General features: G+C 50.0%; 47 protein-coding genes and 2 pseudogenes (1 of these 49 running past the window's edge). 25 read left to right on the top strand and 24 right to left on the bottom strand.

Annotation, left to right across the window (positions count from 1 at the left end; all coding sequences use genetic code 11):
- The 4 genes in view from QUW60_RS06710 to QUW60_RS06695 are tightly spaced (at most 38 nt apart) and all read left to right on the top strand, a layout consistent with a single transcriptional unit that may run on beyond the window.
- A protein-coding gene (locus tag QUW60_RS06710; protein WP_258338613.1) for a cation:proton antiporter crosses the window boundary here: on the top strand, positions 1-1,140 show its 3' portion. The gene continues 1,005 nt to the left of window position 1, outside the view; the window shows 1,140 of its 2,145 coding nt (coding positions 1,006-2,145); its start codon lies off the left edge, out of view; it ends in the stop codon at positions 1,138-1,140.
- Complete coding sequence (locus tag QUW60_RS06705; RefSeq protein ID WP_289559375.1) at positions 1,137-1,859, top strand: tRNA threonylcarbamoyladenosine dehydratase; 723 nt, start codon at positions 1,137-1,139, stop codon at positions 1,857-1,859. Before QUW60_RS06710 ends, QUW60_RS06705 begins: the two co-directional genes overlap by 4 nt.
- A gap of 38 nt (positions 1,860-1,897) precedes the next feature.
- Positions 1,898-2,560, top strand: a complete 663-nt coding sequence (locus QUW60_RS06700) for an ABC transporter ATP-binding protein (RefSeq protein ID WP_258338638.1) — start codon at positions 1,898-1,900, stop codon at positions 2,558-2,560.
- Positions 2,557-3,393, top strand: coding sequence for a CvfB family protein (locus tag QUW60_RS06695; RefSeq protein WP_258338615.1), 837 nt, complete (start codon positions 2,557-2,559; stop codon positions 3,391-3,393). The genes QUW60_RS06700 and QUW60_RS06695 overlap by 4 nt, the downstream gene beginning before the upstream one ends.
- A gap of 121 nt (positions 3,394-3,514) precedes the next feature.
- On the opposite strand, the gene QUW60_RS06690 is transcribed toward QUW60_RS06695, so the two are convergent.
- The 3 genes from QUW60_RS06690 to QUW60_RS06680 form a co-directional block, all read right to left on the bottom strand.
- Positions 3,515-4,390, bottom strand: a complete 876-nt coding sequence (locus tag QUW60_RS06690; RefSeq protein ID WP_289559372.1) for a hypothetical protein — start codon at positions 4,388-4,390, stop codon at positions 3,515-3,517.
- 279 nt (positions 4,391-4,669) lie between these two features.
- The gene (locus QUW60_RS06685) at positions 4,670-5,668 is read right to left on the bottom strand and encodes a DUF4435 domain-containing protein (RefSeq protein WP_258338617.1); all 999 of its coding nucleotides are present in this window, start codon (positions 5,666-5,668) and stop codon (positions 4,670-4,672) included.
- A 12-nt stretch (positions 5,669-5,680) separates the two neighbouring features.
- Positions 5,681-6,496, bottom strand: coding sequence for an AAA family ATPase (locus QUW60_RS06680; protein ID WP_258338618.1), 816 nt, complete (start codon positions 6,494-6,496; stop codon positions 5,681-5,683).
- A gap of 117 nt (positions 6,497-6,613) precedes the next feature.
- On the opposite strand from QUW60_RS06680, the gene QUW60_RS06675 reads away from it, so the two are divergent.
- The 3 genes from QUW60_RS06675 (at position 6,614) to QUW60_RS06665 (ending at position 11,712) form a co-directional block, all read left to right on the top strand.
- Positions 6,614-7,534, top strand: coding sequence for a DMT family transporter (locus QUW60_RS06675; RefSeq protein WP_289559369.1), 921 nt, complete (start codon positions 6,614-6,616; stop codon positions 7,532-7,534).
- Positions 7,535-7,544: 10 nt separating this feature from the next.
- Positions 7,545-9,416, top strand: a complete 1,872-nt coding sequence (locus QUW60_RS06670) for an AAA domain-containing protein (RefSeq protein WP_289559367.1) — start codon at positions 7,545-7,547, stop codon at positions 9,414-9,416.
- A gap of 700 nt (positions 9,417-10,116) precedes the next feature.
- A complete protein-coding gene (locus tag QUW60_RS06665; RefSeq protein ID WP_289559365.1) occupies positions 10,117-11,712 on the top strand; it encodes an aspartate:alanine exchanger family transporter in 1,596 nt (531 codons plus the stop codon).
- On the opposite strand, the gene QUW60_RS06660 is transcribed toward QUW60_RS06665, so the two are convergent.
- Positions 11,709-12,077 (bottom strand): thioesterase family protein, encoded by a 369-nt coding sequence (locus QUW60_RS06660; RefSeq protein WP_289559363.1) that lies wholly within the window; start codon positions 12,075-12,077, stop codon positions 11,709-11,711. The genes QUW60_RS06665 and QUW60_RS06660 overlap by 4 nt on opposite strands.
- 2 nt (positions 12,078-12,079) lie before the next feature.
- Positions 12,080-13,282, bottom strand: a complete 1,203-nt coding sequence (locus QUW60_RS06655) for a mechanosensitive ion channel family protein (RefSeq protein ID WP_258338624.1) — start codon at positions 13,280-13,282, stop codon at positions 12,080-12,082.
- A 179-nt stretch (positions 13,283-13,461) separates the two neighbouring features.
- Between QUW60_RS06655 and QUW60_RS06650 the strand changes: the two genes are divergently transcribed.
- The 4 genes from QUW60_RS06650 to QUW60_RS06635 all read left to right on the top strand — a co-directional run bounded on the left by QUW60_RS06650 (position 13,462) and on the right by QUW60_RS06635 (position 17,578).
- Positions 13,462-14,349, top strand: coding sequence for an electron transfer flavoprotein subunit beta/FixA family protein (locus tag QUW60_RS06650; RefSeq protein ID WP_258338625.1), 888 nt, complete (start codon positions 13,462-13,464; stop codon positions 14,347-14,349).
- Between the two features lie 2 nt (positions 14,350-14,351).
- Positions 14,352-15,371 carry an electron transfer flavoprotein subunit alpha/FixB family protein gene (locus QUW60_RS06645; protein WP_258338626.1) on the top strand — a complete coding sequence of 340 codons (1,020 nt, stop codon included), beginning with the start codon at positions 14,352-14,354 and terminating at the stop codon, positions 15,369-15,371.
- Positions 15,372-15,433: 62 nt separating this feature from the next.
- Positions 15,434-15,793, top strand: coding sequence for a four helix bundle protein (locus tag QUW60_RS06640; RefSeq protein ID WP_289559361.1), 360 nt, complete (start codon positions 15,434-15,436; stop codon positions 15,791-15,793).
- A 78-nt stretch (positions 15,794-15,871) separates the two neighbouring features.
- Positions 15,872-17,578, top strand: a complete 1,707-nt coding sequence (locus tag QUW60_RS06635) for an acyl-CoA dehydrogenase family protein (RefSeq protein WP_258338628.1) — start codon at positions 15,872-15,874, stop codon at positions 17,576-17,578.
- Between the two features lie 100 nt (positions 17,579-17,678).
- Here the strand turns inward: QUW60_RS06635 and QUW60_RS06630 are convergent, their stop codons facing one another.
- Both QUW60_RS06630 and QUW60_RS06625 read right to left on the bottom strand, forming a co-directional pair.
- On the bottom strand, positions 17,679-18,041 hold the full coding sequence (locus QUW60_RS06630; RefSeq protein WP_289559360.1) for a hypothetical protein: 363 nt from the start codon (positions 18,039-18,041) through the stop codon (positions 17,679-17,681).
- 2 nt (positions 18,042-18,043) lie between these two features.
- Positions 18,044-18,589 carry an RNA polymerase sigma factor gene (locus tag QUW60_RS06625; protein WP_289559359.1) on the bottom strand — a complete coding sequence of 182 codons (546 nt, stop codon included), beginning with the start codon at positions 18,587-18,589 and terminating at the stop codon, positions 18,044-18,046.
- A 131-nt stretch (positions 18,590-18,720) separates the two neighbouring features.
- Between QUW60_RS06625 and QUW60_RS06620 the strand changes: the two genes are divergently transcribed.
- Together QUW60_RS06620 and QUW60_RS06615 are read left to right on the top strand one after the other, a co-directional pair.
- Positions 18,721-19,119: a DUF6249 domain-containing protein gene (locus tag QUW60_RS06620; RefSeq protein ID WP_258338631.1), complete on the top strand. Its 399-nt coding sequence runs from the start codon at positions 18,721-18,723 to the stop codon at positions 19,117-19,119.
- A 59-nt stretch (positions 19,120-19,178) separates the two neighbouring features.
- The gene (locus QUW60_RS06615; RefSeq protein ID WP_289559358.1) at positions 19,179-20,318 is read left to right on the top strand and encodes a glycerate kinase family protein; all 1,140 of its coding nucleotides are present in this window, start codon (positions 19,179-19,181) and stop codon (positions 20,316-20,318) included.
- Here the strand turns inward: QUW60_RS06615 and QUW60_RS06610 are convergent, their stop codons facing one another.
- The 3 genes from QUW60_RS06610 to QUW60_RS06600 all read right to left on the bottom strand — a co-directional run bounded on the left by QUW60_RS06610 (position 20,319) and on the right by QUW60_RS06600 (position 24,494).
- Positions 20,319-21,344: a lysylphosphatidylglycerol synthase transmembrane domain-containing protein gene (locus tag QUW60_RS06610; protein ID WP_258338633.1), complete on the bottom strand. Its 1,026-nt coding sequence runs from the start codon at positions 21,342-21,344 to the stop codon at positions 20,319-20,321.
- Positions 21,341-22,492: a glycosyltransferase gene (locus tag QUW60_RS06605; protein WP_258338634.1), complete on the bottom strand. Its 1,152-nt coding sequence runs from the start codon at positions 22,490-22,492 to the stop codon at positions 21,341-21,343. Before QUW60_RS06605 ends, QUW60_RS06610 begins: the two co-directional genes overlap by 4 nt.
- A 121-nt stretch (positions 22,493-22,613) precedes the next feature.
- Positions 22,614-24,494 (bottom strand): SLC13 family permease, encoded by a 1,881-nt coding sequence (locus tag QUW60_RS06600; protein ID WP_434736849.1) that lies wholly within the window; start codon positions 24,492-24,494, stop codon positions 22,614-22,616.
- Positions 24,495-24,987: 493 nt separating this feature from the next.
- On the opposite strand from QUW60_RS06600, the gene QUW60_RS06595 reads away from it, so the two are divergent.
- From QUW60_RS06595 to QUW60_RS06570, 6 genes are all read left to right on the top strand, one after another.
- Positions 24,988-27,846: a two-component regulator propeller domain-containing protein gene (locus QUW60_RS06595; protein WP_289559354.1), complete on the top strand. Its 2,859-nt coding sequence runs from the start codon at positions 24,988-24,990 to the stop codon at positions 27,844-27,846.
- Between the two features lie 241 nt (positions 27,847-28,087).
- Positions 28,088-28,603: a sigma-70 family RNA polymerase sigma factor gene (locus QUW60_RS06590; protein WP_289559352.1), complete on the top strand. Its 516-nt coding sequence runs from the start codon at positions 28,088-28,090 to the stop codon at positions 28,601-28,603.
- 51 nt (positions 28,604-28,654) lie between these two features.
- Positions 28,655-31,864, top strand: a complete 3,210-nt coding sequence (locus QUW60_RS06585; protein WP_289559349.1) for a SusC/RagA family TonB-linked outer membrane protein — start codon at positions 28,655-28,657, stop codon at positions 31,862-31,864.
- Between the two features lie 29 nt (positions 31,865-31,893).
- The gene (locus QUW60_RS06580; RefSeq protein ID WP_289559347.1) at positions 31,894-33,648 is read left to right on the top strand and encodes a RagB/SusD family nutrient uptake outer membrane protein; all 1,755 of its coding nucleotides are present in this window, start codon (positions 31,894-31,896) and stop codon (positions 33,646-33,648) included.
- A gap of 27 nt (positions 33,649-33,675) precedes the next feature.
- Complete coding sequence (locus tag QUW60_RS06575) at positions 33,676-35,223, top strand: DUF4979 domain-containing protein (RefSeq protein ID WP_289559336.1); 1,548 nt, start codon at positions 33,676-33,678, stop codon at positions 35,221-35,223.
- A 30-nt stretch (positions 35,224-35,253) separates the two neighbouring features.
- Entirely contained in the window at positions 35,254-36,639 is a 1,386-nt protein-coding gene (locus tag QUW60_RS06570) for an alginate lyase family protein (protein WP_289559335.1), read from the top strand.
- A 164-nt stretch (positions 36,640-36,803) separates the two neighbouring features.
- Here the strand turns inward: QUW60_RS06570 and QUW60_RS06565 are convergent, their stop codons facing one another.
- The gene (locus QUW60_RS06565) at positions 36,804-37,283 is read right to left on the bottom strand and encodes a DUF4251 domain-containing protein (protein ID WP_289559333.1); all 480 of its coding nucleotides are present in this window, start codon (positions 37,281-37,283) and stop codon (positions 36,804-36,806) included.
- Positions 37,284-37,392: 109 nt separating this feature from the next.
- Here QUW60_RS06565 and QUW60_RS06560 point away from each other — a divergent pair, with 109 nt between their 5' ends.
- The 3 genes from QUW60_RS06560 to QUW60_RS06550 are packed head-to-tail and all read left to right on the top strand — an operon-like array spanning position 37,393 to position 42,024.
- On the top strand, positions 37,393-38,469 hold the full coding sequence (locus QUW60_RS06560; protein ID WP_258339105.1) for a serine hydrolase domain-containing protein: 1,077 nt from the start codon (positions 37,393-37,395) through the stop codon (positions 38,467-38,469).
- A 12-nt stretch (positions 38,470-38,481) separates the two neighbouring features.
- Positions 38,482-40,089: a hypothetical protein gene (locus QUW60_RS06555; protein WP_289559330.1), complete on the top strand. Its 1,608-nt coding sequence runs from the start codon at positions 38,482-38,484 to the stop codon at positions 40,087-40,089.
- 12 nt (positions 40,090-40,101) lie between these two features.
- Positions 40,102-42,024: a glycoside hydrolase family 127 protein gene (locus QUW60_RS06550; RefSeq protein ID WP_289559328.1), complete on the top strand. Its 1,923-nt coding sequence runs from the start codon at positions 40,102-40,104 to the stop codon at positions 42,022-42,024.
- Positions 42,025-42,219: 195 nt separating this feature from the next.
- On the opposite strand, the gene QUW60_RS06545 is transcribed toward QUW60_RS06550, so the two are convergent.
- Together QUW60_RS06545 and QUW60_RS06540 are read right to left on the bottom strand one after the other, a co-directional pair.
- Positions 42,220-42,627 (bottom strand): helix-turn-helix domain-containing protein, encoded by a 408-nt coding sequence (locus QUW60_RS06545; RefSeq protein WP_289559326.1) that lies wholly within the window; start codon positions 42,625-42,627, stop codon positions 42,220-42,222.
- A gap of 123 nt (positions 42,628-42,750) precedes the next feature.
- Positions 42,751-43,032: a hypothetical protein gene (locus QUW60_RS06540; protein WP_289559324.1), complete on the bottom strand. Its 282-nt coding sequence runs from the start codon at positions 43,030-43,032 to the stop codon at positions 42,751-42,753.
- Between the two features lie 88 nt (positions 43,033-43,120).
- On the opposite strand from QUW60_RS06540, the pseudogene QUW60_RS06535 reads away from it, so the two are divergent.
- Positions 43,121-45,808: pseudogene (locus tag QUW60_RS06535) on the top strand (efflux RND transporter permease subunit); the annotation flags it as partial.
- Positions 45,808-47,172 carry an efflux transporter outer membrane subunit gene (locus QUW60_RS06530; RefSeq protein WP_289559433.1) on the top strand — a complete coding sequence of 455 codons (1,365 nt, stop codon included), beginning with the start codon at positions 45,808-45,810 and terminating at the stop codon, positions 47,170-47,172. The pseudogene QUW60_RS06535 and the gene QUW60_RS06530, both read left to right, overlap by 1 nt.
- Before the next feature lie 275 nt (positions 47,173-47,447).
- On the opposite strand, the gene QUW60_RS06525 is transcribed toward QUW60_RS06530, so the two are convergent.
- The 6 genes from QUW60_RS06525 to QUW60_RS06500 all read right to left on the bottom strand — a co-directional run bounded on the left by QUW60_RS06525 (position 47,448) and on the right by QUW60_RS06500 (position 52,518).
- On the bottom strand, positions 47,448-47,975 hold the full coding sequence (locus QUW60_RS06525) for a Crp/Fnr family transcriptional regulator (protein ID WP_289559321.1): 528 nt from the start codon (positions 47,973-47,975) through the stop codon (positions 47,448-47,450).
- 256 nt (positions 47,976-48,231) lie between these two features.
- On the bottom strand, positions 48,232-49,269 hold the full coding sequence (locus tag QUW60_RS06520) for an aldo/keto reductase (RefSeq protein WP_289559319.1): 1,038 nt from the start codon (positions 49,267-49,269) through the stop codon (positions 48,232-48,234).
- A gap of 18 nt (positions 49,270-49,287) precedes the next feature.
- Entirely contained in the window at positions 49,288-50,133 is an 846-nt protein-coding gene (locus QUW60_RS06515; protein ID WP_289559317.1) for an aldo/keto reductase, read from the bottom strand.
- A 17-nt stretch (positions 50,134-50,150) separates the two neighbouring features.
- Positions 50,151-50,927: an SDR family oxidoreductase gene (locus QUW60_RS06510; RefSeq protein ID WP_289559315.1), complete on the bottom strand. Its 777-nt coding sequence runs from the start codon at positions 50,925-50,927 to the stop codon at positions 50,151-50,153.
- Positions 50,928-50,955: 28 nt separating this feature from the next.
- Complete coding sequence (locus tag QUW60_RS06505; RefSeq protein WP_289559313.1) at positions 50,956-51,852, bottom strand: DMT family transporter; 897 nt, start codon at positions 51,850-51,852, stop codon at positions 50,956-50,958.
- Between the two features lie 9 nt (positions 51,853-51,861).
- Complete coding sequence (locus QUW60_RS06500) at positions 51,862-52,518, bottom strand: carboxymuconolactone decarboxylase family protein (RefSeq protein WP_289559311.1); 657 nt, start codon at positions 52,516-52,518, stop codon at positions 51,862-51,864.
- A 170-nt stretch (positions 52,519-52,688) separates the two neighbouring features.
- Here QUW60_RS06500 and QUW60_RS06495 point away from each other — a divergent pair, with 170 nt between their 5' ends.
- Positions 52,689-53,582 (top strand): helix-turn-helix domain-containing protein, encoded by an 894-nt coding sequence (locus QUW60_RS06495; RefSeq protein WP_289559309.1) that lies wholly within the window; start codon positions 52,689-52,691, stop codon positions 53,580-53,582.
- Between the two features lie 97 nt (positions 53,583-53,679).
- Here the strand turns inward: QUW60_RS06495 and QUW60_RS06490 are convergent, their stop codons facing one another.
- The 5 genes and pseudogenes from QUW60_RS06490 to QUW60_RS06470 all read right to left on the bottom strand — a co-directional run bounded on the left by QUW60_RS06490 (position 53,680) and on the right by QUW60_RS06470 (position 57,427).
- Positions 53,680-54,576, bottom strand: coding sequence for an Abi family protein (locus tag QUW60_RS06490; protein WP_258339092.1), 897 nt, complete (start codon positions 54,574-54,576; stop codon positions 53,680-53,682).
- A gap of 156 nt (positions 54,577-54,732) precedes the next feature.
- Positions 54,733-55,515 carry a hypothetical protein gene (locus QUW60_RS06485; protein WP_289559307.1) on the bottom strand — a complete coding sequence of 261 codons (783 nt, stop codon included), beginning with the start codon at positions 55,513-55,515 and terminating at the stop codon, positions 54,733-54,735.
- Positions 55,512-55,943: pseudogene (locus QUW60_RS06480) on the bottom strand (relaxase/mobilization nuclease domain-containing protein); the annotation flags it as partial. The pseudogene QUW60_RS06480 and the gene QUW60_RS06485, both read right to left, overlap by 4 nt.
- Positions 55,885-56,058 carry a hypothetical protein gene (locus QUW60_RS06475; protein ID WP_289559303.1) on the bottom strand — a complete coding sequence of 58 codons (174 nt, stop codon included), beginning with the start codon at positions 56,056-56,058 and terminating at the stop codon, positions 55,885-55,887. The gene QUW60_RS06475 and the pseudogene QUW60_RS06480, both read right to left, overlap by 59 nt.
- A 13-nt stretch (positions 56,059-56,071) precedes the next feature.
- On the bottom strand, positions 56,072-57,427 hold the full coding sequence (locus QUW60_RS06470; RefSeq protein ID WP_289559300.1) for an MATE family efflux transporter: 1,356 nt from the start codon (positions 57,425-57,427) through the stop codon (positions 56,072-56,074).
- Between the last annotated feature and the right edge of the window lie 244 nt (positions 57,428-57,671).

Below are 57,671 nucleotides of genomic sequence, written 5' to 3'. Positions count from 1 at the left end.
GCGGTGGAGCGCGAACTGATGTTCGGGCTGAGCAATGCACAGGCTGCGGCTACGCTGGCGGCTGTACTGGTGGGATATAATATCGTTCTTCCCGGCGGAGAGCGTCTGTTGAACGAAGATGTGCTGAACGGAACCATTCTGCTGATTCTGGTCACTTGCGTAGTAAGTTCGTTCATGACGGAACATGCTGCCAAGCGGATTGTGATGGATGACGTGGAGGTGGACGAGGATAAAGAAAACGACAAGGAATGCATCCTGATCCCGGTTGCGAACCCTGACACGCTGGAAAGCCTGATGCAGTTGGCGCTGGTGGTCCGTAACGAAAAAATGGACGGCAACCTTGTGGCGTTGAATGTGATTAACGACAACAACGATTCCGTGCGTCTGGAAATGAAAGGAAAAAGAAGCCTGGAGCGTGCGGGACAGATAGCTGCATCGGCCAATATTTCGCTGAGGGCGCTGAGCCGTTTCGACCTGAATATTGCGACGGGCATTCTGCATACGGCCAAGGAAGTGGATGCCACAAGCATTATCATCGGACTGCATCACAAGGCGAGCATCGTCGACTCTTTCTTTGGAAACCTCACGGAGGACTTGCTCAAGAATACTTACCGTCAGGTGATGATCGCGCGCTTTCTGATGCCGGTCAATACCTTGCGCCGCATCATCGTTGCAGTGCCTCCCAAGTCGGAGTTTGAGCATGGCTTTGTCAAATGGATCACCCATCTCTGCCGCATGAGTTCCCAGTTGGGATGCCGTTTGCACTTTTTCGCTCATCCGCAGACGTTGGGCTACCTGAAAGGGTATATACAGAAGAAGCACAAGGATGTGCTGACAGAATATCAGGAACTGGAAGACTGGGATGACCTGCTGATTATTACCGGACAGGTGAACTTCGACCATTTGCTGGTGATTGTCAGCGCACGCCGGGGATCGATCTCTTATGATTCGGCGTTCGAGCGTCTGCCCATGCAGGTGTCCAGGTATTTCAACAATTGCAGCATCATGCTGCTTTATCCGGATCAGAAGGGTGACCCCAATGAGGCTTTGTCGTTTGCCGACCCGCGCGGCTGGGCCGAAACGCAATATTATGATAAGGTGGGAAACTGGTTCTATAAATGGTTTAAGAAAGATTCATGAGTGAAATGAGAGATGAATGGCAGCAGCGCACCGAACTGCTGCTGGGTGAGGAAAAGATGGAGAGGCTGCGCAAGGCGCATGTGCTGGTGGTCGGTGTGGGAGGCGTAGGCGCTTATGCCGCCGAAATGCTTTGCCGTGCCGGAGTGGGAAAGATGACGATTGTGGATGCCGATACGGTGCAGCCGAGCAACATGAACCGCCAGCTTCCGGCTCTCCGTTCGGCTTTGGGCCGTTTCAAGGTTGATGTGCTGGCCGGGCGTTTCAGGGATATCAATCCGGAACTGGAGTTGCATGTGATGCCGGTTTATCTGAAAGATGAGGCGATACCCGAACTGCTGGACAGTGCAGCGTTTGATTTCATCGTAGATGCGATAGATACTGTAGCTCCCAAATGTTTTCTGATTTATCATGCGTTGAAGCGCAGGATGAAGATCGTCAGCAGCATGGGAGCGGGAGCTAAAAAAGACATTACTCAGGTCCGGTTCGCTGATCTGTGGGATACATACCACTGCGGATTGAGCAAGGCGGTGAGAAAGCGTCTGCAGAAGATGGGAATGAAGCGGAAGCTTCCGGTTGTCTTCAGTACGGAGCAGGCCGACCCGGAAGCTGTGGTGCTGGTAGAAGGAGAGGCCAACAAGAAATCTACCGTAGGCACTATAAGCTATATGCCGGCTGTATTCGGATGTTATTTGGCCGAATATGTGATTGGAAAATTGTAGCTGGCATGAAGTTATCAAGAATAAAGACAGATTAAATGATGATAGAACTGGAAGGTATAACAAAAAGTTTCGGTTCCTTGCAGGTACTGAAAGGAATCGATCTGACAATCGCCAAAGGAGAGATTGTGAGCATTGTCGGACCCAGCGGAGCCGGAAAAACAACGCTTCTGCAAATCATGGGAACCCTTGACAGACCTGATTCGGGGCGTGTCGTGCTGAACGGAACCGAGGTGAACCGTCTGAATGAGAAAGCTCTTTCAGCGTTCCGGAACAAGGAAATCGGTTTTGTGTTTCAGTTTCACCAGCTTTTGCCTGAGTTTACAGCGCTTGAGAACGTTGCGATACCTGCTCTGATACGAGGGGAGTCGGCAGGGAACGCTCGCCGGAAGGCTATGGAAATGCTGGAGCTGATGGGCCTGCAGGATCGTGCTTCGCACAAGCCGGCCGAATTGTCGGGGGGAGAGAAGCAGCGCGTTGCGGTTGCACGCGCTTTGGTGAACCGTCCTTCGGCGGTGTTGGCGGATGAGCCTTCGGGAAGCCTCGACACGCAGAACAAGGAAGAACTGCATCGTCTGTTCTTTGATTTGCGTGACCGGCTGGGGCAGACTTTTGTTATCGTGACCCATGACGAAGGGCTGGCTTCAAAGACAGACAGAACAATACATATCATTGACGGAAAAATTAAAAAAGAAGAATTATGAGTCATATAAAATTAGGACGATACAATCAGTTGGAGATAGTTAAGGAAGTGGATTTTGGTGTATATCTTGACGGAGATGAAGACGGAGAGATTCTGCTTCCGTTGAAGTATGTGCCTGAAGGAAGTGCTCCCGGCGACATATTGAACGTGTTTATTTACCTTGATATGGAAGAGCGGCTGGTGGCTACTACGCAGCAGCCCTATGCGCAGGTAGGCGATTTCGCATGCCTGGAGGTGGCGTGGGTGAATGAGTATGGCGCCTTTCTCGACTGGGGACTGATGAAAGATCTGTTCGTGCCTTTCCGCGAGCAAAAAGTCAAGATGCAGAAAGGACGCCGCTATGTGGTGTATGTGGATCTTGATGAGGAGAGTTACCGTATCATGGGCTCTGCAAGGGTGGAGCGTTATCTCTCGCGCGAACGGGCAGACTACTTGCCGGGCGACGAGGTGGAAGTGATGGTATGGCAGCGCACTGATTTGGGCTATAAGGTGATTGTGGACAATAAGTTTGGAGGCATGCTGTACCATAATGAGATTTTCCAGCAGCTGGCAACAGGCATGAAGCTTCCTGCGTTTGTGAAGCAGGTACGCCCTGACGGCAAGATTGATCTGGAATTGCAGCAGGCGGGTTTCCGCAAGGTTGATGATTTTGCGGAAGTGCTTCTGCAGTTTATCAAGGATAAGGGCGGACGTACTTCAATCAATGACAAAACGGACGCCGAAACGATTTATGATACTTTTGGCGTAAGCAAGAAAACATTCAAGAAAGCCGTAGGCGAACTCTATAAGAAACGCCTGATTGTGCTTGAAGACGGCGGCATCCGTTTGGCCTGAAATCTGCATTTGGACAAGTTGAAACGCTGAAACGCAAAGTCACAGAGATTGCATGTTGAAGTCTGGCTGCATGAACTTCAGAATCCTGTGACTTTGCGTTTGGTATTTCTGCCCGCGCACTTTATAGTCTTTTCGCTTCGTTCCGGCGTGCCTGTTGTGCCGACCGGTTCTGCCGCTTGCCGCTATGCCGGTTGTCTGTTCTCGGTTTTCTTTGAGTGTCCGGCCTGTCGGGGCGTGAAACGTTCGGTCTGCCCGGTTTGGCTTCCGGCCTGTTTGCGTGCGGCTTCTGGGGTCTTGCCGTACCGGGGCGGTCGGTCTGATTTCCCGGATGTCGGTTGGACGGAGTAAAATGGAATCCCGGATTTTTCTGCGGAGGCGTGTGCGGCCTTCCCGGAGCAGGTCTTCCCGGCCTTATTCCCGGCCTTCCGAAGTCACGGTGCGGGGCATGGGGACGTGCAGGCCTTGCATGTGCATATACGGGATGGTGATAGCGCACAGGGTAAATGTGCTGGTAATAACTTCTTCCGCCGAAATGCGAACGGCAGTGTCCGCCCCGGTAGGTCAGATAATGCCTGGGAGGTCTGTAATAAAAATGATTCCGGTTCGGGTATACCTTATATATACGCAGGTAACATACGTTGTTCAAGGTGTAGACCGGGTGGAAAAAATAGTCGAGCGCGATGAAACGTGCATATTCCGCATTTGAAAGGACCCAGCGCAGGTCGTCGTTGCGTATGTCAAGGTAGCGGTAATAGAGGTCGATGGCTGTTGCATCGGCTGCTGCTATCCGTGCGATGTACGGATTGATTCCGGTGAAGAAATCATAGTTGATCTCATACAGGTCGTTGTATTGGTCTGTACTCAGGTGCAGTTCGAACGCCATACGGTCGGTAAGAAAGCGGGCATTTACGCGTATGTCGCCGAATACGCTTGCGGATGCCGGCAGAATGCTCAGGCAGGCCGCCAGGACAGTAAACATTAAGGTTCTTGCTTTCATGGCTTCATCTGTTTGGTTTCTGATACAAAAGTATGCAGAGAAAAATCTCCTTGCAAGATGATTTCCCCTATTTGTTCATAGGGAGTTCCCTATGCCGCAGGGGAGTTTTCAGAAAAGCGGGCGCATGGTTTGCAAGCCTCTCTGCAGTCCGGAGCGGAGCGAAAAGCGCAAAAGGGCAGGCACAAGGCGCTGGCTTCCGGTCAGATGAAATTCCTGTTTTGTGCCTTTGCGTTTATGTCTGTTTTCAGGCTGCGGTTGCTTGGCTTCTGTGTGTCTGTCCTATTTGATGATTTTCAGAAACTTCTCGATGTCTTTTCTGATCATCTGATAGAGCGGCGAACTTGTATAGTTTGTGTTGCGGTGAATCACTTGTTCTACATTGACCTGGCAGCGTTCGTAGTTGGTGAGTTCATTCTGCAGCTGCATGCTGTGCAGGGCGAGGCTGTGGATTTGCTGCTCCCTTTCTCTGCGCAAGATGGTGCAGACAGGGATGAGCAGCCGCATCACTACATTGTCCATGATGTGGTGTCCCTGTATGAACATGTATGTGTTATTCGGATGCACTCCCAGCTCTTTCAGTTCGGTTTTCATGGACTCTATTTCCGGAATGGCATTCCTGTGCTTGTGTTCCAGGTCGCGCAGTTTGCGCTTCACCTTCCTTTCCATAGCCTCCAGCGACCATTCCGGGTGGTATGTGTTTACATGGTCCAGCTTTACATACGAGCAGAAGTCCATCAGCGAAAATTCAGAGAGAATATGGTGGCGGTAGAACCAGATAGACCAGATGAAAAGCGGATAGGCGATTTGTGAATACTGCTTCATGAACTCCGGAAAGTCGACCAGCTTATGGTCGTTCAGCGTAGCCATGACGCATACGTCATGCAGTCCTTCTGCATAGCAATGGTAGTTTTCGATTGCATACGCATACGTCTGCATGACATAAGGACATTTCAGCATATAGCGCGAGGTGTTGGTGCATCCTTGCAGCAGATAGTCATAGTCACTGTCTACGCAGGCGATCATGTTCTCGCCGAGCTGGTTTCCGAGCTGGTTCATCAATACCGTTTTCTTGCCTTTGGCCAGTGATGTCCGCGAGGGGAGCATCACCTCAAAATAGCGGCTGTCGTTTTCATACTCCGAAAGCAATGTCCGCCAGAACGAAATGTCATCGTAGCTTTCCACATAGGCAACTATCTTTCTTCTTGCATGTTTCGGTTTCAGTTTGTTTGCCGCGCCAACGTACAGGGAAGAAAGGTTTTCGGTGAGTCTTTTTCCCATAATCCTAAAGTTTTAGTGAGTGGTTATGTCGCTGACTTCCGTTACCGCATCAATCCATCCGTTCATGATGAGAGCCGGAGAGTGCGTGGTGAGGATGATCTGCACGTGCGGATTCAGGCTCCGGATGAGGGAGATGAGGCGCTGCTGCCATTCGACGTGGAGCGAGATTTCCGGTTCGTCCATGAAGAGCGCATACGACTGGTTGTCCTGTACCAGCACGGTGAGCAGAATGACAAGCATCTGTTTTTCGCCTGACGAGAGCTGGTAGGGGGTAAGCGTGTCCCCGTCCTGCTCAAACAGGATTTCGTTGCTCTTGCGGATAATCTTTTTTCCGGTTTCGCTGAACAGGTCGTCAATCAGATTCTGAAAACTGGTTTTGGGCCGTGACACTTCGGAAGCGTCTTCGGGCTTTCCTCCGGTGAGCAGTTCGATGATGCGGTTTCCGATGTTCACCTGATAGTCGAGGTAGCGGCGTTGGAGCTGGTAAAGCTGCCAGTCAAGCTCTGTTTTCACTTTCTGGTTTCCGATTTTTCCGAGAAGTTCCGAGTTGAGCAGCGGGCGGTCGAAGCTTCTGATGACATCGAAATGAATGTAAGTGGCGTCTTCCGGAGAAAACACGAAAGAAACTCCCGGCTGCACGCCGTTTTTCAGCGCGCCTCCTTCCAGCATGGTCAGGCTGGTCACCGAATTGTTCAATATGGTACTCTTTCCTATTCCGTTTACCCCGCTCAAGATGTTTACGTCAGGGCGCAGTTCCCACGATATGTTCTTGCGTCCCCACAGGCCCTTTATCTCGATGCGTTTGATATAGTCTGCCTTTTTTTTCATGGCTGTAACAAATTGAAGATTGTTTCTAACAAATGTAGAAAATTTTGCGGAATAAATCAATCCGTATCGTTCTTTTTTCAGAATCATGCTAACTTTGCGGAAAAATAGGAATGTATTATGAATGCAAAGGACATAAAGGCACATCTGGCTTTGCTGGGAGCGGCCAGTATGTGGGGACTGATGTCGCCGGTGGGAAAAGCGGCGATGGAGGCGGGCGTTTCGGGACTTAGTCTGGCGAACATGCGCATGATCGGGGCAGCCTGCTGTTTCTGGATTACCTCGTTGTTTGTGAAGCAGGAGAAAGTGAACCATCACGACCTGCTGATGCTTTTTTTCGCTTCCCTGCTGGGCATCGTATGCAATCAGGGATGCTTCACTTTCGGGCTTTCGCTTACGTCGCCGGTCGACGCTTCCATTGTGACCACTACCATGCCTATTGTGACCATGATTCTGGCCGCCCTGTTTCTGAAAGAGCCGGTCACTCCGAAAAAGGTTACGGGCATCTTTCTTGGCTCGGTGGGAGCGCTGGTGCTGATCATGAGCAATCAGGGAGGAGGAGAGAAAGAAGGGGGCATTCTGGGCGATGCGCTTTGTGTGATGGCTCAGGTGAGCTTCGCCTGCTACCTGACGATTTTCAAGAAACTGATAGCCCGCTACAATGTGATTACCCTGATGAAATGGATGTTCACGTATGCCGCCATCTGCTTCATCCCGTTTTCGTACAATGACTTTTCTTCCACAGACTGGGCTTCGTTCCCGATGGAAGTGTGGCTGGAAGTTGGCTATGTGGTGCTGTTCGGTACCTATGTGGCGTATATTCTGATGCTTGTGGGGCAGAAGACGCTACGGCCTACGGTGGTGAGCATGTACAATTATATGCAGCCGGTGGTGGGCAGCAGCGTTGCGGTGCTTGCAGGCATGGCAAGTTTCGGATGGGTGAAAGGTATAGCCGCCGTGCTGATATTTACCGGCGTTTATGTGGTGACCCAGAGCAAGTCGCGTGCGCAGATGCTGGCGGAACGGAATGAAAACAGATAACAGGACGCGTATGGCAGAATCTCCTGTATTATACCTTCAGCGCCAGTACGAACTGCTGAAAATGGAATACGAATACGAAAAAGAGCAGTTCAGGCAGCAGACCGAAGTGATGGGCATCGGACGCAAGATCAAACGCGGGATGTGCTGGTATCCGCTCAACGTCGGGCGGAGCTATTACAACGCTTTGAACCAGCTTGTGGTTGAGGTGGAGAGAAGGGAGGACAAGGATATAGAGCATGTGTTTGAATACGGGAAGCCGGTGTGTTTCTTCACGCAGGACTTCAGCGGAAAGATCACTTACCTGAACTTCGTGGCCACGGTGAGCTATGTCGATGAAGACCGCATGGTTGTGGCACTTCCCAATGCCGATGCCCTGCTGGCGGTTCAGGGCAAGGAAGTGCTGGGGGTGCAGCTGTATTTTGACGAAACCAGCTACAGGCTGATGTTCGAGGCCCTGAAGCGGGTGATTGCTGCAAAAAACAACCGTCTGGCTGAACTGAGAGATATTTTCCACGGCCAGCGGCCTGCTTCTTCCTTTTCTTTCCAGCCGGTCCGTTTTCCGTGGCTCAACCGCACGCAGGAAGAGGCGGTGAACAAAGTGCTTCACGCCAAGGATGTGGCCATCGTGCATGGCCCTCCCGGAACGGGAAAGACCACGACGATGGTAGAAGCTGTTTACGAAACCCTGCACCGGGAAAATCAGGTGCTGGTGTGCGCGCAGAGCAATATGGCCGTCGACTGGATCAGCGAGAAGCTGGTCGACCGGGGAGTGAGCGTGCTCCGTATCGGAAATCCCAGCCGTGTGAACGACAAGATGCTTTCGTTCACCTATGAGCGGCGTTTCGAGTCGCATCCCGACTACCCCCAGCTTTGGAGCATCCGCAAAGCCGTCAGGGAACTTTACGGGCGTTTGCGGAAGGCTTCCGACCGGGAATCGGTGCGCACCAAGATCAATTCGCTGAAAGACCGGGCCACGGATCTGGAAATCCGTATCAACGAATCGCTATTCAGCGAGGCGCGGGTCATTGCCTGCACGCTGGCCGGAAGCGCGAACCGGGTGCTTGTGGGGCAGAAATACGGCACCGTGTTCATTGACGAGGCTGCCCAGGCTCTCGAGCCTGCCTGCTGGATAGCCATCGGCAAGGCCGACCGGGTGATATTGGCCGGCGACCATTGCCAGCTTCCGCCTACCGTGAAGTGCATGGAGGCCTTGCGGCAGGGCTTGGGCGATACGCTGATGCAGGTTGTGGTGAAGAACAAGCCGGAAGTGGTTTCACTGCTGAAAGTGCAGTATCGGATGAATGACGCCATCATGCGCTTTTCTTCCGAATGGTTTTACGGAGGCATGCTCCAGTCGGCTCCGGATGTCAGATACCGCAGCATTCTTGATTTTGACACGCCTATCGAGTGGGTGAACACCGAAGGAATGGATTGCAACGAAGAGTTTGTGGGCGAGAGCTACGGACGCATCAACAAGGCCGAAGCGGAACTGTCGGTAGCCCAGCTGAAAGGATACATTTCCAAGATAGGCCGCGGGCGTTTCCTGGAAGAGCGGATCGACGTAGGGCTGATATCTCCCTACAAGGCGCAGGTGCAGTATCTGCGCCAGCTGCTGAAGAAAGACTGTTTCTTCAAGCCTTACCGCCCGCTGATTACGGTGAATACCGTCGACGGGTTTCAGGGGCAGGAGCGTGACGTGATCATCATCAGCCTGGTACGTGCCAACGAGGAGGGCCAGATCGGATTTCTCAATGACCTTCGCCGGGTGAACGTGGCGATTACACGAGCCCGTATGAAACTGATTATTTTGGGGGACGCTTCCACGCTTACCCGGCATCCGTTCTACCGCCGGCTGTATGAATACATCGGCACGCTGGAGTAAGCGGCTTTCCGGCTTTTGGGCGTGAGGTGCCCAAGAGCCTTGTCTGTTGCGGATCAGATTTTTGTCTTTCTGTCGCGTAATTTGCGCTCAGCCTTTCAAAATGCGAGGAAAATGGCTTTTTGTCTGATTGCGGACAGATGGAAATCCGCGCATCCGGAGGCGTTTTCTTTGACGGTTCAGCTCATCTGCCCGGCTGGAAAGCGTTTAAAAGGGAGATGAGGGAGGAAAAGAGATGAAAATTCGTTGGAAAAAGTTGAAAAAAGACGGGCAATTTTGAATGAAATGACCCGTCATTCCCGGCAAGATGACCGCTCATTCCGCTTAAAATGTTTCGTCATTCTTTCCGGATCAGGATTTCGGGCCTTGTTTTTGTCCGGATTGTCCGGCATTCTTTCTTTCTCCGGATTGTTGCCGTGCCTGGTGTAAAGGCGTTTCCCTGCGCAAAAGGATGCAAATCCGTTGATATGGAAACAAATTGGATGCAGTCCGGCCTTTTTGCAGACAATGTGAGCGGAGAGCGGCGCGTGAGAATCCGTTTTTACGGAAGTGCGTCCGGATGAGGGCTGGAATGGCGGATTCTCAAAGGTCTGAAATGTCATTTTGTCAGCGTGTAAGGCGAACAATCAGGTGGCGGAATTTGTTTGAATAAGGGGTGAATGGTTATATTTGCGCTGTTTGTATTTGTTTAAAGATAATTTTTATGCTGACAGATTTGCTTCAAAACTCTTATTTTTCGGTATTTTTAATCGTTGCGCTCGGTTTTGTGCTGGGGAGAATCAAAATCAAAGGCTTGTCGCTCGATGTTTCTGCCGTGATTTTCATTGCGTTGGCATTCGGGCATTGGGGGGTGACTATCCCTAAGGAGCTGGGAAATTTCGGACTGGTGCTGTTTATCTTTACCATCGGCATACAGGCGGGACCCGGATTCTTCCATTCGTTCAAGAGCAAGGGGAAAACATTGATTCTGATTACGTTGCTGATTGTAGCCTCTGCCTGTCTGACGGGGCTTGGGGCGAAGTTTCTGTTTGATGTGGACGGGCCGAGCATTGTAGGACTGATTGCGGGAGCGTTGACCAGTACGCCGGGACTTGCCGTCGCTATCGACAGCACGCATTCGCCTTTGGCCTCCATAGCCTACGGTATTGCTTATCCGTTTGGCGTGATCGGTGTCATTCTGTTTGTCAAGCTCCTTCCCAAGCTGTTTGGCGTAGATCTGAAGGAAGAGGCGCACCGGCTTGAAAGAGAACGCCGGAGCCAGTTTCCGGAATTGGCGACAAAGCTTTTCAAGGTTACCAACCCGTCGGTTGCGGGGCGTACGCTTGCGCAACTGAATATCCGTGCGGTCACGGGTGCCGTGGTGTCGCGTTTGAAGAAGAACGGAGAAGTGCTGATGCCTTCTGCGCACACGGTGCTCGAAGAAGGGGATAGCGTGCAGGCCGTGGGAAGCGAAGAGGCCCTGAACAACCTGGAATCCCTGCTTGGAGTCAGGGAAGAGGGTGAACTGCCGCTGGAGCAGAATCAGGGGATCGAATCGCTTCTCCTTACGCGGAAAGAGGTGATAAACAAGCAGTTGGGCGAACTGAACCTGCAGAAGAACTTTGGATGTACGGTGACTTCCATCCGCCGGAGCGGAATCGACATCGCTCCCTCTCCCGAGCTGTCGCTGAAGTTTGGCGACAAGCTGACGGTGGTGGGCGAACAGAAAGGCATCCGGGCTGCGGCGCGCCTGTTCGGCAATGACGCGAAGAGGCTTTCCGATACAGACTTTTTCCCGATAGCGATGGGTATCGTGTTGGGCGTGCTGTTCGGCAGGCTGAACATTTCGTTCGGTTCAGGTTTTTCATTCTCTCCGGGACTTACGGGAGGAGTTCTGATGATGGCGCTGTTTTTGAGCGCGATAGGGAAGACCGGCCCGATTCTGTGGTCGATGTCGGCTTCTTCCAACCAGCTGCTCCGCCAGCTCGGTCTGCTGCTTTTTCTTGCCGAAGTGGGAACCTCGGCCGGAAAGACGCTGGTAGCCACGTTTCAGGAGAGCGGATTTCTGCTGTTCGGCCTGGGTGCGGTGGTAACGGTGGTGCCTATGCTGCTGGCGGCGCTGGTAGGCCGTTTTGTGTTCAGAATCAGTATGCTTGACCTGCTGGGTACCATCACGGGAGGCATGACCAGCACACCCGGACTTGCCGCCGCCGATTCGATGACCGACAGCAACATTCCCGGCGTGGCATACGCTACGGTTTATCCGATAGCGATGGTCTTTCTGATTCTGTTTATCCAGCTGATTGCGATGGTGGTTTAAAGCTTGCTTAAAAACCGCTGGCGGTCAACAATGTAGCGGATATGGGTAGCTTCGCCCACGGTTCCTTTCGAGTCGTGGGCGGTGATGCTGAATGTAAGCTTCCGCCCGTCAACCTCCTCGAGCGTGGCCGTGGCGGTTATTTCTTCTCCTGTGGCTGAGGGCTTGAGGTGAGTAGTCTGTATCATGGCGCCTACCGTGGAAGAACCTTCGGAAAGATGTTCTTTCACGGCATTCATGGCCGCATTTTCCATGAGTGCCACCAGTGCCGGGGTTGCGAATACTTCCATGTCGCCCGATCCCATCGCGCGTGCGGTGTTAGAAGCGTCTACGGTTGTTTTGCTTGTGTAAGTCAGTCCTTTTTCCATATTTATCGTTTCTTTTCAGTTTGGCTTTCAATGATGTCAACCCCCGACGGACGCTGGAAGAGCTTCAGCCCGAACTGGGGAATGCTTGCTATCAGGTAATCAAATATTTCTGCCTGGATGCTTTCGTATACGGGCCATTCTGTGGAGGTGGCGAAACAGTAGATTTCAATCGGAAGCCCTTCGGTGGTCGGTTCCATCTGGCGTACCATCTGCAGGAATTCATGGTTGATTTTGGGATGGCCTCCCAGATACTGCATCACGAAGTTGCGGAATGCCAGCAGGTTGACCGCCTGTCCTTCTTCGGCTTCACTCTTTTTCAGCCATCCTTTCTTGTAAAACAGCTTCGTTTCTTCTTCCGTACAGAAACGTATGGTGTTCATGTCGAAGAAGAGCGACCGCTTGATTCGCCGGCTTCCGCTCTGCCACATTCCGCGCCAGTTCTGGAACGAATCGCTTACCAGCGCATAAGGCGGGATGGTGGTGATGGTCTTGTCGAAGTTCTGCACCTTGACGGTTGTGAGCGACACCTCGATCACGTATCCGTTGGCACCGTACTTGTCCATCGTGATCCAGTCGCCCGGGCGGAGCATGTCGTTGGCAGAGAGCTGCACTCCGGCTACAAGGCCAAGGATGCTGTCTTTGAATATCAGCATCAGCACGGCGGCCGAAGCACCCAGTCCGGCAAGAATGGCGGCTGCGTTCTGGTTCATCAGGATGCTGATGATGAGAATGATTCCGATGCCTATCGCCACGAGCTTGATCATTTGGTAGATGCCCTTCAGCGGACGGTTGCGCAGCGTTTCGTTTTCGTTGGAGATTTCGTAGAGCGAATTGAGAAATGCGTTGATCAGCCGCAATGTGACGATAATCAGATAAATCAGGCAGATTTTCCGGCTGATGTCCAGTATGTTGGGCATGTCTTCAAAGACAAACGGAAGCAGGATATAGATGATGATGGGAGGAATCAGCCGGCAAATGGCCGACAGCATCGGCCCGTTGAAGAGGTAGTCGTCCCATGTAGCTTTGGTCTTTGCCGTAATCTTATGGATGGCAGGGATGATCAGGTAATGGAAAATCTTCGTGATGATGTAGGCCAGAAGAAGGACTCCTGCCAGGATGGTGATGCGTGTTCCCCAGTTGAGGTTGCTCTTTTCGATTCCTAAATTGTAAAGGAATGCAGCTATTCCTTGATTCAAATTGTCCATAGAGTGATGTGTTTTATTTCTTGTTGCCACAAATATAGCATAAAAAAGTGAATATTCGTCGTTCATGCAAATTGCAAACTTTGTAAATGCACTTTTTGCACACATAACTTTGATAGTCTGATTGCTTTCATTATTTTTGCCGATAAAAGAATCACTAATACCAAAAAACTTAATAGAAAATGAGCTTGAAAATTGTAGTATTGGCAAAACAGGTTCCCGACACTCGTTGCGTGGGGAAAGATGCCATGAACGCTGACGGCACAATCAACCGTGCGGCACTTCCGGCGATATTCAATCCGGAAGACTTGAACGCTCTTGAACAGGCGCTCAGACTGAAAGACACTCATCCGGGATCAACTGTTACCATGCTGACCATGGGACCCGGCCGTGCCGCAGAAATCATTCGCGAAGGTTTGTATAGGGGAGCTGACAATGGGTATTTGTTGACCGACCGCGCATTTGCCGGCGCGGATACGCTGGCCACTTCGTACGCTTTGGCTACGGCAATCCGCAAAATCGGCGCGTATGACATCATTATCGGCGGACGTCAGGCTATCGACGGCGATACGGCGCAGGTAGGCCCTCAGGTGGCTGAGAAGCTGGGGCTGCCGCAAGTGACTTATGTGGAAGAAATTGAAGAGGTGAACGGAGAACGTATCCGCGTGAAACGTCACATCGACGGAGGTGTGGAAACGGTGGAGGCTCCGCTGCCTGTTGTGCTGACCGTGAACGGAAGCGCGGCTCCGTGCCGTCCGCGCAATGCGAAGCTAGTGATGAAGTACAAGCGTGCTATGGGCGGACAGGAAAAGGCTGCACTGGCAAAAGAAGGCAAGGAACTGGCATATGCAGGCCTGTATGAATCGCGTCCGTATCTGAACATCACCGAATGGAGTGTGGCAGACGTAAATGGGGATGTCGCTCAGTGCGGCTTGTCCGGCTCGCCTACAAAGGTGAAGAAGATTGAGAATATCGTGTTTCAGGCTAAAGAAAGCAAGAGCTTGAGCGGAAGCGATGCAGATGTGGAGAACTTGATTGTTGAACTGTTGGCTAACCATACTATCGGATAATTATGAACAACGTATTTGTATATTGTGAGATGGAAGGCAATCATGTTGCCGATGTCAGTCTTGAACTTTTGACCAAAGGCCGTAAGCTGGCCACAGAACTGGGTTGCCAGCTTGAAGCTATCTGTGCAGGCTGTGGCCTGGCAGATGTAGAAAAGCAGGTGTTGCCTTTCGGTGTCGACCGTGTGCATGTGTTCGACGCTCCGGGCTTGTTTCCTTATACGTCTTTGCCTCATACTTCCATTCTTGTCAACCTGTTCAAGCAGGAGAAGCCGCAGATCTGCCTGATGGGAGCTACCGTTATCGGCCGTGATCTGGGACCGCGCGTTTCTTCGGCATTGACCAGCGGTCTGACCGCCGACTGCACGCAGCTGGAAATCGGTGACCATGAAGACAAGAAGAATGGCGTTACTTACAAGAATCTGCTGTATCAGATCCGTCCGGCTTTCGGCGGAAACATTGTGGCTACAATCGTCAATCCGGAACACCGTCCGCAAATGGCGACCGTTCGTGAAGGCGTGATGAAGAAAGAAATTCTTGATGAAAATTATCAGGGTGAGGTGATCCGTCATGATGTGGCTAAGTTCGTTCCCGAAACAGACTATGTGGTGAAGGTTATCGACCGCCATGTGGAAAAGGCGAAACACAACTTGAAGGGTGCTCCGATCGTTGTTGCCGGAGGTTACGGAATGGGCAGCAAGGAAGGTTTCGACATGTTGTTTGAACTGGCGAAAGAGCTTCATGCCGAAGTGGGAGGAAGCCGTGCGGCCGTTGATGCCGGTTTCTGCGATCACGACCGCCAGATCGGGCAGACCGGCGTGACTGTTCATCCGAAACTGTATATTGCCTGCGGTATCTCAGGACAGATCCAGCATATTGCCGGTATGCAGGATGCAGGCATCATCATTTCCGTTAACAGTGATCCGAATGCGCCTATCAATTCCATCGCCGACTACGTGATCAACGGAACGGTGGAGGAAGTGATTCCGAAAATGATTAAATATTATAAGAAGAACAGCAAGTAGTTTTTTCTGAGGAGTTAGAGGAGTTAAAGAAGTTAGAGAAGTTAAAGCCAATAGTTTTGTTTATGGCGACGCAAAGTTTTATGGATCTGAGAGCTTGGCAGAAAGCTCATCAATTTGTGTTGACTGTTTATCAGTTTACAGGCAAGTACCCAGCTTATGAACGTTTTGGACTTTGTTCGCAATTTCAACGGGCTGCTGTTTCGATTCCGGCTAACATTGCGGAAGGCTATAGGAAAACAGGAAAAGCTGACAAACTTCGTCTAATGAATATTGTGCAGGGCAGTTTGGAAGAATGCAGATATTATATACTCCTATCCAAAGATTTGAATTATATTACGCAAGATAATTATATTAAATTAACCAGAAGTATAGAGGATGTGAGTCGTTTGCTTAATGCTTATTGTAAAGCTGTTGCCGGTTGAAGGGTAGATACTAGACTCTCTAACTTCTAAGGAGCTTGCGACTGATAACTTCTATAACTTCTATAACTTCTGATACAAATGCCAAACTTTTATACAGAACATCCGGAACTCAAGTTCCACTTGAACAATCCGATGATGGAGCGCATCTGTCAGTTGAAAGAGCGCGACTATAGAGATAAAGACGAGTATGATTATGCGCCGCAGGATTATGCGGATGCAGTTGATTCGTACGACAAGGTGTTGGAAATTACCGGAGAAATTACCGGAGAAGTAATTGCTGCCAATGCTGAAGGAGTGGATCAGGAAGGTCCGCACCATGCAAACGGACGCGTGGAGTATGCATCAGGGACGAAAGCGAACCTGGATGCAATGGTGAAGGCCGGACTGAACGGTATGACCATGCCGCGCCGTTTTGGCGGTTTGAATTTCCCGATCACTCCGTATACCATGTGCGCTGAGATCGTGGCGCAGGCTGACGCCGGTTTCGGCAACATATGGTCATTGCAGGACTGTATTGAAACATTATACGAATTCGGCAACGAAGACCAGCACAGCCGTTTCATTCCGCGCATCTGTGCCGGAGAAACCATGTCGATGGACTTGACGGAGCCGGACGCAGGGTCTGACCTTCAGAGCGTGATGCTGAAGGCTACTTATGATGAGGCAAACGGTTGCTGGCGTCTGAACGGTGTGAAGCGTTTCATCACTAACGGTGACGCGAACATTCACCTGGTGCTGGCTCGTTCGGAAGAGGGCACGCACGACGGCCGTGGTCTGTCTATGTTTATTTATGACAAGAATGACGGAGGTGTGGATGTGCGCCGCATTGAGAACAAGCTCGGCATTCACGGTTCTCCTACTTGTGAGTTGGTTTATAAGAATGCCAAGGCGGAATTGTGCGGCGACCGCAAGCTGGGTCTGATCAAGTATGTGATGGCTTTGATGAACGGTGCCCGCCTGGGAATCGCTGCGCAGTCGGTGGGATTGAGCCAGGCTGCATACGATGAGGCTGTGGCATATGCGAAAGACCGCAAGCAGTTTGGCAAGGCAATTATTGAGTTCCCGGCAGTATATGATATGCTGGCCGCTATCAAGGCAAAGCTGGATGCAGGACGCGCGTTGCTGTATCAGACTTCACGCTATGTGGACATCTATAAGGCATTGGATGACATTGCCCGTGAGCGCAAGCTGACTCCGGAAGAGCGTCAGGAACAGAAACGGTATGCAAAGCTGGCCGACAGTTTCACTCCGCTGGCAAAGGGTATGAACTCTGAATATGCGAACCAGAACGCATACGACTGTATTCAGGTTCACGGAGGCTCCGGCTTCATGATGGAATATGCTTGCCAGCGCATCTATCGTGACGCACGCATCACCAGCATTTACGAAGGGACAACCCAGTTGCAGACCGTAGCAGCTATCCGCTATGTGACTAATGGTTCGTATGCTGCCACCTTGCACGAGTTTGAAGCCGTTCCTTGCGCTCCTGAATACGAAGTCTATCTGGACCGTATCAAGGAAATGACCCGCAAGTTCGAGGCTTGTACGGCTGCAGTGAAAGAAGCGCAGAATCAGGAGTTGCTTGATTTTGTGGCACGCCGTCTGTATGAAATGGCAGCCGTGAATATAATGAGCCACTTGCTGCTTCAGGATGCAGGCAAGGCACCCGAGCTGTTCGGAAAGTCATTGGATGTATATGTCAATTATGCAGAGGCCGAAGTGGAGAAGCATTTCAATTTCATCCGCAAGTTCAAGGCCGAAGAACTGGCAAACTATCGTCATTGACCGGATTGTCGGCTGTTTGACTCATTGAATGCAAAGACACAAAGGCGCAGGGAACATTCCTGGACTTTGTGTCTTTGTCTTTTTGCAGCGGACCATCGGTTCATTGGTTTCCGGTCTTCTGCCGGATTCTTTTCCGCAGCCAGTTGTTGAAGAAAAAGAGCAGCAGGAGTGCTATGGCTGTAGGCAGGCAGAGCAGCAATGTCTTTGCATCAGGAACAGAATCTTTGGCTCTGTGAAACAGTGCCGTGAATTGTTCGTGGTAACTCCATCCGAAATAGCCTATGCCGCTTGCCAGCATCAGGGATATGGTGATGAGCCATGAGATGAATATTCTTTTTTCCTCACGTTTTTCTTTCAGATATGCCTTCTCTTCAATCCGTTTCATCGTTCGGTAGCTGAAGTTGCTCGGAAGTTTGAAGCCTGCCTGTTGGCCGACGGCTTTTTTTAGTCCCTTGTCTGTCATGGTCAGTCCTCCTTGGTCATTAATAAATAGAGTTTTTTGCGGATACGGTGGAGCTTTACTTTTGCATTGCTTTCCGAGAGGTGCAGGATATAACAAATTTCTGAAATCGTTTTCTCTTCTTCATAAAATAATGTGACCAGTGCCTGTTCGTCAGCCGGCAATGTAGAAAGCGCCTGTTGCAGCTTTTCAATCTGTTCTTCGCTGTCTGTGTCCAAGGCTTCATCGACTTGCGTGTCTGAAACGGATTTCCATAATTTGTCGTCGAATGACAGCACCTCGTTCCGTTTTTTGCGAAGCGCAGATAGCGTCGTGTTGTATGCAATCCGGTATATCCATGTTGAGAAACTGCTGTTTCCGTTGAATGCAGAAAGATGTTCAAAGGCTTTCATAAAGGTGTCCTGTGTCAGTTCTTCGGCATCTTCCGGTGAACCGGTCATTCGGACAATCAGGTTGAAGACCTGTTGCCCGTATGTATCGAGGAAATAGGAGAAGCGTTCTGTCTTTCCCGCCAACACCGAAGAAATGATATTTAGTTCTTTCTCATCCATGATGCCTTTTAGACGCTTCCGTCTGCAAAAGGTTACATTTGAAGAAAGAAAATCTTTTCCCCGTTTTTTTGTAACCTGCCGGTCTGATTTGCGTCTAAAAGTGCAAAGAAACAAATTTAATTTCAATGATTATGGAAGAGTTAATGATTGTGGCCAATGTGGCTATCGTATTTGGAGTGATTTACAAGTTGTTCGAACTGTTTGTGAGACGCAAGGAACGCATGATGCTGATTGAAAAGATGGGGGATAAGCTGACTCCGGAAGTCTTCAAGAATGGGATCTTTTATCTTCCGTCTTCGTTTTCGTTCGGAGGGCTGCGTTTGGGCTGCCTGTTGCTGGGGTTGGGTTTAGGTTTGTTGGTTGGATATGTCATCGTTTGCTTGACCGGTCCGGAAAGGCGTGGCTATAGGGTATCGGAAACGATTTCAATTATTTATGGTGCCAGCGTGTTGCTTGGCGGCGGACTGGGACTGGTTGTTTCTTATTTGATAGAGGTCAATAAAGTGGAAAGGGAGAAAGAAGAAAAATAAAGAACAGCAGTTCTGATTTTCCGTTTTTCAGTATATTCGTGCAGTAAACGGAATTTTGGATGAAAAAGATAGTTCTTGCGATAGACTCTTATAAAGGATGTCTGAGTTCGAAGGAAGTGGAAACGTGCGTGGAGCAGGAGCTTCATGTGCGTTTTCCTGATTGCAAGGTTGTGTGCTTCCCGGTTGCTGACGGAGGTGAAGGATTGCTTGAAGCGCTGGCCGGCATTCTTGACATGCAGCTAATTCATGCGGAAGTGCATGATCCGCTGATGCGGGTCTGCGATGCCCGTTATGGCATACTGGAAGACGGAGTGACCGCAGTGATAGAGATGGCGGAAGCGAGCGGCTTGCCTTTAGTGGCTGTGCCGGAGAGAGATCCGATGCGTGCCTCTACGTTCGGAACGGGTGAACTGATAGCGGATGCGTTGCAGAAAGGCTGCCGGAAGTTTCTGACAGGTATCGGAGGGAGCGCAACCAATGATGCCGGAATGGGGATGCTGGAAGCGTTAGGAGTACGTTTCTTTGATGAGAACGGATTTTTGCTGCATGGAAGCGGTGAATCGATGTGCCGCATTTCGCGTATGGATCTCACTCTAATGGACAGCCGTCTGAAGGAAGCCGACTTTCAAGTGGCATGTGACGTGGATAATCCTTTCTGCGGGGAGAGAGGGGCTGCGTATGTTTTCGCTCCGCAGAAAGGGGCTTCTCCCGAACAGATAAGGCGGCTGGACGAAGGGATGAGGCGCTTTGCCGCATTGATGCGCCGCACGTTAGGCAAGGATGTTTCGTGCCTTGCTGGAGCCGGTGCAGCCGGCGGACTTGGCGGTGCGTTGTGCGCTTTTCTTGGAGCGCGCCTGCTTCCAGGGATTGATGTGATGCTGGATGCCGCCCGTTTCGATGAGGTGCTGCCGGATGCCAGTCTGGTAATAACCGGAGAGGGGTGTTCGGATTTGCAGACCTTAATGGGAAAGGTGCCTTCCGGTATTTTGAGGCGTGCACAGCGTTTTGATGTCCCCGTCTGTCTGATGTCCGGACGGATTGAAGAAAAGGATGCATTGCTTCGTGCCGGATTTGCCGGACTGTTTGAAGCAAGTCCATCTGATATGCCGTTGGAAGAGGCTGTAAAGCCCGAAACAGCAAAAGAGAATCTGCGCAGGGCTGTTCAGGCTCTGGCGCGCCTTATGGAAGATAAGCTTTGATCACTTTTTCTTCCCGAAAGTCGAGTTTACCCATTGCGGAAGAATACATACTCCGATAATCAGATAGGAATAATAGGTAATCAGCCGCCAGATGAACGCGGCTATCAGTGCTGTTCCGGCTGCGGTAAAGAAATCGCCGTAATAGACCTTGAACATATATTCGCCGAATCCGCTTCCTCCGGGGGTTGGAGTGACCACCAGAATCATCCAGATGACGAGCTGCCGGGCAAACGCCAGCAGATGGTCGCCTCCCGAACTGAAGGCAAAGAGCAGTGCGTTCACCACCCAGTAGCGCGAGCACCATGCCCAGGCCGTTACCAGAAAGCATTTCAGCCAGAAACCGAAAGAGCGTTTGCTCAATTCGTGTGAACTGGTAACCAGGTCGTCGCCCAGCTTCTCGATGTTGCTTTTCCACCGGCGGAGAAAAGGAAGAGAAAACAGGGCCGTCAGCACATTGCTGACCCACGATGCCTTGTGAAACAGCGCGACATAAAGAATCAGTGTCCACAGGCAGACAATGGCGAGAACGCTCATGAATATGATCTGCACGCCCGTATCGAAGGCTGCATTGTTCATGAAGAGCACATCCGTAGGAAACAGGACAAGCACCGCCAGACATGCGATACCCAAAAACAGTTCGTCCAGAAACAGGTTGGCAATCATAATCGATGTGCCTTCTCCTCCTGTCAGTCCTTCCTTGTGCAGATAAACGGCTATCAGGCTGCTTCCGCCCACGGCAGAAGGAGTAGCGGCTGAGGTGAACTCGCAAAGCATGTTCACGCGGAACACTTGTTTCCATGAAAGTTTTTTCCCTACCAGAATCTTGAACCGTTGGGTAAGAGCCAGGTTCTGGCAAACCATGAACAGAGCAGCAAGGATGATGCCGGACCACATCCGTCCGTTTGGCTTGAGCGAAGCGAACATGGACGGGTCGAACTCTTTCCAGAACATCCCGCCGATGACGGCAAGTCCCAGAATGATGGGCAATGCCACATAGTATGGATTGAATAGCGTTTCTTTTTTCATTGGTGATGATATCGTTTGATGAGGCTTGCGTAGCGGTCGCTTACTTCGTCGGCGATGTCTTTCCACGGGCGGGCCAGTGTTTCGGAGGCATTCAGGCTGACTTTTTCGAGCAGAGGCTTGTCTTTCAGTATGAGCTGTATCTTGCCGGCGAATGCTTCTTTGCTGTTTCCCGTAAGAAATCCGTTTGTTCGGTCCTTTATGACAGCTGCGGCCGTAGATCCGTCTATCAGAACGGAAGGAGTATGGAGTGCCGCGGCCTCTCTGACCACCAGCGGCGCATTGTCGTAGAGCGAAGGGAACAGAAACAGGTCGGCTGCCATATAGTATTTGCGCAGGATATTCCTGTCTGTTATGCAGCCCAGAAAGTTTATCCTGTCGCTGATGTCCAGCTTTTTGCTCAGTTCCTTCAGTTCGTCCGACGCATAGCCCGTTCCGATAAAGAACATTCTGAAGGGCATGGACTTCAGCAGTGCGACAGCATGAAGCAGAAAGTCCAGGTTCTTTTCCAGGATATGTTGTCCTACATACAGAAAGAGCGGCGTGTTTTCGTCTATGCCGAGTTCTTGCCGGAATGCGTTCCGTTCGGTTTCTGAAAACGTTCCGGCAAAGTCGTTGCCATTGTCCACCACTTCCACTTTTCCTTTGTAGCCGTATTCGCGGAGCGTTTCTTCGACTGACGCCTGCGGAATCCACACTTCGTCGGCGCGGTTATAGAAATTGACTATGCGTTTGATAATCAGGTCAACGATGAGTTTGCTCGGTATCACTCTGTCGAAATCGGCTCGGTACTTTGAATGGAACGTGGCTACGACCGGCACATTGCGGGAGTGGGCGATACGCATGGCCAGTTCTCCGGAAGAAAACGGGCAGTGCGCATGCATCAGCGTGAAAGGTATGTTGCTGATTTGTTTGTAGAAGGGCAAATCGATGTATGGGAATCCCATCCGGTAAGGCTTGCGCTTGGGGATGGGCATGGATACATACCGGTATACAGGGTAGGGAGTGTCATCGTAGGAAGACGCATTGGCCGACGGAGTTATGACGCAGACGTCTTCGCCCTTCCGGTTCAGCCAGTATGCGTAATTCTGCGTAGTGACAGATACTCCGTCCATTATGGGCGGAAAACAGTCGTTAAATAGTCCAATCATACCTGTTTCTTGTCGATTTGCGTTCGATATTATTAATTGTTGCAAATTTACAACACAATTTTGGATTCAAATGTTTTTTGTCAAAAGAATTTGCCCCGTTCTTCTTCTTCCCGCTTTCTGGTCAGAACGGAAAAAGCAGCGGAAGCACGAATATCATGACAATTCCCATCGCAAGCTGCAGCGGAAGCCCTACCTTTATATAATCGATAAAAGTGTATTGGCCGGCAGGCATTACCAGCGCATTGGGCGGTGTGGAGAACGGAGAGGCAAAGCACATGCTTGCACCGACCGCTACGGCAAACAGAAAGGGTACGGGACTGGCTCCTATCTGCGAGGCGCTTTCCAGCGCAATAGGCGCAAGCAGTACGGCTGTAGCTGTGTTGCTGATGAACATGGTCAGCAGGGAGGTGGTGAAGTAGATTCCTGCCATGAGCGCAAACGGTCCATAGGATCCCAGTCCTTGTGCGAGTGAGCTTGATACCAGTGCTGATACGCCGGTTTTCTCCAGTGCCTGCGACATGGGCAGCATGGCGGCTATCAGCACAACGCTTTCCCAGTTGATGGTTTTGTAGGCGGCTTCTACGTTGCGGAAACATCCGGTGAGCACCATCAGAAGGGCAGCGATGATGACCGATGTAACCGGAGCTACCGGAATGAAGTCGAACACCATCATTGCCACCATCAGCAGCATGATTGCCGCCGCTACGGGTGCTTTGTAGTCGAGGGTTACTTTGGCGGCTTCGTCGAGCGGCTGTCCAAGCACCACCCAGTGGTCTTCTTCCCGGCTCAACCGTGCGATGTTGTTCCAGGTTCCTTGCACGAGGAGCACATCTCCGCTATGGATATGTTCGTTGCCCAGATCTTTCAGTATATAGTCGTGTTTGCGCCGGATGCCCAGTACGTTCACGTTGAATTTGTCACGGAATCCGGCTTCCTTGATTGTGTGGTTTGTGAGGCTCGAAGTGGACATCATCACGATTTCTGCGATTCCGATGTCGTAAAAGTCAAGCGCGTTGCCGTTGGTTTCTTCAGATGTATGCCCGTCAAGCAGTCCTAGCCTGTATTCTCTGCCGAACCGTTCGGCGTTTTCAAAGTTTCCGGTCACATAAAGTATGTCGCCGGCCGCGAGCTGAGTGTCCGTGTCTGCCAGTTTCTGTGTAATGGTTTTCAGGAACTTGTGTTTCGACAGGTCGCCCCGTCTTACCTCCAGTATATTCAGCCCGTACTTGCGCCTTATGTCCAGTTCGATGATGGTCTTCCCGAGCAGCCCGGAGTCTTCCTTTACTTGCAGGCGGAACAGATTGTTTGACAAGCCGTATTCACGCACCAGTTCCTGAAGCGATTTGCCCATCCGCGAGGCTTCCTTTTTCTTTCCTTTTGAAAGGAATAGCTTGCTTAGCGGCATCAGCACGATGATTCCGACCGCTACGCATACGATGCCTACCGGCAGGAACGAGAAGAACGACAGCCCCTCATGGCCGGCAGAGATTAGCGTGTCGTTGATGACAAGGTTGGGAGGCGTACCGATGAGTGTCATCATTCCCCCCATGCTGCTGGCGAATGCCAGAGGCATGAGCAGCCGGCTTGGCGAGATGTTCGCGCTGACGGCCAGGCTGACCACGATGGGAAGCATCAATGCCACAGTTCCCGTGTTGCTCACGAATGCGCCGATAGCCGAAGTGACCAGGATGACCAGCAGAAAAAGTCTGGCTTCGCTGTTCCCCGCAAACCTGAGCAGGCGCGAGCTTATTGTTTTGGCAAGTCCTGTCTGAAAAATGGCTCCCCCCACCACAAACAGTCCGATCATCATGATGACTACGGAGTTTGAAAACCCCGACAGAGCCTCCTCGGGCGTGAGAATCTGGAATATCAGCAAAGCTGCCAGTGCGCATAAGGCTACCAGATCAGAACGGACCTTTCCGTTTACGAAGAATATGGCTGAAGCGATGAGTATGCCTAATGTAATCCACATAGCTGTTAAGGGAATTGATTTGCTGGGCAAAATTATGGGAAATGTGCCAAACTGCAAAATCCTCCATAATATAATAAATGTTATAATCCGAACTTTTTCTGGCAAATAATTCTTTTATATCATATAAATCGCTATATTTGCAATGTGTTTTTCATAGTATTAGATTTAAGGTTAACAAAGGTTGGAGTACAGCGGTACTCCTTTTTTTATGCTTTTTCCGCAGGCAAGCTCCTGTTTCTCGGCTAAAACTTTTTTCCTCTTTTCTCGGCAGAAATGTCGGGTTATGCCGTCATGTTTTATAATCCAAGGGCTGGAATGTAGAACGTGCGGGTCTGGTCATGGATTTTTGATGCGGCAGGATGGTAAAAGGCAGGATGAAGCAGACAGACTGCGCCTCGGAACAGACTTTGAAGTAATTTTCTTCAGGCGTGGTTTTCTGATTTTTTTGCTTAAATTTCCAGCTTTATGTTTTCAGAAATTTAAAAATTTCATATTTTTGTCACCGTGTGTAAAGCAGAACCCTATGGAAGATAAGTTTAGAAGATGGATTGTTTGCCTTTGTCTGGTGTTCGTTTTTCCGCACGTTTCTGCTGATTCATATACGTTCCGTTCCCTTTCGGTTTCGGAAGGTATGCCGGATCTTGTCGTCAACTCAATATACAAGGACTCCCGCGGGTTTGTATGGTTTGGCACCAACACCACACTGGAGCGTTTCGATGGCGCGCGGCTCAGACATTATTTTCTTGAAGCAACAAACGGGAATGATGCGAAGGAGAAACGGGTTTATTCGATAGTGGAAACTCCTGAAGGAGAAATATGGGCGGGGACAGGCATAGGGCTGTTTCGTGTAGATGATGATGCGGGCAAGCTCTTCCGTTACGCTTCCGATGCGATAGATTCGGGAGTGCATGCGTTTTTTGTTTCCGGCGACACGGTTTATGTGGGAACAGACAAAGGGCTTTTCATACATGCCGGCGGCAGTTTCTCTTCCGTGCAGTTGGACGGGAACATCTTTTCTCCGGCCAACCGTGTGACCGGTATCGCCGGTGACTCTCATGGCATTCTTTGGATATCTACGCTGGGAGGATTGAAGTCGTTCAATCCTCTGACAGGGAAGGTAGGCTCTTTCCCGCCGCAGTCCGGCAGAGCAGCTTCTGCCTATTATAATGTGGCTCTGGTGGGGGCGCGTGTCTTTTTGGGCACAATGACAGACGGTATTGTCGAGTATGACGTTGCGGATGGCGTGTTCCGTCCGTACATTGATGTGGGTTGCGGAGTCATCTCTTCGCTTTCTACCGATGGCAAGGACCTGCTGTATGTGGGAACCGACGGAAACGGCGTTCATTTCATTTCCGTGTCTGCCAATCAGATAGTCCGCTCTTTCCGCCACGATACAAACGCCGATCCGGCCATCCGTTCCAATTCGGTCTATTCGGTGCTGGCCGACCGCGACGGGCTGCTTTGGATCGGTTTCTACCAGCTTGGCGTGGACTACAGCCTTTATCGCAGCCATCTTTTTCAAGTCTATCGCTTCGGCTCGCGTTTCACAACCGAAGGGATGCCCGTCCGGACGGTTTCGTTTCACGGGAAGCAGAAGCTGATCGGCACGCGCGACGGCTTCATATTTATAGATGAGGCCGACGGGCGTTTCAAAACTTTTGACACCCCCCAGCTTAGGGCAAGCATCATTATTTCAAGCTGTTATTTTTCCGGGAAATACTATATCGGCACGTATGGAGGAGGGATGTATGTGTTCAATCCCCGTACGCTTGAAGTGGAGGATTTTTATTCTTCCGAGCCGTATCCTTTCAAGAACGGACATATATTCTGCATCCGTTCCGACAGGGAAGGATGCTTGTGGGTAGGCACTTCCAACGGGCTTTACTGCTTTCGTGACGGAGAGAAGATCCGTCATTTCCAGAGTGCTGATACCAAGCTGCCGGAAGGAAACGTGTATGAAATCTTTTTTGATTCTACGGGAAAAGGCTGGATATGCACGGAAAACGGAATGTGCATTTGGGATCCTTCCACTTTGAGTCTGAGGGCAAATGTTTTCCCCGAAGGGTTCATCAACAGAGAAAAGGTGCGTATGGTGTATGAATCTTCTGACCATCGGCTGCTCTTCTTGCCGGAAAAAGGGAGCCTTTTTGTTTCTGACCTTTCGTTGAAGAATTTCGGAAGGGTGGGAAAAGGTACTTTGTTGGACGGGAAATCGCTTATGTCGGTTATCGAAGACAATTCGAAAGCTTTCTGGATTGCAACGAACAACGGAGTGTACCGGTATGACGGAGAAGGAGGCATCATGCCGTTCGGTATGGTTGACGGGATTCCCAGCAATGTGTTCATCAACTGCTATGCGCTGAAGGATTCTGCCGGGACACTGTGGTTCGGAAACTCAAACGGACTGGTTTCCCTGCCGGGAGGAAAGGCGAGGCGGCTGCCCGAACTGCCGTATGCTGCGGCCATATCCGGAGTGCTTGTTGACGGAGTTGACCGTCCGGAGCTTCTGGAGCGTACGGGCAGCACCTACCGCATCAGTTTGAGCAGCCGAAACAGCAGTCTTACGCTGTTGCTTGCAGACTTGCTGTATGTTTCGCCGGATGAAGCGGCTTATGAATACCGTGAGGCGGAAGATGAGGAATGGAAGCTTTTGGTCGGCAAGTCAGAATTTAATCTTTATAACGTGCCGAAAGGCGGGTGCCGTTATTATATCCGCAGAATCGGTTATCCGGAATCGGCTCTTGAACTGGAGGTGCTTCCGCCTTCTTCCGGAGGATGGTGGGCGGGGGTGCTGGCTTTGGTTCTTGCTGCTGCCGGAATTCTGCTTTATCGCCGGAAACATGCGCGGCGGCAGGAGCCTGTGGTTTATGTGGAGCCGGAAGTTTCCGCTGTCCCTGCGTTTGATGCAGGCGGGAGTGCAAACAGCGCGGAAGAGCCCGAATCCCTCATTGCTCCGCACCCGTCACTTGAAGAAACGGCCCTTGCGGCAGATGAGGGAGAAGGCGGCAAGTATAAGACGAACAAGTTGAGCGATGAAGAATGCGAACGGCTCAGCAATCTGCTGGACGAGGTGATGAATGAGAAGAAGCCCTATATCCATACCGACCTGAAGATTGCAGATCTGGCTTCTATGGTAGGTTCTTCGTCGCATGCGCTTTCTTATCTTTTCAACCAGTACTTGAAGAAGAGCTATTATGATTATGTAAATGAATACAGGGTGCTGGAGTTTAAAGCGATCGTCACGTCTGAAGACTGTTCCAAGTATACGCTCGAGGCTTTGGCTGAACGGTGCGGGTTCAGCTCGAGGGCTTCGTTTTTCCGCTCGTTCAAGAAGGCCACCGGCATCACTCCCAATGAATACATCAAGAGCGTTCAGAAATGAATCTCTGTTTCCGTGAGGCAGTATTTCTGCGTTTTTTCCCCCAGTTTCTCTGTAGACAAATGTATCATCCAGTCTTAAATAATAATTTGGGACTGGATGATATTTTATTGTGTATTAGTTAGTTATTCCGATATTAGTATCATCGGGTTATGTGAGATTTGTTTCAACGGGAAAAATTATGTGATGTCCGATTCTCCCTCTATTTTTGCAAGCGTAAAACAAATCTCAAAAGCTAATTAATATGAAAGACCCGGAAGAAAAAGTGAACCAGTTAGTCGCGGAATGCTACGAAAAGTACAGGCATCCGGTCTTCCTTTATGTCTATTATAAGACAGGGAAAAAAGAAGAATCCGAAGACTTGACCCAGGATGCGTTTGCCCGGCTTTTGGAATATCGCAAGATGCTTTGTGAAGAAACTGTGAAACATTTTTTGTTTACAATTGCCCGCAACCTGGTGACGGATTACCTGCGCCGCCGTTACAGGCGGCAGGAAGTGGCAGCATATCTGTATGAGTCCGGAGGGCTCTGTTCGGACGAAACGGAAAGCGGGATTGTTGCGCGCGACCTGCAGAAAGCGGAATACCGGCGTGTGGCTTCTCTGCCCATGCAGCGTCGGATCGTTTATGCGATGAACCGTTTTCAGGGAAAGACCTCCGATGAGATAGCCCTGCGTCTGAACCTTTCGAAGCGTACGGTTGAGAATCATCTCTTTATCAGCAGGAAAGAAGTGAGAGAGTATATAAAACAATGTATATAATGAACAGAAACTGTGAGAACAAACGGAGTTGTTAATTTAAAGTTTAATCTTATGAAGCATGAATTTCTAAAGATTTCATCGAAAAGAGTCCTTTTCTCAGTGATGATGGTTTCTGCTATGGCAACGGGAAATGTCGTTTCGGCGTTTGCGGAAACTGATTCGGTCCGGTCTGTCATGCAGACGGTTGCGGTAAAGGGACAAGTGTTGGATGCTGACGGGGTTCCCGTTATCGGTGCGAGTGTTCTTGAAAAAGGGACTTCTAATGGTGTGATAACAGACATGGACGGAAATTTTTCGTTGAATGTTTCTTCTAAAAATGCTCTGGTAGTCATTTCTTATATCGGTTATAAGTCGGTCGAACTTCCGGCTTCAAGCCCGGAACTTGCTCACGTAAGCTTGCATGAAGATTCGGAAGTATTGGGCGAAGTGGTGGTTGTCGGTTACGGTACGGTGAAGAAGGAGTCGTTGACGGGTTCGGTGACCGTGGTGGACGATAAGGCATTTATGGAGAAAGGTAATCTTTCCAGTCCTTTGCAGGCCTTGCAGGGTCAGGTTCCGGGTGTGATGATTACACGTTCTTCTTCTGCGCCGGGCGATGAAAGCTGGAGCATGAACTTGCGTGGTTCGGTTTCGGTGAACAGCACCGAGCCTTTGGTTATCATAGACGGTGTGGCGACGAATAGCGTGAATGACCTCCGTCTGATAAACCCGAACGACATTGAGTCCATTAACTTCCTGAAAGACGGCTCGGCTGCTATCTATGGTGCACGTGCCGCAGGTGGTGTCGTATTGGTTACTACCAAGAAGGGAAAAGAAGGCAAGACCAAAGTGGAATATAGCGGTTCGGTCACGCTGAAGACTGTGGGACTGATGCCTGAACTGATGAGCATCGACCAATGGGCGGACGGTGTGATGACAGCATTGGAGAACGACGGCAATACATCGAACAGCTGGTACACGTATGCCCAGTTGGCAAAGAAGTACAAAGGAACTTACATTGATCTGGAAAATACTTCGAATCCGTTTGGCAATGCGGCGTTTACCGATGTGGCAGACTTTGTATTCGATGACAGCGTGGACTGGCTGGGTTCTTTGTTCGGCAATTCATTGTCTACCGATCACAACCTGAGTATATCGGGAGGTACGGAAAAGGCTTCTTACCGTTTGTCATTGGGATATATGTACGATGGTTCTCCGCTGCAGTATGGAAACAACAATAACCAGCGTTACAACTTCCGCCTGAGTAATTCGGTGAAGCTGACCGATAAGTTGACTTTGGAATCAGTTATCTCTTACAATCGTCAGGAACAGGTGTCACCTACCGATATCAGTTCGGTGTTGACCACCCAGACTCCGATGCCGGGATTGCCTTTGACTAATATGAACGGTGATAATTATGCGTGGGGTACATGGGGTTCGCCGGTAGCTAAGGTAGAAGAAGGCGGCGACAACAAGCTTTCCGTATCGTCATTGAATATCAGCGAAACTTTGAATTACACGATTAATGACTGGTTGTCGGCAAATGCCAATGTGGGCTATACAAACAGTACGGCAAACCGCGACGTGGTGAGCAATTCGGTCACTTACTACAACTTTACGGGAACCCGGCAGGTGCTGACTACTCCTACGGCAGATGCGTCTTATTATCGTGCCACTACGAATCAGACCAATTTCTATTCGTTCTCGGCTTACCTGAACGCGCATAAGAAGTTCGGCAAGCACGACTTGAGCCTGACCCTCGGTGGGCAGTATGAATTTAATGACTACAAAACGTGGGGTGTAAGGGTAGAAAACATCTTGAGCGGACTGGAAATCGTGAACGGTTCGGGTGACGTGACGTTGGACGGTGCCAACAACGAGGATGTTGACAAGTATCAGAATGCGTTCCTTTCGTTTTACGGCCGATTCAATTACAATTACGATGACCGTTACCTGCTGGAAGTAAACGGACGTTACGACGGATCTTCCAAGTTCCAGCCTTCGAACCGTTGGGCTGCTTTCTATGGCATCTCTGCCGGTTGGCGCATCAAGCAGGAAGCTTTTATGGAGGATGTGGATTGGCTGAGCGATTTGAAACTCCGTGTTTCATACGCCGAAATGGGTAACCAAAGCGGTATCGGCAACTACGATGGCGTGCAGTTGTATAATGTGAATACGGCTAACGGTGCTTACGTAGGCTCGGGATTACTTTCTTATATCGCTACGGACGGCAAACTGGTGTCAACGACCCGTCATTGGGAACGTATTAAAAACTATAACGTAGCAGTTGATTTCGGTTTCCTCAACGGCAAGCTGACCGGTACGGTGGAAGCTTTCTTGAAGAAGAATGATGACATGCTGGTAGAAATCTCTTACCCTGCTGTATTGGGTGACGATGCGCCTACCACCAATAGCGGTAAGTTTAAAGGCTGGGGATATGAAGGCCAGGCTACTTGGCGCGACAAGATAGGCGACTGGAGCTACTATGTAGGCGGAACACTGACTTTTGCCCGCAACGAACTGACTGATTATGGAGGAACAACCGTGCTTCAGTCGGGATACGTCAAGACACAGCAAGGCTATGCGCTGAATTCCATCTTCGGCTTGCGCTATGGAGGAAAGATCCAGAATGAAGAACAGTTGGATGCTTATCTGGCAAAATACTATGATACCAATGCAATCGGCATACCGAGCAACCTGCGTGTGGGTGACAATATGTATTGCGACGAGAACGGCGACGGTATACTGGACGAGAAAGACTATATCTACTTGGGAAGCGATTCGCCCGAAATCTCTTATTCGTTCAATGCCGGAGTTTCGTGGAAAGGATTCGATCTGAACGTGATTTTCCAGGGAGCGGCCAACCGTTTCGTTTACCGTGACATAGACAACACGACAGTACCTTTCCGTGCCAATTACACGAATACAACGACGGCTTCCATTGGCAATGTGTGGAGCCCGGAGAATCCTGATGCTTATTATGCACCTTATACGAATGATTCAAACATCAATAACTATAACTATCAGGCATCTTCGCTGACCGCCCAAGACGGACGTTACCTCCGTTTGAAGAATGTGACCATCGGTTATACGTTCGATTCGAAACTGTTGCAAAAAACGAAATGCATAGAAGGTCTCCGTTTGTATGTGACGGGTGCAGACTTGTGGGAAACCGCCAAGATTACCGACGGATGGGATCCCGAAGCCAAGCGTGACGCTACCGGTCTGTCGCGTTATCCGTTTACCCGTTCGTTTACGTTCGGTGCCAATGTAACCTTTTAATTAACCGCATAAAGATTGATAGACAATATATGAAAAAGAGACATTACATAACTGCAGCCTGCTTTTCGGTGATGAGTCTGTTTACGACTTCTTGCTTGAATCTGGAACCGCAGGCACAAATGGGCGACAATCTGGTTTGGAATACAGCCGATAATTTCCAACTGTTCGCCAATCAGTTTTATGGCTGGACACGTGACATTTATTTATCAGGTACGGCTACTTACGGCAATGGCGTGAGCGACGGTCCGCACAGTGACTTCCGTTCGGATTTGCTTGCCACTTCGTCCATCAATGTATATAGCCAGGGAACCAATTCCATTCCGAGTGAAGATGAAAACTATACCAATCTGTATAAACGCATTTATTACACCAATCTGTTGTTGGACCGTGCCGAAAGTTTCGGCGATCAGGAAGCGATTGCCGTACCCGTGGGCGAAGCGAAGTTCTTCCGTGCTTACCTTCATTTTGAGTTGGTGCAGATATGGGGCGATGCGGTTATATTGACGCAGCCTCTTGACATTGACTCGCAAGAACTGTACGGTCCGAGAAACGACCGTGGGGAAGTGATTGATCAGATTATCACTGACTTGCAGGACGCTGCCGAACTATTGCCGGAAGCCGCTTCCGAGGCTGGCCGCTTGACCAAAGGCGCGGCTTTGGCGATGCTTTCAAGGGTTGCTCTTTACGAAGGTACCTGGCAGAAATTTCATGAAAAAGGTGCAGATGCCACTTCTAACACAGATCGCAGTACGGCATTGTTGACCATAGCCAAGGATGCCGCCAGTCAGGTTATCACAAGTGGTGACTACTCTTTGTTTTATAGTGAGGCTTTGGGTGACGAGAGTTACCGCTATATGTTTATCTTGGAAGACGGTATACAGTGCAACCCGGCCAATCTTTCGAAAAGCTCGAACAACGAATACATCCTTGCGCATCGCCACCGTTATGGCGACCGTCTGAGTACGAACATTACACACGGCATTCTGGAAGGTGCAACGTGGCTGACACGCAAACTGGCAAATATGTATCTGTGTTCTGACGGACTTCCTATCGACAAGTCTTCACAATTCCTGGGATATGCAGACGTTACGGATGAATACCAGAACCGTGACAACCGGATGAGCAATACGTTTTTGATGCATGGCACACGTTTCTGGGACAATGAGTCGGCAACGTCACGCACGACATGGACAGATGCAGATCTGGAGAATGCACGTACGGCAGATGTACGCAGCAACAGCGGTTACCGTCCCCATAAATGGGCGATAGAGCGTCAGGCGCAAGATAACTTTGAATCGATGGACTTTCCCGTAATCCGCTATGCTGAAGTGCTGTTGAACTATGCAGAAGCAACCTATGAACTGAGTGGCAGCATTTCGGATTCCGACCTTGACATGTCGTTGAATCTGGTTCGTTTGCGTTCCAATCCCAATATGCCGAAACTGAGCAACAGCCTGGTAAACAATAACGGACTTTCCATGCGTGAGGAAATCCGCCGCGAACGTACGGTGGAGCTGATTATGGAAGGGTATCGCATCGATGACTTGAAGCGTTGGGCTACAGCCGAAACTGAAATGCCTCAGGATCAGCTTGGAGTTCTTGTGACCGGGACTTGGTTTGAAACCAACTGGGCAACACAGGCACGTCCGCTGAACGGTGAAGGTTGCATTATCCTTTACAGCGACCGTACATGGAGTGACCGGAATTATCTTTATCCGTTGCCTTCCGACCAATTGCAGTTGAATCCTGAATTGGGACAGAACCCGGGTTGGGGCAACAATTGAAGTATCACATTTTAAACAAGAACAGTTATGAAACAGATAATGAAATACAGTTGGGGATGCCTGTTGGCTTTGGTTCCTGCACTGATAATGCCTTCTTGCGAAGACGAAGCGACGGTGGGTGATTTGACGTCGGCGGTGATGCCTGCTTCCATCGAACTGATCGTGCCTGCTGAAGTACAGCAGTACATTTACACAGATGAAAACGGCGCAAAGGTGTTGCCTATGCTGAAAGGAGAAACCGTTCAGATGAATTATGGCTTGCAGCCGGAAAATGTGACTTATTCGGATGTAATATGGACTTCTACCGTTCCGTCTGTGGCAACGGTGGAAAACGGACTGGTTACGGCTGTAGAAGGCAACGGCGAGAGTGCCACGGTCATTCAGGTTGCTCCGGAAGGAATGTTTTCGGGAAGCGGCATTTATGACAATGTGCGTGTCGTGGTGTCCAATACATTGGTGCAGGCAGAAAGCATCAGCATTGAATCGGAAGCTGACGAACTTTATGCGAGTGAAACCTTGCAGCTGACTGCTGCTATCCTGCCGGAGAACGCTACTTATCGGACGGTTAGCTGGAGCAGCTCGAATGAAGCAGTGGCTACTGTCGACCAGAACGGCTTGGTAACAGGTCTTGTGAATGAAGACATACAGGCATCCGTTACCATTACCGCTACTTCTTTGGACGGTTCGCAGGTGTATGGGACAAAAGAACTTGTTGTCAACCAGATGGTGCAGCCGGAAGAAGTGACCATCGATCAGGCTTATTCAGTGGACAACGGTTATTATTGTGCCATAGCGGATAAGGCTTTGACATTGAATTACACGACGGTCCCTGCACAATGTACCACTTCTTTGATAGAATGGACTTCCGACAATGAGGAAATAGCTACTGTTGAGAACGGTGTCGTAACCTTTAACCAAGCAGGTGTGTTCGGCGATGTGACAATCACGGCTTCTTGCCCCGCTACCGGAAACTCGTCTTCCATTAAACTGAATCTGGCAGCCGGATTGATTCGCGAACTTTTCCATAAAGAGGATAATGTAACATGGAGTGCAGATCCGAGTCATTGTTCATCAGAATGGGGTTATGGAACATTTACTTTGATTTCGAAGGCTACCAGTGGAAAACGCCGTCTGGATTTCATGGCTCAAAATGTTTATTTCCATGCCGGAAATTATCCATTCTTAGCTCTTCGTTTGCAGTATGCCGGAGATATGGAGAATGTAAGCGGCAAGTCTTTTAAACTTGATGCTTCAGGTGGTACATGCAACGGTCAATCATTTAGCGGTGAACTTGGCGGTGGAAGTGAAAAATGGGATCAGACCTGGAAATGTAGTGATGGAAGCCGTATCGTTATTTATGATCTTTCAACTCAGGCTTGGAAGGGATTTGTATTGCCTGCTACGGATGTGGCGAAGGTTAACAAATTGACCTTTAAATATGCGGATATTGTATTGAAACAAGAAACAGGTGAGCAGCTTCGCAGTGCTATTTATTGGATTCAGACCTTCAAGACCTTGGAAGAAGTGGCAACTTATATCCAGTCGGAAGGACTGACTTACGAAGTGGTGGAATAAATTTAATAGAATGCGATTATGATAAAGAAAATGACATTTATATCTGGTCTGGCACTGCTGTTGGCAGTGCAGACCTCCTGCCGAGAGAATGAATTTGGTACGGTAGACTTGACGATGCCCGAAGATGTATACGAACCGGTAGAAGCGCAATATACGTACAATCATCCGTGTGCGATGTATAATCAGGCAGATTTCGACCGTGTGAAAGCAATGCTGGACGATGGCAGTGCGCCGCAAGCAGTGAAAGCAGAGTTTGAGAATTTGAAGCAGAGTTCGTTGACGGTTCTTCCTTATACAGCCGAACCGCAGGAAGAAATCGTGCGTGGCGATGCTACAGGAACTGCTGCCGGGAGTGAAAACTATCGTTATGCGATGGAGGACGCTGCCGCAGCCTATCAGATGGCGCTGCTTTGGAAGTTGACCGGTGATGACCGTTATGCTGAAAATGCCGTAGAAGTGCTTAACGCCTGGGCAGATATATGCAAGGAAATTACTTCGAATGATGCCAATCATAAGCTGGCAGCCGGTGCGCAAGGGTATACTTTTGCCAATGCTGCCGAGATATTGCGGACATATGAAGGATGGAACGGCACAGACTTCAACGATTTCAAGACCTGGATGACCAATGTGTTCGCTTCGCAAAACCGTGATTTCCTCGACAATCATCAAGGTTCGGACAACTGTGCAGAGCATTATTGGTCTAACTGGGACTTGGTGAATATGGCTTCTTATCTTTCAATCGGTATCTTGACCGAGAACGATGATATGGTGAACTACGTGGTTAACTATTTCTATCAGGGAGCAGGCAACGGATGCATCAAGCAGCTGATTCGCGGCGAACATACCGACCCCTTGGGCACGGGTGAAGATATCTTCCAGAACCAGGAGAGCGGACGTGACCAGGGACATGCTGAGATGTCGGTTATGGTGGCTGCTAACCTTTGTCAGATTGCCTATACGCTTTATCAGGCAAACCCGTCGGTCGCCCAGCTGGATTTCTTTGCTGCTGATGACAATGCCATTATGAAGATGGGCGAATACGTAGCGTTGTCCAACTTGCGTAATGGTACGGATAATCAGAACAGTACGGGAAGCTGGTTGGTTACTGCTACTCAGATGCCGTTTGCGACTTATGAATATTGCATCGACTGCTCTTGCCGTGACAAGAATCACGGTGCAACCCATACGCAAATGGCAGATGATGAAGGTCGTGGCAGCATTCGTCCGGGCTGGGAAATACTGTACAACCATTATGCAAAGGTGGCAAATGTGGGCAGTGGATATACATATGCCAAGCAGTTTGCCGACAAGCTTCGTCCCGAAGGCGGAGTTGGTGAGCCGGGAAACCGTTACGGTACGAACAGCGGGGCTTTCGACCAGCTGGGGTGGGGAACTTTGATGCTGTACCGCGAATAAGTAACCGTTGGCTTTAGGATATTCTCAATAGGTATCCACATAAATTTTTCAGGCAGAATCATGGCAGAGGTATGTTCTTGCTGTGATTCTGCTTGTTTTATGTGGATTCTTTCCGCATCCGCCCTGTCTGCAAGTCCTGCCTGTTTGTTTATAAGGCTTTATTTTCAGTTTTCCTTTAAATCCATCTCTCCGCTGAACGAGATGCTTTGCCTTTGCGTTGGCTGGACATACAGGGAGGCGTTCCCGTTTTTGTATACCGTGAGCCGGTAGATGTATGAGTCTTCATCGTTTCTGAGGCTGACGGTGATTTCAGTTTCACCTTTTTTCTTCGTTTTCTTTTCATAGTTTTCAATCGGTGCACTGAAGTTCAGCGCTTTTCCTCCGCCGTAAGGGATGCTGTATGCTCTTCCGGCATACGGGAGATAAGAAATGAGCGAGTCGTTGCGGACCGTGACGGAATAGTCGGTAGTGAGCGGCCGTCCGGGTCCCTTGGATGGAATCATATAATTGATGTCGATGGTGTATCGGTCAGCCTCGAGCGCTTTCCGTACGTTTTCTTCTTTTGCTGCCTCTTTTTCTTTGCGGGTTTGTGAAAAAGCCGGCAGTGCCATCCATGTAATCAGAATGAGAAGCAGTGTTTTCATGTTGCAGTAATTTAAAAGTTTCTTCAAAGATAATGCATTTGAAGAAATGATGATCCGGATTGAGTAAATTTAGCCTTGATACGTATTTATTATAAAAAGACAAGTCAATATGATTGAAAAACTGATAAGTAAAATAGTGCTGGTGCTATTGGTAATATCCCTTTCGTCATGTTCGCAAAGGGGGGATGCAATTTATGATTTTTCTCCGCTTGACTCTATTATCGGATGCTGGATTGATAAAGGATATTATCCGGGAGCAGCTATTTGTGTGGTAAAGGATGATTCTGTGGTGTTCAGCAAATGTTATGGAAGCTTTACTGGAGAAACGAAGGTTTATGTCGCTTCTGCCGGGAAATGGGTGGCAGCGGCTGTGGTTGGGGCTGTCGTTGATCGTACTCCGTTGGATTGGGATGATACGGTGGAAGAATGGATTCCTTTGTATAGGGGAGATCCGAAAGGGAAAATTTCGCTCAGACATTTGCTTTCCCATACATCGGGTATCCGTCCTTATCTTCCCGAGCCAAGGGTGGACAATTATAATCACTTGGATTCGGCGGTCATGGAGATTCTGCCGCTTGACACGGTGTTTGCGCAGGGTACACGCTTCGAGTACGGAGGACTGGCAATGCAGGTGGCCGGACGTATGGCGGAGATGGCGGCAGGAAATGAGTTCGAGTATCTTTTCCAGACACTGATAGCCGCTCCGCTTGGCATGGAAAACTCGCACTTTACCCCCATAAATACAGACGGAGGTCATGCCCCGATGTTGGGCGGAGGCCTGTGTACGACCTTGAACGACTACATGCGTTTTCTCGACATGATTTATCATGGCGGAACTTATTGGGGGAAAACGATCCTGAACCCCGAAACGGTGAAGGAGATGCAGGCTGACCAAATAAAAGGGGCGGAGGTACTTCCCGGGGAGTATGTTGAAAAGGCTATTGGAAAATGTCATAATGGAATTTACGGCTTGGGAGAATGGCGGGAGCTTATAGATGAAGATACAGGTGAAGCTTATCAAATCAGTTCGCCCGGGTGGGCGGGGGCTTATCCGTGGATTAACAAGCGTGATGGTGTTTATGGCTTTTTTATCGCTCATGTTGTCGGAGGTTCCGAGAAGGACGGTTTCTCTTCATTCTATGGCAGTTCCGTTATTTCAAGGACTGTGTCGGATATTGTGAAATAAATGAGATAGGATATGAAAAAGAAAAGGTGGATTTTTGTTTTGCTGGCCTTGCTGGCTTTCCGGCTTTCTGCTGCCGAGTGGCAATGGTCTGTTGCCGTCAAAGAGATGGTTTCTGCTGAAACCGACGGACATCCACGTGCGTTTTTGTGGATTCCTCCCACTTGCCGGCAGGTGAAGGCCGTGGTGATGGGACAGCACAACATGACGGAAGAGCCTCTTTTTGAGATGCCCTCTTTCCGTACGGAACTGGAGAAGGCAGGCATAGCGCTGGTTTGGATTACTCCGGGGCTCGACCAGCAATGGAATGTGTTGACGGGAGTGCAGAAGGCGTTTGAAGCGATGATGGATGAATTGGCGGATGTCAGCGGATATACTGAATTGAAATACGTTCCGATTGTGCCTTTGGGACATTCTGCCATGGCTACTTACCCGTGGAATTTTGCGGCATGGAATCCGGAGCGCACATTGGCGGTGATTTCTTTTCACGGGGACGCGCCGCGAACGAATCTGTGCGGCTACGGAAGAGAGAATCTGGAGTGGGGGAGAAACCGCAACATCGACGGCATTCCGGGGCTGATGGTTGAGGGCGAGTACGAATGGTGGGAAGCGCGGGTCAATCCGGCTTTGGCTTTCCGGATGATGTATCCGGAGAGTTGCATTTCTTTTTTGTGTGATGCGGGCCGCGGGCATTTCGATATCAGCGAACAGACTGCCTCATACATCGCCTTGTTCCTGGAAAAGTCGCTCGATGCGCGTTATCCCTCTGCCCAGCCTGTTGACAGGCCGGTCAAACTCAAGCCAGTCAGGGTGAAAGACGGGTGGCTTGCCGAACGCTGGCGTGCCGACGGCAGAAAACGTGCGAAGCCGGCTCCTTATGCTTTGTACCGAGGGGACAGGCATGATGCCTTCTGGTACTTTGACAGGGAAATGGCAGAGCTGACCGAAAGGCGTTACAAGGAATCGGAGGGGAAGAAGATGCAATACCTGGGAGTCGTTCAGCATGGGAAGCTGCTTGAATACGACCCGAAACTTCATGCGGGCATTGTGATGGATTTTGTCCCCGAAGCAGATGGACTGACGTTTCATCTGAAAGGAGTATTTACCGATTCGCTGAGGTCTTCTTTTTCGGATGATCACGCATCGGGAGAGATTCATGTCGACAGGATCTGCGGTCCGGCAGAAAAGGTGAATGACACAACGTTTGCCGTCCGCTTCTATCGCATGGGAATGTACAACAAGCGGAGGACGAATGATATATGGCTTCTTGCCAGCCAAAAGGGGGACACCCATTATAAGAGTGCCGTCCAGCAGCTTACGATGAGGATACCGTATCGGAACCGTGCAGGCAGGCGGCAGCACATCCTTTTTCCGGGGCTGGATGATGTGGAGGCAGGTACAACGGCAGTGGAGCTTCATGCAGTGTCCGATTGCGGGCTTCCTGTTTATTACTATGTGAAAGAAGGCCCTGCTGAAATCGTTGGCGGCAAGGTGATGTTGTCGGAGCTTCCTCCCCGGGCGAAATATCCGGTGAAGGTGACGGTCGTAGCCTGGCAATATGGCATCGGCGGAAAGGTCGCTACGGCTGAGCCGGTGGAGCGGAGTTTTTATATAAAGAAATAAACTGTAATCGTTATGAAATTAAGACTTTTGTTTTCAACTTTAGCCTTGGGCGTTTGCGGGCTGCTTTCTGCACAGTCTGTTTACCCCGGCTTGTTTCAGAACAAACTGAAAGTTGCTTCACAAGCGGAAGAGTCTGCCGCATGTTTTGAATTGAAGGACGTGCGCCTGCTTCCCAGCCGATTCCGCGAGAATTTGGAGCGTGATTCGGCTTGGATGGTTTCTATCGGGGTCGACAGGCTGCTTCACAGTTTCCGTACCACGTCGGGCGTCTTTGCGGGCCGTGAAGGAGGGTATATGACCGTGAAGAAGCTGGGGGGATGGGAGTCGCTGGACTGTGAGCTTCGCGGACACATCACCGGCCATCTGCTGTCTGCCTATTCGTTGATGTATGCCGCTACGGGAGGCAATGTGTTCAAGCTGAAGGGGGACAGCCTGGTGGCGGGGCTGGCCAAAGTTCAACAGGCATACGGCAACGGCTATTTGAGCGCGTTTCCTGAGGAACTGATAAACCGGAATATTCGTGGCGAAAGCGTGTGGGCACCCTGGTATACGCTTCATAAGATTTTTTCGGGACTGATAGACCAGTATCTTTATGCAGACAATCCGCAGGCTCTGGAAGTTGTGTGCCGGATGGGGGACTGGGCCTACGAGAAGCTTCGGCCGTTGGATGAGGCTACCCGCAGGAAGATGATCCGGAATGAGTTCGGCGGCATCAATGAATCGTTCTACAACTTGTATGCGCTGACCGGCGACGAGCGTTACCGCTGGCTTGCCCGATTCTTCTATCACAATGAAGTGATCGACCCGCTGAAAGAGGAAAAGGACGACTTGGGGACGAAGCATACGAATACGTTTATCCCGAAGGTCCTGGCCGAAGCGCGCAACTATGAGCTTTCGGGCGACGGGGAAAGCAGGTCGCTTTGCGAATTTTTCTGGAATACGATGATTGACAGGCATACTTTCGCTCCCGGGTGCAGCAGTGACAAGGAGCATTATTTTGATCCGGATCAGTTTTCAAAGCATATCACCGGATATACGGGTGAAACTTGCTGTACGTATAATATGCTGAAGCTCAGCCGCCATCTGTTCTGCTGGAATCCTTCTGTCAAGGTGGCAGACTATTACGAGCGTGCATTGTACAATCATATATTGGGCCAGCAGGATCCCGCAACGGGCATGGTAGCCTATTTCCTTCCGTTGAAATCCGGAACGCACAAGGTATACAGCACTCCCGACCAGTCTTTCTGGTGCTGTGTAGGAAGCGGGTTTGAGAGTCATGCCAAATATGCTGAGAGCATCTACTATCATAACCGTGAAGGATTGTATGTGAACCTTTTCATTCCTTCCGTATTGCACTGGAAAGAGAGGGGGATGAGTGTGCGCATGGAAACGGATTTTCCGGAAAGCGAGTGTGTGAAGCTGGAGGTTTCTGCGGAACAGCCCGTACGCACCGCATTCTATCTGCGTTATCCTTCCTGGAGCGGAAAGGTGTCTGTCTGCATTAACGGGAAAAAGGTGAAGGTGGGGCAGAAGCCGGGGTCTTATATTGTGCTCGACCGTGAATGGAAAGACGGCGACAGCATTGAACTGACATATCCGATGGATTTTCGTCTGGAACAGACTCCTGACAATCCGGATGTTGCAGCATTGTTGTATGGTCCCGTAGCCTTGGCAGGAAAATTGGGAACGGCGGGAATGGAAGCCCCTGCTCCGTTTTCTGACCCTGCCCGGTACAACGATTATTATACGTATGATTACCATATACCGGCAGATCTGCCTGTCGTCTTGAAGTGCGACAGAAAGCGTCCCGGAAAGAATATCAGACGCACGGATGGGGGGCTGAACTTTGAAACAGCCGGCGGACAACGCCTGTCGCCTTTGTATGATGTCCATCGCCAGCGGTTTGTCGTTTACTGGAATCTGGATTCGGAATAGTAGGATTTCGTGTTTTGTTTCTTTATCCAACGGGCGGTTTCCCGTGGCGTGCTTTATCTCCAGTTTAGAGATGTAAATCTTTAGGCTGGAGATATATGTCTTTAGCCTGAAGATACACATCTTCAGCCTGGAGATAAACTTCTTTTTCCGAAGGAAAGGCCGGCATGTTGCAGACATGTGTCTTTGTTGTCCGTGTCAGAGCTTGCTGTATTCATTGGGTGTGAAGCCCGTGTGCCTTCGGAAGAAGCGTGCCATATAAGACACCGTATCAAAATGGAAAAGCACGGCAAGTTCCTTCACCGAGATGTCGGTGGTGGTGAGCAGCCGTTTCATCTCCAGAATAATCTGCCTTTCAATCAGTTCTTTGGGAGTAACGCCGATGGTTCTGGCGGTTATCCTTGACAGGTAGTAAGGCGTGATGCAGAGCTTTTCGGCATAGAATTTCACGTCGTGGCGCGAATGGCAGTGCTCCACCAGCAGGCTGCAAAAACGGTTGAAGAGCCGGCGTGTAGAGCTTATCGGCTGTATCTGTGACCGGCTTTCGGAAACGACAATGCTTTCCAGTCCGATGAAAAAGTTCTGCATGTGATTGCGCAGCATCATATACGCTGCCTTCTCCGCGCTGCACTGCGTAATCCATAGAAACTGTTTCTCCCATGTTTCCACCAGATTCCATTGTTCGGGCGTGGAGTGAAAGATCGAGTTGTCATAGAGGAGGTCGAAGAACTACGACGAAAGGGTAAATGTAGCTTCGTCAAACATTTCGGACGAAATCTCAATCTGCTTTACGGAAAACAGTTCCGACACATCGTTTACGACAAACATGGTATCGGGGAAAATCAGTATGACATCCCTTTTCCTGACGGTGCGGGGCTTGAACTCTGCTGAAGCCGTGGCCATCCCTTCTTCACAGAAGATCAGGATGCACCCGTCTGTGCGGATACTCTTTCCTTTCACATCTTTCCAGTCGGAAGTGCTGTATATAAACGTTTTCTTTTTCTCAGGCATACCTGTTTCTGTTTTTACTGCAAAAATAGAAATTTATCGTCTTTTTCTGTTTTTCTGTTTTCAAAAGTATCCTTTTTGTACGCTGAAACGTATCACTGGGGTGGGCGAAGTCACCCTGCTTGGGTCAAACTACGGTATGCGCATCTGGCTGAAGCCTGATGTGATGGCCCAGTACGGCGTGGTGCCCGGTGATGTGACTTCGGCGCTGAATGCGCAGAACATCGAATCGGCTACAGGTTCGTTCGGCGAGAACTACGAAGGTGTATTCCAGTACACGATGAAATACAAGGGCCGTCTTGTCACGCCGGAAGAGTTCGGCAGTATTGTCATCAAGTCGCTTCCCACAGGCGAAGTGCTTCGTCTGAAGGATGTGGCACGCATTCAGTTGGGTGATGAGGCATACAACTACAGGAGCATGACCAACGGAAAGCCCGGTGCCTTGTTCATGGTTTATCAGACGGCAGGATCGAACGCTACGGAAGTCATTACGCAGATTGACGCGCAGGTGGAGGAGATGTCGGAAAATCTGCCCAAAGGGGTAGAGTTTGCCGAACTGTACTCTACGAAAAACTTCCTCGACGCTTCCATGCACCAGGTTGTGAAGACACTGTTCGAGGCATTCCTCTTGGTGGTCATCATCACCTACGTGTTCTTGCAGGATGTGAAGTCGATGGTGATTCCCGCCATTTCGATTCTGGTGTCGCTGATCGGTACGTTCGCTTTCATGTCGGTTGCGGGCTTCAGCATCAACCTGCTGACGCTGTTCGCTTTGGTGCTTGCCATCGGTATTGTGGTTGACGATGCGATTATCGTGGTCGAGGCGGTGCAGGCCAAGTTCGATGTGGGATACAAGTCGTCTTATATGGCTACGTTTGACGCGATGGGCGGCATCACCTCTGCCATCATTACCACCACGCTGGTTTTCATGGCGGTGTTTATTCCCGTGTCAATGATGGGAGGCACCAGCGGCACATTCTACATGCAGTTCGGTCTGACCATGGCTGCTGCTGTAGGTATCTCTGCCATCAATGCCCTGACGCTTTCGCCCGCTCTCTGTGCGCTGATGCTCCGTCCGTACCTGGATGAAGAAGGGCAGATGAAGAAGAACTTTGCCGCAAGGTTCCGCACGGCATTCAATGCGGCATTCGGTGTGGTATCCAACCATTATATGGGAGGCGTGCTGTTCTTTATCCGCCGGCGCTGGATGGCTGTGGGCATATTGGCCTGCGCTGTGGCTGCTCTGGCCTGGATGATGAACACCACCAAGACCGGACTGCTGCCCGATGAGGACATGGGCAGCGTGATGGTGAACGTCACTACGCCTCCGGGCAGTTCCATTGCCCGCACTTCAGAAATTATGGAAAAGATCGAACGGAAGCTGGATAGCATTCCCGAAATCAAGATTGCTTCGGAAACGGCCGGATACGGACTGATTGGAGGTGCCGGACCGTCGAGCGGCATGGTTATCGCCATGCTGACCGACTGGAGCGAACGCAAGGACAAAGAACAGGCGATTGATGCGGTGCTTGCAAAGATTAATGCGTTTGCAGCCGACATCCCTGATGCGAACATCTTTGCCATGGCTCCTCCGCTGATTGACGGCTACGGTGTGGCCAACGGTTTTGAGATTTACCTGCAAGACCGTGCGGGCGGCAGCGTGAATGAGCTTTATTCGGTGGGGCAGGACTTTATTGCTGCACTGTCGGAACGGCCGGAAATCGGATCTGCCTATACTACGTTTAACGTGAATTTTCCGCAATATCTGGTTGAGGTGGATGCAGTCAAGTGCCAAAGAGCGGGCACGACGGCTGATGCTGTGCTCTCTACGCTGGCAGGGTATTACAGCGGCCAGTATGTGTCGAATTTCAACCGCTTCAACAAACTTTACCGCGTGATGATCCAGTCGTCGCCCGAATACCGTGTCACGCCGGAATCGCTTGACAGGATATTCACTCGGGTGAACAATGGGGAGATGGCTCCTCTCAGCCAGTTTGTCACGCTGACCAAGGTGTACGGTCCTGAATCGCTGGCGCGATTCAACTTGTACAGTGCGATGGGTATCAATGGTGAGGCGGCGCAGGGATACAGCTCGGGGGATGCGATCAATGCCATCCGTGAAACGGCAGCCGAAGTGTTGCCTCGCGGTTACGGATATGAGTTTGCGGGCATCAGCCGCGAGGAGAGCCAGACCACAAACAATACTGCCGTCATCTTTCTGATATGTACGGTGTTTGTCTACCTTATCCTGTGCGGACTGTATGAAAGTTTCTTTGTGCCGTTTGCCGTTATCTTGGCTGTGCCGTTCGGACTGATGGGCAGTTTTGTCTTCGCCAAACTGATGGGACTGGAGAACAACATTTACATGCAGACAGGGCTTATCATGCTGATCGGACTGCTGGCAAAGACCGCTATTCTGCTTACGGAGTATGTGGCAGACCGCCGTCGGGCAGGCATGTCGCTTGTACAGGCAGCACTGGCTGCGGCTCGTGTCCGTTTCCGTCCCATCCTGATGACCGTGCTGGCGATGATATTCGGCTTGCTGCCGCTGATGTTCGCCAGCGGTGCGGGAGCCAACGGTAACTCGTCGTTGGGCTCGGGCGTTGTAGGTGGCATGATATTCGGCATTCTTGCCATCCTGTTCTTTGTGCCCGTGTTCTTCATCCTGTTCCAGTATATACAGGAGCGGGTGAAGCCGGTAGAGTTTCTGCCGAATCCCGATTGGGAAATACAGAGTGAGATAGAAGCCATTGAAGAAAAGAAAAAAGAGAAAGAATGATGAAACGGATCTTTATCTTGTGCAGTGCCGTCATCCTGCTGGCGGGCTGCCATATCTATAAACCTTATTCGCGTCCTGACATACAGACTGACGGACTTTACGGCGAGGATGTGCAGGCGGAGGATACAGTTTCTATCGCTTCCCTGCCTTGGACGGATTTGTTTTCTGACCTCCGGTTGCAGTCGCTCATCCGTGAGGGACTGGAGAATAACGCCGATTTGGGCATCGCCCGCTTGCGGGTGAAGGAGGCGGAAGCTGCATTGTTTTCGTCGCGGCTTGCTTATCTGCCTTCCCTGTCGCTGAATCCGCAAGGACAGCTGAACAGCTACGACCACACAAAAACAGACAAAACATATACTATTGCCGCTTCTGCCGGTTGGGAAGTCGACCTTTTTGGGAAACTGACAAATGCCAAGCGTGGGGCAAAAGCTGCCTTGGAGCAAAGCGATGCATACCGTCAGGCGGTGCAGACGCAGCTTATCGCTACCATTGCCAACAGTTATTATAATCTGCTGACACTCGACCGCCAGTTGGATATCAGCCGCCGTACGGCCGGGTCGTGGGCGGAGGTGTTTCGCACCTATGAGGCGAAGAAACGGGTAGGAGAGGCGACAGAGGCTGCCGTAGCACAGGCAAAGGCAAACAAACTGGCGGTGGAGGCTTCTGTGCTGACGTTGCAGAAACAGATACGGGCACAGGAAAATTCCCTGTCTGCTTTGTTGGGAAGGACTCCCGGCCGTATTGAGCGTACCACACTCAAGGGCCAGTGTTTTCCTGACAGACTGTCGGTGGGCGTGCCTTTGCAGTTGCTGAGGAGCCGTCCCGATGTGCGTCAGGCTGAAGCTGCTTTGGCTCAGGCATTTTATAGCACGAACGGTGTCCGGTCTGCTTTCTATCCGGGCATCACATTGAGTGGTTCGGCAGGATGGACCAACAATAATGGGGCGGTAATCATTAATCCGGGCAGCTGGTTGCTGGGTGCAGTAGGTTCGTTGGTTCAGCCTCTTTTTAACCGGGGCCAAAATATTGCCGCTTTGCGTGTTGCCAAAGCGCGGCAGGAAGAAGCGCTGCTTTCTTTCCGCCAGAGTTTGCTGAAAGCCGGGAATGAAGTGAACGACGCGCTTATGCAATGGCAGACCGCAGACTCACGGCTGAAGATTGTCGGCGAGCAGGTGGCAGCATTGCGGTCGGCCGTGAATGACACGCGGAAACTGATGGAGTATAGCAGCGCATCCGGCTATTTGGAAGTGTTGACGGCTCAGCAGGCCCTGTTGCAGGCAGAACTGACAGAAGCAAATGACGCATTTGATAAGATACAGGGAATGATCAATTTGTATCATGCCTTGGGCGGTGGTGTAGAATAAGGAGTGGAATGAAGCCTTGGGAAGAAGAGCCTGTTGGATTTTTATTTTGATTCTGTTTGGAAGTTGAAGAGCAGGTTGCCTTTCTTGTCCGAAGGGGCAGGAAAGGCAACTCTGGCTGTCTGTTGGAAGGTGTGTCGAAACATGAACCAACTTTCATTTTGTCATTGGTGACAAAGCGAAGGATTTCGGAAGCATAAGCTGATACATGCGAGATGTTTCACTTCGTTCCCTTAGTCATTGCTTTTTGATAGCCAACTTTTGTTTTGACACATCCTTTATTTCATTTCGTTCAGCGAGGCTCTGATGCGGCTTAATGATTGCACTGTGATGCCTAGATAAGAAGCTATGTATTTCATTGGAATTTGCTGAATGACTTCCGGATATTCGTTTAAAAGAGTCATGTAGCGTTCGAAAGCATTCTGTTTCCACAAATCCATGAGCCAGTTTTCGTAAAGCAGGATGAAGTTTTCCAGCATTTTGCGTCCCAGATTGGCCATTGTTATCGATGAGTAGAAATGCTTGTGCAGCTCTTTTTTGGAAAGGCAGATTGCTTCGCTTTCTGTCATGGATTCGAACGACAGGCGGGATGGTTTGTCGGATATGTATCCCCATGCGGAAAATACCAATTCTCCCGGTGTGGCAAACCATGCAGTGGCTTCTTCTCCATACTTGAAGTGATAGGCTCTCCAGATGCCTTTGGTTATGATATAGACGTTGCTGTCGATCTCTTCCTTGTGGACGACAGTATAAGAAATTTTATAATAAACTGATATTATGCTCTTTACAATTATAAATAAGAACATTGTTTGCAATTTAGTACCATTTTAGCACCATATACCTTACTGCATAATCAATATATCATAATGTGTCCTTAAAACACTTCCGCATAGGAAAGCAGAGAGAAAAATTATGTTTCGATGTCCTGTTAACGATGTGACATGGATGTTTCCCCTTAAAAAGAAAAAGGAGTCGTTTATTTCATTCTTTGTCAAATCTTTTATATTATAAAAAACATCTCCCTGTTGCTTAATACACAGGGAGATATTTTATTTGAGATGTTTACTTGATTACCTGATTCCCCGTGGACCAAGTAGCCTTCTCCATCGGCTTCTTCTTGTTGAGTGCCATGACACCCACCAGTCTGTGCGGAATGTACATTTCTTCCAGATAAGCCATGTCGTCCGATGTCAGCTTCAGGTCGAGGGCGGTGACGGCTCCTTCAATGTGGTGCAGCTTCGTAGCGCCGACTACGGGTGAAGCTACTTTCTGTAAGAGCCATGCAAGGGCAACTTGCGTCATCGTCACGCCGTAACGGTCGGCAAGTTCGGCAACACGGGCGATGATAACGCCATCCTGTTCGGCGGTGGCGTCATACTTCATCTTGGCTACGCCGTCCTCTTCCTGACGTTTCGATGTTTCGCCCGGACGTTTGGAGAGGCGACCGCCTGCCAGTGCGCTGTACGGGGTCAAGGCGATATTATCTTCTTCGCAGAGGGGGACCATTTCGCGCTCTTCCTCGCGGAACAGCAGGTTGTAATGCCCCTGCACGGATACGAACTTCGCCCAGCCGTTGCGGTCGGCAATGGCATTGGCTTTGGCAAGCTGCCAGGCAAAGCTGTTGGAGATGCCGATGGCGCGTACCTTGCCTGCCTTTACCGCGTTGTTCATGCCCTCCATGATTTCCTCAATGGGCGTGTTGTAGTCCCACATGTGGCAGATATACAAGTCCACATAGTCCATACCGAGATTTTCAAGGCTCTTGTTAAGCATACGCTCCACATGCTGCTGCCCGCTGATCCCGGCGGCAATCTCGTCGGCGGTGCGCGGCAGGAACTTAGTGGCTACCACCACATCTTCCCGTTTGGCAAGGGGGCGGAGGGCACGTCCCACGTATTGCTCGCTCGTGCCGCTTTGGTAAGCAATGGCGGTGTCGAAGAAGTTCACGCCCAGTTCCAATCCACGCTTGATGATTTCGCGGGACTGTTCCTCGTTGATAGTCCATGTGCAAGGTCCCTGCGTAGAGTCGCCGAATCCCATGCATCCCATGCAGATGCGGGATACGTTCAAGTCTGAATTTCCAAGTTTGATGTATTCCATAATGATAAATTTGAATGATTAATAATCGAATTGTGCCTCACAAATCATTTTGACGCAAGCCGGGTCGCGATGGTCGAAGATGGTGCTGCGTCCGGTGTCAAGTTTGGCGATAGTTGCCATGTCGTCGGCATCCAGCTCGAAGTCGAACACATCCATGTTCTCGCGCAGCCGTTCGGTGTGCGTCGATTTGGTAAGGACGATGATACCGCGTTGGATGAGCCAGCGCAAGATGACCTGTGCCACGCTCTTGCCTGTCTTGGCGGCAATGGCTTTCAGCGTTTCGTCTTGGAAGATGGCGGGATTCTGCGCGAACGGACTCCATGCCTCCAGACATGTGTCATATCCGCCGAGGAACTGCTGCGTCGCGATTTGCTGGCAGTAGGGATGCACCTCCATCTGGCATACCGCCGGGATGAGCGTGTTGTGCAAAGTCAAGTCCATGAAGCGGTCGGGGAAGAAGTTGCTCAGCCCGATAGCCCGGATTTTCCCCTCCTTGTACATTTCCTCCATTGCCCGCCATGCGCCGAACACATCGCCGTAAGGCTGATGGATGAGGTACAGGTCGAGGTAGTCGGTCTGCAACTTGCGTAGCGACTTCTCCACAGCCGCCCGTGCACTCTCGTACCCTGCATCCTTAATCCACAGCTTGGTGGTGATGAACAGTTCCTTGCGGTCGATGCCGCTTTTCTTGATGCCGCTGCCTACGGCTTCCTCATTGCAATAAGCCGATGCGGTGTCGATAGAGCGATAGCCCAGACGGATAGCCTCGCACACACTGTTCTCACACTCTTTTTTGGACATCTGGTAAACGCCCAGCCCCAAAATAGGCATTTCCACGCCGTTGTTTAACTTTATTTTCTCCATTGTATTTTCTATTGATGTTAATTCTTTCCTGCATAAACCTGCGTCATGCCGCCATCAACCGTCAACTCGATGCCCGTGATGTATTTGCTCAAATCCGACGCAAGGAATACCACGGCATCGCCCAATTCCTCGCTTGTGCCGACACGCCCAAGTGGGATTTCCGAAGAAACACGGTCGGCGTATGCCTGCACATCGGCAGCGCTCATGCCCTGCACCACTTCGTACCCCTCGGTAGGTATCACACCCGGACTGACGGCATTGACACGGATGCCACGGCTTTTCAAGTCGGTCGTCCAACTGCGGGCAAAGGAGCGGACGGCGGCTTTCGTGGCAGCGTACAGTCCGAAGCCCGGCAATCCCATGTAAGCTGTAATGGAGGCGTTCAGGATGATGGAAGCCCCGTCGCGCAGGATGGGCAGCAGGGTCTGCACGGTGAGGTACGTGCCCCATACGTTCACATCGAACGTGCGGCGGTAGTCCGCTTCCGTTGCCTCCTCGAACGGGATAGCCTTGCCTCCGCCTGCATTGGCAAAGATGATGTCGAGCCCGCCTTTTTCCTCCTTGATGATGTTTGCCAGCCGGAGCATATCGTCCTTGTTGGAAATGTCCGCCTGCACCGCCTTTACGCCGCTGCCCAACTTGGCGGCTGCCTGTTCCAATACCTCCTTGCGCCGTCCGGTGATATAGACGAATGCGCCTTCTTCCATCAGCCTCTTTGCAGTACCGAAGCCGATGCCGCTGCTGCCGCCTGTCACGAGGGCGACTTTGCCTGCCAGTAATTCTTTCTGTTTCATAATTCTATTGCTTTTAGAATGTTAATATTCATGCTGTTTCTTTTGCCCTGCTGGTAGATACCACGTATGTCCCGGCGATAACCAGCACCGCCGCCAGAGGCTTGTCCCATGAAAAAATGTCCTGCCCGACGCAGATTGATACAATCGGCTGTAAATTCATATAGACGCTGACGGTGGTCGCCCTCAGATATTTCATGCCGAAAGGGGTGAGGAAATAGGCGATGGATGTAGCCAATATTGCAACAAACGCCAACTCCCATACGCCAGTCCAGCCCCATGAAGTAGAAAAGAGTGCTTGTTCGGAATATTCGGTGCAGCCCAATGGAACAAGGATGATTGCCGCAAAGAGGAACATCCATTTCATTTGCGTCACCGTGGTGTATTTCTGCGCTACCGAGCGGATGATTATCAGATAAACGGAAAATGCTGTTACGCTGATAACCGCAAGGAATATTCCCCACAGATTGTTTTTACCCGATGCGGAATTGTCTATCTGCGCAATCATCAGCAATGCTCCGGCAATACCCAATACAACGCCTGCCATTTTCTTTCCAGTAATCGGTTCTTTCAGGAATATGGCGGCAAGTAGCATCACAACCAGCGGACTTAATGCTACAATCAGCGAGAAATAAACAGGTGAGGTGTATTGCAGGCTGACTGCTGTCAGGGATTGCGACACGACAAATCCCATGATACCGCCCATAGCGATAATCGCCAAATCTTTCGGGGATACTTTCTCTTTGGGCAAGAAACTTTGTATAATCCAGAAGATAATAGTTGCCACGAGTGTACGTGATGCCATATATCCGAACGGCGTCATCCATTGACTAAGCAGAGCCTTACTTATCGGAATGTTCAGTCCGAATATCAAGTTGGCACACAGGACAGCCACATGACCTTTCCATTTCTCTGACGCACTTCCCATAGGTTATTCTTATTTTCCTTTTCGTGCTTGCAATGTATGCTCCAACCGTTGCGAGCCAAGTTCCGCAGCCTCAAATGATACTTCCTGCTCAATGAGCATCAGTATCTCGTGCAGCTGTTTCTCCGTCACGCCAACATTCAGCGCACCGCCGTAGTGCGATTCCACCATTGGCTCCTTGATAGCGGCAAGGGCAGACACGGTGGTAATCTCCCGCTCGACATACGAAAGCAGGTCACGAGCAAAGAGGTCGGCAAAAAGATGCTCCTTCAGGCAGAAGTCCAGCAACGGATTGAAACCGAAGAAGCCGCTGCGCAATTGTTCTGCCGTCATACCCGCGCAAAACATTTGCAGCCGTTCACCTCGTGCATACTTGCTTTCGCTCTCGTCAAGGGGCGATGCTTCTCGTCCCTGCTCGTCGTGTATGCCTTTGCTGCGCCGTTCATTCACCAGGTTCATAAACACAGTGGTTGCCCGGCATGTCGGAGCAAAACCCACGTAGCAATACAGATGTACAATCTCCTCATTAATCTCGTTGATGGTCATGCCGAAGTCCAGAGCATCTGCCAAGACTTTCTTCAATCCCTCCACGTCGGTGGTGGTGATAGCCGTATGAATGGAAATCAAGGCGATGTGCGCCTGCCGTTCCGTAAGATGTTTCAGTTCCATAATCTAATCCTTTGTTTTTATCTGACGATGCAAAATTACAGCGTTCCCTACCGAAAGCCGTTATACTGATTACTGAACGTTTGATACGGATAACTGAAATCTGGATAAAGGGTGAAACTATTAGAAAACAATACCTTATATTTGCAGTAGCAAACAAGAAAAGAATACTTATGAAGAAAGTAGAAAGAGTAAATATAGACGCATACAACAAGTATATGGGCGTGGAAACGCTGCATCCATTGGTGAGCATTATCGACTTTTCCAAACTGTCGCCCATACACAGTTTCCTATTCAACATAGACTTTTATGCCGTGTTCCTGAAGGAGGCGAAGAACGGAACTTTGACCTACGGACGGCAGTATTACGACTATCAGGAAGGAAGCATTGTCTGTATTTCTCCGGGACAGGTTATCGGTGCGGAAGCAACGGAAGAAATCTTCCAACCGCAAGGTTGGGGGCTGCTGTTTCACCCCGACTTGATTGTCGGCACGCCGTTGGCAACAAAGATGAAGAAATACACCTTTTTCGCCTACGATGTAAACGAGGCGTTACACCTCTCCGAACGGGAAAGGCACATCATCCTTGACTGTTTCGACAAGATAACGGAAGAACTCAATCGTCCGATAGACAACCACAGCCAGACGTTGGTCTGTGTCTATATCGAGTTGCTGTTAGACTATTGCACACGCTTCTACGAACGCCAGTTCATTACCCGTAAGAAAGTCAATACCGACCTGCTGACCCGTTTCGAGAAACTGTTGCACGATTATTTCAACTCCCGCCAGCCGATGCAGTCCGGCTTGCCTACGGTCAAGTATTTTGCCTCCGAGCTTTGCCTTTCGCCCAACTACTTCGGCGACCTGATAAAGAAAGAGTGCGGAAAGTCCGCGCAGGAATACATCCAAGACACGGTTATCTCCATTGCCAAAGACCGCCTGCTTGACACCTCAAAGAGTATCGGGCAAGTGGCAGAAGAATTAGGGTTTCAATATCTGCCCTATTTTAGTCGGCTGTTCAAGAAAAAAGTCAGGAAAACGCCGGGAGAGTATCGGTTACAAGGGTAAATGCGGATGAAAATTGGATGTTGTCTCCATGTTATACTTTACAATGGAATAAGGATTTCAGATATTTATTTGAAGAAATTATCAAACAAAAAACATTTTAACGCCATAGCGGTTCATCCTGCCAGTCTTGTGGGATGCCTATCGCCTTGTAATCTACGCTTGGATATTGTTCCAGCAAGGATAGGAAATGCTGCTTCATATCGTTGTGGGGCGATATGATGTCGATAAACCACTTGATGATGCAGATTTCATAAAATGTCCTATGTGGGGGTACAGCATCGCTTATCCAAGGCCGTTTCATTTTCCGTGCTACCATCGGGTTGATGGCGTATTGCCTGTTCCATACCCTTGCGTGGTGGCAGCAGGAATTTCGGGTAAGCGTTATGACTGTCAGCCATGAAGTAAAAACGGGAGCGGGTAAATCGTAACAGGCTGCAATCTTTTTCTTCAACGGATTGGACTTGATATTCTCATAGATGCGGGTCACGACACCCATCGGCAATATCTCCACGAGCATCCATGCCGGAGGATAGGCATTGCTGTACTTGCTCTTGAAGTGCAGGATGAAATCCTCCTTTGAATTATTGACCTCCTTGTCTATCAGTTCCATCGTGCGGCTGAACTTGTTGGGATTGGAGAACAAGGTAGCATCAGTCATCCAAAAGATGTTTCCGGTCTCTTTCGCCACGACATTGGCCAAGGTGCTGCGTAGGGAAACCTCAATCTTCTCAATCTCATTGAACATGAAAAGACGGAGTTTCTTGTCGAACCGATAAAGTTTGATTGCCGCTTCAAAGCTGCTTCCCTGCTTGAAAATCTGCCTGTCTTTAGGAATTTCAAGGAAAGGATAGAAGTATGCGCTTAGCCTGTAATAGCCTATGTTGCGGATATATCGGCAGACACGCTCCTTGTCATCGAAAACAAGTCCTCTTTGGGATAGCAACTCGGCCAAATCCTCCGGGCTGTTGTATTGTTTCGGGAAATTTATTGTCATTGGGGTATAAAAATAAAACGACCCCCGATTTGAGCATTGTTAAGAGGCTTGGGGGTTCTCGTGCTGCAAAGGTAAGCAAAGATTTGCATACAACCAAATATATTTTTCCTTTTCATCCAAAAACTTTACTTGCCCGCCTCTTTGCTCTTTCCGAATTTATTTGTTTTTGTTGTCCGATGCCTCTTGAACAACTCTGAGTTGCTTCCTGAATATCGTCAAAGTGGAATCCACTCCAACCGTTTCCACCAGCTTCTCGTATGCCCCGACGGTCACGGCCAGTTCAGGGTACAGTTCGTTGAGCATGACCGTGGTCACTTGGTACTTGTCAGCAACCGTTCTCAACTGCCTGTTTTCCTCCCGGTATTCATGCCATCGTACCCAACTAATGGCAAACAGGGCAAAGAACACGAGCGTGAAAATGACACCAGACCATGCGTAAGGATTCTTGTACCAGCCATCGGGTATTTTGTCCCATAGCCGCCTGATACCGCTTATCGCTCTGTCTGGGCGGATTGCCTGCCAAAGTTTCCGTGTGAAGCCTTGCTTTTGCTGTGCCTTTTGTGAAATCTGTTTGCCTTGCTTCACGTGGTCAGTAAGCATTTCCAATATCTTGTAGAGCAAATCCTTGGTGGTGGGGATGCCACGCTCGCGCATATTCTTGTCGTTGGCATCGGTGTATGCCTGCAAGCTCACAATCATTTCATCGCCCAATGACCTTTTGCTGTCCTCGATGGCTTCCTTGCTCCCGAAAATGCCGTTGATGTTCTCCGGCGTGTTGCCGCCAAAGAAACGTATGACAGGCTCCAGATCCGACGCAAGCCTTTTTACCGCCTCGTCCTTGTCCGGAGCGTCCTTTGTGGCCAGTATCTTCTTGATTTCCTCGATGTCCTCCGCCAATGCCCCGATAAGGTCGGCTATGTTCTGCAAGTTATCTTTCATCTTCTCATCTTTATTGGTTTATGTTTCTTCTTTTCCTTGTCGTTCTCGCCCCAGCCGTTTTCGTTTCCTCCACCGCCACCGCCGGATGAAACCTTGGCTTGGTGAGGTTGGACGCACAACTCGATAAGTGCGTTGATGCCCACTTGGACTGTGCCTGTATTCGTATCGGCATCGGCGAAAGTTCCGCTGCCGGATGCTTCTGCATGGCCATCGGTAGAATAGGCTTTATCCGTCTGTTCAAATGAATTGTCCGGTTCATATATGGTTTCCGTTTGGCTTGTTCCGCTTTCAGCCGTTGGTCGGGTATGGTACAGATTGTTTCTCCATTCCAAGCCCTCGGCGATACGGCCTCCGAACTGCTTGTCCAGCTTAAAAAAGCCCATGCTGCGGTCTATCCGTGAACCGCTGAACAATATTCCATCTTTCGTGGGCGACGATTTCATTTTTTGCGAAACTCTTTCTTTCCTGATTGTCTGTCAGCAAATGAATTTCATCTTCGCTCAGACTCTCTCTGTCGGAAAGTACCTTAATCCATTCTTTCATGTCAGTAAATGTTTTATACGTGAATATTGACAAGCCATTTGTTCAGTCTTTTTTTCAACAGATACATGCTGGATACGAAGGTGAAGAACTCTGCCAGCGGAACCGTAAGCCATATGCCGTTATCTCCCCAAAGAATGGGGTAGATCATGATTCCTAAAACAACGAACAGCAGGCCTCTTTGCAAAGATACAAGTACGGAGGTCCGTGCATCGCCAAGTGAAGTGAAAAAACTGGACGACAGGATATTGGAACCGTTCAGAAGAAAGGCAAAGGCGCAGATGCTTGCTCCGATGGAGGTTATCTTCAGCACATCGCTTCCTCCGTCTGCAAAGAATTGGGAAATGATAAACTCATTTCCGAAAAACATGATGCAGAACAGGATGATACCGATGGCTGTGTTGGTCTTGAAGCCTAGGAACAGTGTAGCCTTCACCCGGTTCAGATGCCCGGCTCCGTAGTTGAAGGACAAAATTGGGACAATGCCATCCGATAATCCGATAAACATTTGGATACCCAAGTTCAACAGATAGTTGATGGGTGTGAATGCAGCCACTCCGACTTCTCCCCAAGTCTGCATCATCACCCAGTTGAAAAGCAAAACCGTTATGCCGGCGGACAATTCGGACAACCCTTCTGATGAGCCGTTGTACGTCATTTTTCCTAACAGCTTGAAGGAGAAATGTCCTTTTCTGAGGTTGACCAGACTGTTCTTTTTAAGTAGGGTTGGCGCCATGACTGCAAACCCGCTGGTAAATGCGATGCCTGTAGCTAATCCGGATCCTGCTGTGGACCATCCGAATGCGCCGACAAAAAGAATATTCAAAAGCAGATTGAGCAAGACGGTGCCTCCGAGTACAAGCATGGCAAAATAGGGGCGTCCCATGGCTTTCAGCATATAATCGCATAAGAATGTGAGCAGCATGAACGGGAAAAACAAGGAGAATGCCCGCACATATGACACAGTGTAGGGGAGCAATACTTCGTTTGCGCCCAAAAAACGGCACAGCGGTTCTGCTGCAAGCACGAAAACGCATCCCATGACAAGAGCTAGGGCAGACAGCGACCAAAAAGCTGTACGGAAGGCACTATGTGCTCTTGTGTAGTCTTTGCTCCCCAATGACATGCTGACAATGGCCTGGCAGCCTACACCAACAACGACGGCAAGTGCAGTCATGAATGTATATATCGGGACAAAGATGCTGATGCTTGCCAAGGCTTCTGTCCCGACATAGTTTCCTAGCACGGCACCGTCAATCATTGGCTGAAGCCCAATAAACAATAACCCAATCACCCCTGGAATTGCAAATTTTCGGAATAGCGCAGGAATCTTTCCTGTTGCTAATAATTGTTCTTCTTTTGTGAGATGCATAGAATCTGATTTTTTATTATTGAGTTGTTTGCAAAAGTAGGCCTTTAGGTTCGCTTCGGATTTATCATTGTGGTAAAAAATGGAAATTTACGACATTCTCATCCACTTTTTTTCTTTCCCTTTATTTTTCTCTTCTTTTCTTTCTCGCGCGCATATATTATATATAATGTGCAGGCCTTTCCTTCTCCTTGATCCGTCTTTCATTTTTTCTCGTCCTCATTCCGCTGTATTCCAGGCGGTTGCT

The sequence above is a fragment of the Bacteroides gallinaceum genome (genome assembly GCF_030373775.1).
Taxonomy (GTDB): domain Bacteria; phylum Bacteroidota; class Bacteroidia; order Bacteroidales; family Bacteroidaceae; genus Phocaeicola; species Phocaeicola excrementipullorum.
This window is presented reverse-complemented; position numbering and strand designations above follow the sequence as displayed.

Excerpts from the sequence above, each read along its gene's own strand:
- QUW60_RS06705 (WP_289559375.1), top strand. The coding sequence starts at position 1,137 with ATGAGTGAAATGAGAGATGAATGGCAGCAGCGCACCGAACTGCTGCTG.
- QUW60_RS06700 (WP_258338638.1), top strand. The coding sequence starts at position 1,898 with ATGATAGAACTGGAAGGTATAACAAAAAGTTTCGGTTCCTTGCAGGTA.
- QUW60_RS06695 (WP_258338615.1), top strand. The coding sequence starts at position 2,557 with ATGAGTCATATAAAATTAGGACGATACAATCAGTTGGAGATAGTTAAG.
- QUW60_RS06690 (WP_289559372.1), bottom strand. The coding sequence starts at position 4,390 with ATGAAAGCAAGAACCTTAATGTTTACTGTCCTGGCGGCCTGCCTGAGC.
- QUW60_RS06685 (WP_258338617.1), bottom strand. The coding sequence starts at position 5,668 with ATGGGAAAAAGACTCACCGAAAACCTTTCTTCCCTGTACGTTGGCGCG.
- QUW60_RS06680 (WP_258338618.1), bottom strand. The coding sequence starts at position 6,496 with ATGAAAAAAAAGGCAGACTATATCAAACGCATCGAGATAAAGGGCCTG.
- QUW60_RS06675 (WP_289559369.1), top strand. The coding sequence starts at position 6,614 with ATGAATGCAAAGGACATAAAGGCACATCTGGCTTTGCTGGGAGCGGCC.
- QUW60_RS06670 (WP_289559367.1), top strand. The coding sequence starts at position 7,545 with ATGGCAGAATCTCCTGTATTATACCTTCAGCGCCAGTACGAACTGCTG.
- QUW60_RS06665 (WP_289559365.1), top strand. The coding sequence starts at position 10,117 with ATGCTGACAGATTTGCTTCAAAACTCTTATTTTTCGGTATTTTTAATC.
- QUW60_RS06660 (WP_289559363.1), bottom strand. The coding sequence starts at position 12,077 with ATGGAAAAAGGACTGACTTACACAAGCAAAACAACCGTAGACGCTTCT.
- QUW60_RS06655 (WP_258338624.1), bottom strand. The coding sequence starts at position 13,282 with ATGGACAATTTGAATCAAGGAATAGCTGCATTCCTTTACAATTTAGGA.
- QUW60_RS06650 (WP_258338625.1), top strand. The coding sequence starts at position 13,462 with ATGAGCTTGAAAATTGTAGTATTGGCAAAACAGGTTCCCGACACTCGT.
- QUW60_RS06645 (WP_258338626.1), top strand. The coding sequence starts at position 14,352 with ATGAACAACGTATTTGTATATTGTGAGATGGAAGGCAATCATGTTGCC.
- QUW60_RS06640 (WP_289559361.1), top strand. The coding sequence starts at position 15,434 with ATGGCGACGCAAAGTTTTATGGATCTGAGAGCTTGGCAGAAAGCTCAT.
- QUW60_RS06635 (WP_258338628.1), top strand. The coding sequence starts at position 15,872 with ATGCCAAACTTTTATACAGAACATCCGGAACTCAAGTTCCACTTGAAC.
- QUW60_RS06630 (WP_289559360.1), bottom strand. The coding sequence starts at position 18,041 with ATGACAGACAAGGGACTAAAAAAAGCCGTCGGCCAACAGGCAGGCTTC.
- QUW60_RS06625 (WP_289559359.1), bottom strand. The coding sequence starts at position 18,589 with ATGGATGAGAAAGAACTAAATATCATTTCTTCGGTGTTGGCGGGAAAG.
- QUW60_RS06620 (WP_258338631.1), top strand. The coding sequence starts at position 18,721 with ATGGAAGAGTTAATGATTGTGGCCAATGTGGCTATCGTATTTGGAGTG.
- QUW60_RS06615 (WP_289559358.1), top strand. The coding sequence starts at position 19,179 with ATGAAAAAGATAGTTCTTGCGATAGACTCTTATAAAGGATGTCTGAGT.
- QUW60_RS06610 (WP_258338633.1), bottom strand. The coding sequence starts at position 21,344 with ATGAAAAAAGAAACGCTATTCAATCCATACTATGTGGCATTGCCCATC.
- QUW60_RS06605 (WP_258338634.1), bottom strand. The coding sequence starts at position 22,492 with ATGATTGGACTATTTAACGACTGTTTTCCGCCCATAATGGACGGAGTA.
- QUW60_RS06595 (WP_289559354.1), top strand. The coding sequence starts at position 24,988 with ATGGAAGATAAGTTTAGAAGATGGATTGTTTGCCTTTGTCTGGTGTTC.
- QUW60_RS06590 (WP_289559352.1), top strand. The coding sequence starts at position 28,088 with ATGAAAGACCCGGAAGAAAAAGTGAACCAGTTAGTCGCGGAATGCTAC.
- QUW60_RS06585 (WP_289559349.1), top strand. The coding sequence starts at position 28,655 with ATGAAGCATGAATTTCTAAAGATTTCATCGAAAAGAGTCCTTTTCTCA.
- QUW60_RS06580 (WP_289559347.1), top strand. The coding sequence starts at position 31,894 with ATGAAAAAGAGACATTACATAACTGCAGCCTGCTTTTCGGTGATGAGT.
- QUW60_RS06575 (WP_289559336.1), top strand. The coding sequence starts at position 33,676 with ATGAAACAGATAATGAAATACAGTTGGGGATGCCTGTTGGCTTTGGTT.
- QUW60_RS06570 (WP_289559335.1), top strand. The coding sequence starts at position 35,254 with ATGACATTTATATCTGGTCTGGCACTGCTGTTGGCAGTGCAGACCTCC.
- QUW60_RS06565 (WP_289559333.1), bottom strand. The coding sequence starts at position 37,283 with ATGAAAACACTGCTTCTCATTCTGATTACATGGATGGCACTGCCGGCT.
- QUW60_RS06560 (WP_258339105.1), top strand. The coding sequence starts at position 37,393 with ATGATTGAAAAACTGATAAGTAAAATAGTGCTGGTGCTATTGGTAATA.
- QUW60_RS06555 (WP_289559330.1), top strand. The coding sequence starts at position 38,482 with ATGAAAAAGAAAAGGTGGATTTTTGTTTTGCTGGCCTTGCTGGCTTTC.
- QUW60_RS06550 (WP_289559328.1), top strand. The coding sequence starts at position 40,102 with ATGAAATTAAGACTTTTGTTTTCAACTTTAGCCTTGGGCGTTTGCGGG.
- QUW60_RS06545 (WP_289559326.1), bottom strand. The coding sequence starts at position 42,627 with ATGATGCTGCGCAATCACATGCAGAACTTTTTCATCGGACTGGAAAGC.
- QUW60_RS06540 (WP_289559324.1), bottom strand. The coding sequence starts at position 43,032 with ATGCCTGAGAAAAAGAAAACGTTTATATACAGCACTTCCGACTGGAAA.
- QUW60_RS06530 (WP_289559433.1), top strand. The coding sequence starts at position 45,808 with ATGAAACGGATCTTTATCTTGTGCAGTGCCGTCATCCTGCTGGCGGGC.
- QUW60_RS06525 (WP_289559321.1), bottom strand. The coding sequence starts at position 47,975 with ATGTTCTTATTTATAATTGTAAAGAGCATAATATCAGTTTATTATAAA.
- QUW60_RS06520 (WP_289559319.1), bottom strand. The coding sequence starts at position 49,269 with ATGGAATACATCAAACTTGGAAATTCAGACTTGAACGTATCCCGCATC.
- QUW60_RS06515 (WP_289559317.1), bottom strand. The coding sequence starts at position 50,133 with ATGGAGAAAATAAAGTTAAACAACGGCGTGGAAATGCCTATTTTGGGG.
- QUW60_RS06510 (WP_289559315.1), bottom strand. The coding sequence starts at position 50,927 with ATGAAACAGAAAGAATTACTGGCAGGCAAAGTCGCCCTCGTGACAGGC.
- QUW60_RS06505 (WP_289559313.1), bottom strand. The coding sequence starts at position 51,852 with ATGGGAAGTGCGTCAGAGAAATGGAAAGGTCATGTGGCTGTCCTGTGT.
- QUW60_RS06500 (WP_289559311.1), bottom strand. The coding sequence starts at position 52,518 with ATGGAACTGAAACATCTTACGGAACGGCAGGCGCACATCGCCTTGATT.
- QUW60_RS06495 (WP_289559309.1), top strand. The coding sequence starts at position 52,689 with ATGAAGAAAGTAGAAAGAGTAAATATAGACGCATACAACAAGTATATG.
- QUW60_RS06490 (WP_258339092.1), bottom strand. The coding sequence starts at position 54,576 with ATGACAATAAATTTCCCGAAACAATACAACAGCCCGGAGGATTTGGCC.
- QUW60_RS06485 (WP_289559307.1), bottom strand. The coding sequence starts at position 55,515 with ATGAAAGATAACTTGCAGAACATAGCCGACCTTATCGGGGCATTGGCG.
- QUW60_RS06475 (WP_289559303.1), bottom strand. The coding sequence starts at position 56,058 with ATGAAAGAATGGATTAAGGTACTTTCCGACAGAGAGAGTCTGAGCGAA.
- QUW60_RS06470 (WP_289559300.1), bottom strand. The coding sequence starts at position 57,427 with ATGCATCTCACAAAAGAAGAACAATTATTAGCAACAGGAAAGATTCCT.